Below are 57671 nucleotides of genomic sequence, written 5' to 3'. Positions count from 1 at the left end.
CAAATCGAAGTAACGGAATCCGGGAACTTCGAATGCAAACTCGATACGGCGTTGCAATTTGTATTCTTCCCACAGATTGTGGCCAACTGCCGATTCATCAAAGTTATCCAAACCTGCACGATTGCGGATTTGATTAACTGCATCGCGAACTTCGTTTTCTTTGCCTCCCAGTTTATAGGCAGCTTCTGCATAGTTTAGCAGTGCTTCTGCGTAACGAACTTGGAAATAAGAAAGCGCAGATTGTGTGTAATTGACTGTTCCGTCCTCATTAAAACGACCTACAGTGTATTTTGTAGGATAATAGCTTGTTACAGTTGATTGTGCACGTCCTGTAACAGCTAACTTTTCAGAGTTTCTGAATTCGGTGTGAAGTGCGCTATATTTTTCCGAACGAGTTGGTTCCGATAAGTCAATCCATGTGCGAACTAAATAACGGAGTTCGTTTCTGTTGGCAAAATAACTACTGTCGTAAACGATTGTTGCATAAAAACGTTTGTCGCGGTCAGTATACATTTGGAGGTAGTTTTCGCTTTCAGCAGCCCATTCTCCGTTTGCATTTTTGGCAACACCCATTTCTTTTGCTTGAGTTGTTTTCCACCATTGCATCCATTTGCCGGTTACTTTATCTTTTTGGTAGTAGCAGTCAACCAAATCCTGTGTAGGGTATGAACCACCGCGATCGCCACCCCAATTAGGAGAAAAGTCGGTAGTTGCACCATACATGCGTCCTTCCGGATGTGATTGTTTCATCGGGCTGAATTCAGCTCTGTTTGCTTCGTTAAACATGACCGGCCAAATAGCTTCAACCGATTGGTGTCCGCTGGATGTATTGAACAGATTGCTATAATCTGGATCTAGTTGATATTTACCGATCACAGATTTTGCAGCGTCATAAGCCTGCTGATAGTAATGGTTTGCATTTTTTGAGAATTTGTAAAGCGTTTTACTTTCAGCAGATCCTGAGAGCTTATCATAAAGACCCTTTGCTGAAGCTTCGGCAGCACAGGCAGCTGCTAATGCCGAACGCGATTTTAATACTTGTACGGCCGACTCGTTTATCAATCCTAAAGCGGGTGCGGCAGTTGTCTGCTTGAAGTATTCCAACGCTTTGTCATAATCTGATAAAATCTGATCGAATACCTCTTCGCGGCTGTTTTGCGGCAGCATGGTCTCATCGAAAATGGTCATCGACTGAGTGACAATCGGCATGATACCCCAATATCTTTCCATGTCGGCATAAAATAGTCCACGGAAAGCATAGCTTTCTGCTAATAGTTGAGCGCGTTCAGAATCAGTTATGTTTGGAACTTCTGGGATACGTTCGATAGCCAAGTTCGCTTGACGGATATTTTTATAACCGGCATCCCAAGGTGCACCGATTAAACCAGTGACACTGTTAAGCTCATCGTATTCTCTGTTGTTGAAGCTATATTGGCGGAACGTATTTTGATCGCGGTCGATATTACCACAAGCATTGTCGGACCATTGTTCGGCTTGGAATGCTTGGTTGGCGCCGGCCGGACTCCACAAATAAAATTGATTGACAAAAGTGCGGGTCAGTTGGGCATTTGACCAGAATTGTTCTTCGCCTACTTTGTTAGTCGGTTCTATACCCAACGGATCACAGCTGGAGAGACAAACCGCAGCGCATAAGGCTAATATATTTAATTTCTTCATTTTGTTTTTGTTCTAATTGTATTACAATGTTAATGTAGCACTCAATGTGAATGAGCGTTGAGTCGGATAGCTACCCAATTTATTGCCACCCCAAATAGAGTTGGCTGGTAGATATTCCGGGTCTGTCATGTTACTGAATGGGTTGCTTTTCTTAACCCAAGTACAAACGTTGTTTGCAATGAAGTTTACACTTAATCCCTTAATATAATCTACGTTCTTAAGAACGCGACGTTTCAAATCATAGCTAACACTGATGTTCTTTAATTTCAGGTATGAAGCATCGTATCCCCATACGTCTACATAGTTATATCCCCATCCGTAGCTGGAATTGGTTGGCAACGGAAGTTTATTGGTAATAGGGTTACTCGGCGTATAAGATTCCTGGAACAAGTATTTACCATAGTTCCAGTAATAATCCTGTTGTGAACGGGCCGGAGATGTAACGTCACCGGAAACACTTGTTGCTCCCTGAAGGAATATTTCGAAACTGAAATCTTTCCATCCTGCTCCTAATGTGATACCATACAACGTCTGAGGAGTTGTTCCTCCACCTGTATTATATGCATAGTCGGCAATACCTAACACACCATCACCGTTGCGGTCGTCCATGCGGAATGTACCGACTGTGTGATTACGTTTGAAATGCAGATACGAGTTATACATATCATCGTAAGAAGTGAAAATACCATTTGTCTGCCATGAGATGTTATAAGTTTCAGCATGAGCATTTACACCCAAATCGTTTAGGTTGGCATAGTAATAATCTGTACTTTTATCTGCATGTCTTACTGTAACTTCTTCCCAATGTGTATAGTTTGCACCGACTCTATAGGTGAAGTCACCGATACGGTCGTTCCAGTTTAAAGAAAATTCCACACCACCTTTATGGGTTGTTACGTAAGGGGCATTCATTTTCGGAGTATTAGGCAAACCTAAGATCGGAGTATAGGTCAATTCCGGGTTCATGTCAATTTCATCACCCTTGTTTAGGTATAGATAGGTGTCGAATGATCCGGACAAACGGTCTTTCAAGAAACTGAAATCAACACCACCACTGATTTGTTGTGATTCACCCCAAGTCAGATTACTAGACACGTTGGTTTCGGTCCAAGCTGTACTAGCTCCCATGTTTTCCCCTAACAGAATGGTTTTAGACAAACCATATTGGTTCATGTAGCTGAATGGTTTTGACAATTCGTTACCTACAATACCGTAGCCGGCACGAATCTTGAATGAGTTGATTAAGTCAGTGTTCAGAATGTCTTTGATGAAGGTTTCCTCTGTAAGCATCCAACCTGCAGATGCTGCATAGAAGAATCCCCAACGTTTATCCGGATGGTAACACAATGACCCGTTATAGTTGGCACTCAATTGTAACATATACTTGCTGTCGTAATCGTAAGTGACACGACCAACCAGAGACGCAGAGCCCCATAAGCCTTCGTCACCATTCATAGAGTCCATGGTCGATCCACCGTTTATCTGCGTGTTGTAGATGGCAGGATAACCATACTTTTTAGCCATTGTCGAATTGGTTCTTCTCTTTTGGCTGGTATAGTTGAGCATCGCGCTCAGGTTATGTTTACCGAATGAACGAACGTAGTCGGCCTGGACAATACCAGTTGTCAATGAATAATTATTCCAGGTTTGAGACAATTTGGCATTATTCGGGTTGTAGCTGTTTTCCTGAGTTGAATATGGAGCACTGTACACACCTATTTGCGGGTGTTCGAATGTCTTGTTCATGGAATTACTGTAGTTGAAGTTGACACTTGTACTAACAGATAATCCTTCTATCCAGGGCAAACTCCATTTTAAACCGATGTTACTTTGCAAACGATAGTCATCTGTGTTATTGAAACCTGTTCGTAAACGAGCATCTAAACTATTATTCCTTTCTAAACCGGTTGTCCAGTTTCGAGGGATCTTGTTCATTTCATTGTCCTCAATCAAGACGTTGTTGAAAATGTTATCTCCTCCGTACGGTTTTTTGTTCTTAGCCATTACGCCATTTAAATTCAATGTGAATTTCAAACTTTTGTCTTTCAACAAATAGGCGTCGGTGTTGACAATGGCGTTATACTGCTCGTAATTGTAGGAATCGCTGATACCGGATTGGTTCATGTATCCCAAACTTGAATAGTATCTAACTCTTTCGCTACCACCTCTTACACTCACATTGGTTTGCGACATAGGTTGAACATGATCAAACCAATCCCATGGATCATAGTTACCATAGTAGTTTTCAATGTCTCCGCCTTGTGTTTTAAATGGGTTAAAATAGTCGTTTATTTCATCTAGTGTATATCCTAAACCGTATTTTTGATTCACCATGTCGGTGATTTCTTGACGGCCGTATCCCTGAGAAGAAAGGTGGTACATATAATATTTGGACATTTCCGTTGCATTGTATGCGGGACTTTCAGCCATGCTGGCAGCATACAATTCGTTTTTCTTGTTCACATAGTCCCAAGTACTCATGGGCTTAAACTTATAGGAAGGTGTCATCATGGTCATCTTTTGGCTTACTGATATTTCCAGCATACCTTCTTGTCCTTTTTTGGTAGTTACTACCACAACACCGTCTTTTGCACGTGGACCGTATACAGCAGTAGCAGATGCGTCCTTCAAGATACTCATAGAAGCAATATCATCTGGGCGCAGGCGGTTGAAGAATACTTCACCCTGTTCCGTTTCCATTACAACATCATCGATTACATACAAGATTTGGCTACCGCCACGGATCCAAATTTTGGAAGTTTCACCCGGAGCACCTGAACGTGCCTGTGTGATGATACCAGATACACGTCCACCTAATCCGTCACTAGGAGAGGTTACTGGTAATTTAGCGATTGATTCGACTTTTACGTTAACGGCTGCTGCTGTCAAAGTTTTTGTTTTTTGAACACCGGCAAAACCTGTTACTACAACTTCATCTAGTGCTTGGGAGTCTTCCTGAAGTTTGATGTTTAAGTTAGGATTCCCTGTGTACTTGACTTCTTGAGTAGTGTAACCTACAAACGAAATTTGGATAGTTGCTCCATTTTTGACATCTTCCAAAACAACTTTACCATCTAAATCGGTAACATTACCATTTGTTGTGCCTTTTACAACTACGGATGCTCCGGTGACAGGGCCGAAATCATCCTCTACAATAACCGTCACTTTCCCATTTTGTTGGGTGATGTTTACGCTTGGTCTAATGGGAAGGGTATCGGCAAGCATACTCGCAGGTGAGCATGTCATTCCGGCCAACAATAATAGACCAATTGGCTTGAAGTTTTTCAACATAATTGATTTAGTTTATTTGTTAATTTAACAAGTTCTAGAAGAACTATGGTTCAAGGTAAGATTTAAATTTACACAATAAATAAAAATAAGGGCAAAAATCATCTATATATTTTGACATTTATATTAACAAATAGTTTTTATAAAAGAAATCAAATAAAAGCGATGCATTTTTCTGTAATTTTAAATTATTGTACATCTAGGAAACCTTAATTCAACCATAGTTCTTCTAGAACAATGGTTGTATAGCCCCCGTTAGTGGTATTAAATCGAGTGTTTATTTAAATTTTATTTATCAGAGGTACGATTTTAGGGAAAGAAAAGGAAAAGACAGATTCCTATGGGTGCATTTTAACAATGCCCATTCAAGCAACCTAACAATGGGCATTGTTAAAATGACTGTTCCAGTCTTTGGATTTATATCCATTTCGTAATTGACAAGTGCAGGTGTGAAGGTGGTGAAGACAGTGAGGGGTGTTTTGTAAACTTTCTAAATGTATAAATAAAATATGTGGTCTCTTTAAAGAGAGGTCATATTTTATTTATTTTCTCGCGAAGTTTACAATGGGGGGGTAAAAAACTTCACATCTGTCACATCCATATCCATTTTGTAAAGAAAAAACAGTAACGACTTCTCCAATTGGTTTGAAGGGTGGGATTCTTTTATCTCCTCTTTGATAGTAATGTTACCGGGGATATTTCATACGGGTAGGCACATTCGTTTTCATTTTTTTTACCTGGTTGTATTATTCTATAATACAGTGGATTGTAGCAAAGAAAGAGTGAGGGGTGATAAAATTGCTTTATGTCGGTAGAAACGGCATTTGGTCGAAAAAGAATAGTTCTTGACCCGTTTTCTTTCGGCCGAGAGCGTTTTTGGGTACGGTTTCCTTTGTTTTGTGTTTTTTTTTGTTTTATATTTAAAGCGATTAAAAAAACAGGAGCTAAATTATGATAACATCCATCCCGTATCAAACTCAAAGAAAGTTCCTTTTGCCTGGCTGCATCAGTGGCAGGTAAGTGGAGTGATGCAGCTTGTGGACCACGTATTGTTTAATCGTTAATACATTATTATTGTGAAGGCAAGATTTTTTAGTTTGGTATTATTAACCGTATCGATGTTGGTTGGTTGTACAGAAGTGAATGATCCGGTCTTGGATCAGGAGGTTAATCAGAATGAAGAAAACATAGCTCAGTTGAAAGCGATGGCAGAGGAAGCCGGGTGGATAGTTTCGCCTAAAGTCTTAGAGAGCGCAAGAACTACTCCTTTGACAAAGGTTGAAATTGCACAGCTTCAAGAAGATTTGGATATTTATTCACAATTTCCACAAACCGAAGAAAAACGACAAATGGAAGTAATACCGTTTGGTAATTTATATGTATTTTCTCCTGTGTTTTTACCTAGAGTTATGACTAGGGCTGTATCAAGTGGGTCATTGTTGGTATATGCTACTTTTGGAAGTTGTTGGTCAAATGTTTGTAATCAAATACCTATAAAAGTTTATTATGATTTGGATGAAAAGGGCAATGTTGTTTATGCTTTTGGAGGTACGGAATATAGTATAAATGGTGGAGGTCCTATACGTTGTTTTTGTAATGGAGCGACTTATTACTCAACTCTTTATTATAAATGTGAATGGGGAAATACTATTTTTTTGAAATTATGGATAAGTCGGTATAAAGAGTATAATATTGGTTATAGTAGAATTTATTTGTATTCTGAAGGAAATGTTGATATAAAAACTGGTAATTCTCATTTTGAAACACATGAAATATCAAAAAGTGAATTACCTCCAGAAATCTTTAATCCGTAATTATAAAATTAATAGGCTTGTAAAATTTGTGGTGATATATTAAAAACTGTATTAAGAAACGTGGAATACGCTGACAGAGTGCAGAATAACGCAGACAATATGATTTTTAATAAAATAGTCTATGTAACTCTGCGGATTCCGCGTTGTCTGCGTCCGGTAATAGTTATTTTGCCCCCCATATATAAAGAACAATATAAAACACCAAGGTTATGAACAGATATATCCTTTATCTCTTGTTGTCTGTCGTAATGACAGTCTTTGCACAAGCACAACTCTTTCCTGATACAGTAGCGGGGCGTTTGTGGCAACAGACCTGTTTGTTTCCGAATGAAAAGATCCATTTACATACCGATCGTTCATTGTATATGGGAGGTGATACGCTTTGGTTTCGTGCTTATTTGGTGAATGCGTTGGATAATAAACCGGAAAAGACGAGCCGGTATGTGTATGCCGAATTGGTCAATCCGTTCGGGAATGTTGTGAATCGTGTGAAAATCAGACAGGATACGGATAGTTTGTATTATGGCTATTTGCCATTGGATATTGATTTACCAGGTGGTGAATATACGATTCGGGCATATACCCGTTATATGGAGAATAGTGGAGAGTCATTCTTTTTCCGGAAACCGGTCCGGGTCGTTCAGGCGTTAGGTAAATCAGTTAAAGCCGAAGTTGATTTCAGTGGTAAAGCGGGGCAAAAACAGGTTAAAGGTGTTGTGGGCTTAAAGAATATGACATCCCGGCAAATGATTAAACTGGAAAATGTCTCGTTCTTTGATGAAAAAGGCAAGATTGACTACTGGACAGAAGATGGGCAATGCCATTTCAAGATCACTCCGGACGACTATAAACAGAAAGTTGTCAAGTTGGAAGCTGCCAACTTTCAGCAGTTTCTGCCTGTGGATCTACCGGAAGCTGATTATCATGTAGACTTCTTACCCGAAGGAGGTAATCTGCCTGCCGGTGTTTTGTCGAAGATGGCGTTCAAGGCACTGAATAGTTTGGGGCAGTCGGAAGAGGTGTCCGGTATCGTGAAAGATGAGTCCGGCAACGTAGTCTGTAAATTCCAAACAACCCATGCCGGTATGGGGGCTTTTAATTGGATACCGGAAGCGGGAAAGAAATATTATGCCGAGTGTACTTCGGAAGCCGGTGTCACCCGTCGTTTTGATTTGCCGGTAGCCCATCAGGATGTGGTTTCTTTGAATGTGATAGAAAATAGGGGGGGCTTATGTTGTTTTCCATTCGAGGCGGGCAGTCTTTGAATGAAACCACCCGGCCATTTACTCTTTTGGTTCATGAACGGGGGCTTCCTCTTTTGGCGCGGGAAATAGATGTGGAAAAGCCGGTACGCATTAAGCAAGAGGGGATTGCCTCTGGCGTGTTGCATTTTGTCTTGCTTTCTTCGGCAGGGAACATCCTCTGTGAACGGTTGGCGTTTGTAAAGAATGATGACCAGGCTTGCCTTTTGCTTCGTCCGGATAAAGGAACGTACGGCTGGCGGGAGAAGGTAAACCTGTCTGTCGCCTTGCAAGATGTGTCGGGGAATCCGTTAACCGGAAGTTTTTCGGTGTCAGTGACTGATACCAAGGATCTATTGCCGGATTCTACCTATACGATTTATACTTCCTTATTGTTGACTTCTGAGTTGAAAGGGTATATCGAAGAGCCGGGGTGGTATTTCTATTCGGATGAACCTTTCAGGAGGGAGGGTTTGGATTTGCTGATGTTGACGCAAGGCTGGAGGAGTTACCGGTTGGAGCAAGCACTAGTTACCGATTACCAAACACCGGCGATTGCTCCGGAGTTATATCAGCGTCTCACCGGTGATGTGAAACGATTGGTAGGAAATAAGGTCGTGAAAGGAGCGAAAGTGACGGTGAACATACCGGATCAGGGGGTACTGGAAGAGGTGAAGACGGACGAAGAGGGATGTTTTGACTTCAGTCCGTTTGAATTTCCTGATAGTACGCTTTATAGTGTACATGCCGTTTCTCCCAAAGGAAGTTCTAATGTGTTATTGTCTCTTTCTCCGGAAGAATATCCGGCAGTTGAACAAGCATGGCCTTTCATGGAAGAGAGGCACGTTGCTGGTCGGCCATTGGCTGAAAATGTTTCGGTTGATGTCAGTTTCATGGATAAATCCAACCGGCGAGTAAGTTATGAAAACGGCTTGCGTAGTGTGTTTTTGGAAGATGTGGTGGTGACTGCCAAAAAGAGGAAAGCCCCTAAAACCCCTTATGAAACGATACAGGGAAGTATAACTATTCGGCAAGAAGAGATAGAACAGGTGCCGGATATGTCTTTAAAGACTTTTTTGTTGTCAAGGTTTCCAGGATTGTATTTTAAAGAGAATGTAGTGCCTTACTATCGTGGTGATGATCCGGGTAATAGAGTAAGGGTTGTCTTGAATGAATTTCCGGTAAATGACTCTATCATGGAGAATCAGTTGATACAAACGTTGAGTTTGAAAGATATCGAACAGATTGATATCAACCGGGATCGAACAGCAGGATTGGCTTGGTTTCCTATGACTGGCGCTTATTTTATTGCTATCAAAATGAGGCAAGGCATATCTATGGCGAATTATATACCTAAAAACGTTGGGCAAATCCATTTGTTAGGTTATCAGAAACCGGCTGCTTTCTATTCCCCTAAATATGAGACCATGCAACAAAAAGAGAATCCGATGCCTGATTTGCGGACAACCCTTTATTGGAACCCGAAGGTACAAACCGACGAGCAGGGCAATGCTTCGGTCGAGTTTTATACCGCCGATAGCGAAGCCCCCTTTTCTGTCGTGATAGAAGGAATCACCGATGATGGGCGGTTGATTCGTGGGAAGTGGTAGTCTTATTTAGATCGGTAATCCGGGTATAATAAATACTTTTTTCGCATTTGTTTATACTTATCCAGTTCCGGCTGCCAGCTTTCACGTATTTCCTCCTCTGTCAGTCCTCTGACAATCTGGTAACGGAGTTCTTTGGTGCCGGCCAGCAGGTCGAACCATTGCGGACGGGAGAAAAAGAAAGCCTGTTCGTTTCCCGCCTTATTATAGAAGTCCAGGAAAAAGCGCAGGGTCAATCCTCCCTCGAAAGGATATTCCCGGAGGTCGATGCCGTAGCATTCCTTGTCTTTTTGCAAAGGATTCGTATCGAAGCCCGGCAATGAAACAGGAGTGAATGCGAAATCGCCGTATTTCCGGTCCGGGTATCCGATCACCTGGAACGGATAGTAAGTACCGCGTCCGACACTGACGTTGGTTGCCTCGAAGAAGCATAACGACGGATATAGGCGGATCGACTGGTCGTTTGGCAGGTTAGGCGAAGGCTTGACCGGCAACCAGTACGGATCGCCATGTTTCCAGTTTTCCATTTTAACGATATGCAGTTTGCAACTGTCCGGAGAGCTTTTCAACCAGCCTTCACTGTTGATCATCCAGGCCAGTTCGCCGACCGTCAGGCCGTGCAATAAAGGGATCGGATCGACACCGACAAACGATTCAAAACCTTTCTGACGGATCGGGCCGTCTACAAAATCATTGGGATTCGGACGGTCGAGTACGATAAACTCGACACCGTTTTCCGCACATGCTTCCATTACATAATGCATGGTACTTATATACGTATAGAAACGGGCTCCCACATCCTGAATATCGAATACGATAACGTCCAGTCCGTTCAACTGTTCGGCTGTCGGTTTTTTGTGTTTGCCGTAAATGGATACGATGGGAACGCCGGTTTTCAGGTCGCGGCTGTCTTTTACTTCTTCTCCGGCATCGGCTGTTCCCCGGAAACCATGTTCGGGTGCAAAAACCTTTTTCACTTGAATGCCTTTTTCAACCAGGGCATCCAGTAAATGTTTCTGTTGTTTTTCCAAAATAGAAGTCTGGTTGATAACCAGTCCCACTTGTTTGTCTTTCAGCAAGCGGGTAATCACATCCATACGCTCGGCACCTAAAACCAAAGGTCCCTGAGTTGTTGCGGCTTGTAATCCGGGCATGAGCAATATGCCGATAAACCAAAGTGTAAGCCTGAAAACTGTTTTCATAATCCGTTTCCTACTGTTTATTATCTGCAAAAGTAGCAAATGTTCGTCTCTTTAAAGCAACGAAAGGATTAAATGTGTTTCTATTTAACATGTTTGCCTTGAACCATCATACTTGATTTCGTGTTGATTTAATATAAACAAAAAGAATAATCATATGACAACAAAACTTCCAAAGATCAAAGAAAAAGCGAAAACCGAAGCATTAGTGTTGGATCACAAAGAAGATCGGTATCCGGTACAACAGGTGGCAACAGACGGTGAAGTAACAAAAAAAGAGGTGAAAGACGCCGTCAAAGAAATCAACCCCGACCTGAATAGCCTCGGAAGCAGAGGATAGTATTTAATCAGCCGTATACTGGATAGCCAATATAAAATATCTGTATCTTCGCAACCGGATTAACTTAAAACAAGGTATGGATAAAATGAATCCTATTGATATTATCTCAAAATATTATCCGGCAGAATCGGATGCTTATCATATATTGGTTACCCATAGCCGGAGTGTTGCCGACAAAGCATTGAACCTGGCCCGGATGCATCCGGAAATGAATCTGGACATTCCGTTCATTGAAGAAGCCGCCATGCTGCATGATATAGGCATTTTCCTGTGTAATGCTCCGGAGATCGGCTGTTTTGGGGATGCCGAATACATCTGTCACGGCTATCTGGGAGCCGACCTGATGCGTAAAGAAGGCTTTCCCCGCCACGCATTGGTTTGCGAACGGCATACTGGGACCGGTATAACCCGTGAAATGATAGAGGAGCGGCATCTTCCGCTTCCTTCACGTGTAATGGTGCCGGTTTCGTTGGAAGAACAGCTGATCTGTTTTGCCGATAAGTTTTACAGCAAGACAAAACTGGATAAAGAAAAGTCCGTTGAGAAGGTAAAACAGGGCCTTTCAAAGTACGGAGAAGATACTGTAATACGTTTTGATAACTGGTGTAAACTCTTTTTAGGGGAATAAAAGCTATAGGGCTCATTAATTTATTATACATTTGCACGCTGTAACGATTCAGTTGACAGTTGATAGTTGACAGTTGACAGTTGGCGATTGGCAATTAGGATAATCTTAATTTTCAATTTTCAATTTTCAATCTTTAATTATCAGTTGTCAACTGTCAACTGTCAACTTAATTAATGAGACACAGAGGCTTATTTATCCTTTTATATTTTCTCGCAGGGGCTTTGATGATGTATTCGCAGGAGCTGGTTGCCCCGCGTGATACCGTATTGCCAGTCAATGGGGATACGATAACCCAGGCAGCCACTGATAGTACAGTCCTTGTATCCGACTCTACCAAGAACAATAAGGTCGGTCTCGATGCACCGGTTGTTTACCAGGCGAAAGACTCTATGGTAATGACTGCCGGCAACTGGGCGTATCTCTATGGCGAAAGTGATGTAAAATATCAACAGATCGGATTACAGGCTGAAAATATAGAGATGAGCCTGGACAGCAGCCTGGTGTTTGCCAAGTTCGGTCTCGACTCTATCGGTGAAGAGTTCGGTTACCCGTTGTTTAAGGATGGTGATCAGGAGTACGAATCGAAAACGATGCGTTATAACTTCAATACCAAGAAAGGGTATATTACCGATGTGATCACCCAACAGGGAGAGGGATTCGTAACTGCCGGCCGTACAAAGAAGATGGACGACGATGTCCTGAATATGGTGGGTGGTAAATATACTACTTGTGATGAGCATGATCACCCTCACTTTTATATCCAGATGACCAAGGCGAAGGTCCGTCCTAAAAAGAATATCGTGACAGGTCCGGTCTATATGGTGATCGAAGATGTACCGTTATATCCGATCGGTCTGCCTTTCTGCTTCTTCCCGTTTTCCAGTACTTATTCTTCCGGTGTGATTATGCCGACCTATACCGATGACTCTCAGCGGGGATTTGGTTTGCGCGACGGAGGATATTACTTTGCACTGAGCGATTATATCGATTTGGCGGTGACAGGTGAGATCTATACGAAAGGTTCCTGGGGGCTTCAGGCGCAGTCTTCTTATAAAAAGAGGTATCTTTTTTCGGGTAACTTCAATGCGGCTTACCAGGTGAGCAGGTATGGTGATAAGGGGCTCGACGACTATAGTCTGTCGAAAGACTTCCGGTTGAACTGGACGCACAGCCAGGACCCGAAAGCGAATCCGTACCGGACTTTTTCTGCCAGTGTCAATTTTGCGACTTCCAGTTTCGACCGTAACAGTGCGATGGGTATTTATAACCCGAATACGACAAACAATACAAAAGGTTCCAGTATCAATATCACGCAGCGTTTCCCGAACAATCCGTTGACGCTTTCGGCAACCATGAACGTGAACCAGTCTTCCAAAGACTCCATGATCTCCGTGACATTGCCTGACCTGACTATTACGCTGAGCCGTATATTCCCGTTCAAGCGTAAGAATCCGGTGGGAAAAGAACGGTGGTATGAAAAGATCTCCATGAGTTATTCGGGATATTTCAAGAATAGCATCACAACGAAGGAAAACCAGTTGTTTAAATCGAATATCATAAAGGACTGGAAGAACTCGATGGACCATAGCATTCCGGTCAGTGCCACATTTACGGCATTCAAGTATATCAATATATCTCCGTCTTTCAATTACAAGGAAAGCTGGTATACCAGTAAGATCACTAAGCAGTTCGATCCGCACCTGAATACTTTGGTAAATCGTGATACAACTTACGGATTCTATCGTATTTACAACTACAGTGCGTCGTTATCAGCTTCGACTACGTTGTATGGTTTTTACAAGCCGCTTCCTTTCCTGGGAGATAAAGTGGAGATGATCCGCCATCGTTTCGAACCATCTGTCAGCATTAGTGCCGCTCCTGACTTTGGCGGTAGTATCTTTGGTTTTTATGATCATTATCAGTACATAGATGCAAATGGCGATCCTATCGATTATGTTTATTCTCCTTTCGCCCACAACGGGTCTATCCCGAGTGGAAAGCAGGGTAGTTTGAACTTTTCGCTGGATAATAACGTAGAAATGAAAATTAAGTCGGATAAAGATACTACCGGCTTTAAAAAGATCAGCCTGATCGATAAGTTATCCTTGGGGATGAGTTATAATATGGCGGCGGACTCTTTCAAATGGAGTGACCTCTCTGTCGGATTGCGTTTGAAGTTCTCAAAGAGTTATACGTTGAATCTGAACGGACAATTCGATACTTATACCTATGGTGCGGATAAAAACGGAAAGCCGATAAGACTGGATATCCCCCGTTGGAAAGCCGGCAAAGGTATCGGACGTCTGCGTTCAACAGGAACCAGCTTCTCCTATACTTTCAACAACGATACGTTCAAGAAGTGGTTCGGAGGTAAAACGGATAGTAATATCCCGGAAGAGAATGCAGGAGACGGCGAATTGGAAAATCTGACAGCCGAGAATGCGGATGGTGAGAATGCGGATGCGGAAGGAACTCAGGAAGGTGGCCGTTTGCGTGGCAAGAAGAAAGATACCGGAGAGTATGATTCGGATGGTTATCTGGTTTCGAAAATCCCCTGGAGCCTTTCTTTCAATTACAGTATGCAGTTACGCTATGGCGATTTCGATCCGAACCGCTTGGAGTATAAGTATAAGCTGACCCATGCACTGAGCTTTAACGGAAATATCCAGCCGACAAAGAACTGGAGCTTTAACTTCAATGCCACTTACGACGTCGAGAATAAAAAGATTTCGTTTATGACCTGTAATATAACCCGTAACCTGCACTGTTTCCAGATGTCGGCAAGTATCGTTCCGGTGGGAGCGTATAAGTCGTACACATTCTCTGTAGCAGTAAGTTCTTCCCTGTTGAAAGACTTGAAGTATAACCAGAGCAGCAGCGTTCGTTCAGGTCAGGACTGGTATTGATCTCATAGAAAAGACATAAAGAAAGGGCGATGAATTTATTTTCAACGCCCTTTCTTTATCTTGGTATTTACCATTCTATAGGAGTCTGTCCTGTGGCTATCAGATAATCGTTTGTCTTACTGAAATGCTTGTTCCCGAAGAATCCGCGGTAGGCGGAGAGGGGGGAAGGATGCGCTGATTTGAGTATCATATTGCGCGAAGCATCGATAAAAGCACCTTTGCGCTGTGCATATGAACCCCACAGGATATAAACAATGTGGCTGCGCTCTTCTGTCAGTTTGTGGATTACCGCATCTGTAAATGCTTCCCATCCCCGGTTCTGGTGCGAACCGGCCTGATGTGCACGGACCGTCAGTGTCGCATTCAATAATAAAACACCCTGGTCTGCCCAACGCAGCAGATTCCCGCTTTTAGGCATAGGCGTACCCAGGTCGCTTTCTATCTCTTTAAAGATGTTGATCAGGGATGGAGGATAAGGAGTCCCGTCCTGAACAGAGAAACAAAGCCCGTGAGCCTGTCCCGGTTCGTGGTAAGGATCTTGCCCCAGTATGACTACTTTTACTTTATCAAAAGGACAATGCTCGAAAGCATTAAAGATGTATGGTCCCGGAGGATAGACTGTTCCGTGACTGTATTCCTGTTTTACGAAGTTGATTAACTCTTTGAAATAATCTTTTTCAAATTCGGGGGCTAACCGTTCTTTCCAGCTTTGTTCGATCTTTACGTCCATAATTGAAAGTTAAATTAATAGCATTCCGGCAGCACGGGCTTCCTGACGCATTTCTTCCGGCCAGATGCTTGCCTGGATTTCTCCGATATGAGCTTTGCGCAGATAAAACATACACAAACGGCTTTGTCCGATACCGCCGCCGATGCTTTGGGGCAGTTCGCCGCTCAAGAGACGTTTGTGGAAGTATAGTTCTTTCTTTTCTTCCGCATTACAACTCTTTAGCTGGCGTAGCAGTGCTTCTTTATCCACACGGATACCCATAGAGGATAATTCCAGTGAGCGGTTCAGTACGTCGTCCCAGACAAGCAGGTCGCCGTTTAGTCCGACCTGTCCGTTTTCAGCGACAGTCGACCAGTCGTCGTAGTCCGGAGCACGTCCGTCATGTTTCTGTCCATTGCTCAGTTGGCATCCGATGCCGATGATGAATACGGCTCCGTATTCCTTGGCAATAGCGTCTTCCCGTTCTTTCGGTGTAAAGGTAGGATATTTTTGTAATAAATCCTCGGAATGTATGAAATGAATCTGCTGGGGGAGAGACGGCCTTATCTGCGGGAACATTTCGTAGACCAGATATTCCGTACGTACCATAGCGGCGTAGATACGGCGCACAATCTCTTTCAGAAATTCAACATTGCGTTCTTTAGGGCTCATAACACGTTCCCAGTCCCACTGGTCAACGTATAAAGAATGCAGGTTCCCCAGTTCTTCATCCGAACGAATAGCATTCATATCGGTATAAATACCATAACCCTCTTCTATATTATAGTCTGCTAAAGTGAGGCGTTTCCACTTAGCCAGCGAGTGGACGATCTCTGCTTTTGAATCGTCCAGGTCCTTGATAGGAAAAGTAACAGCCCGTTCGGTTCCGTTCAGGTCATCGTTGATTCCCATACCTTTCAGAACGAACAAAGGAGCCGTGACACGACGCAGGCGTAATTCGGAAGATAAGTTTTGCTGGAAAAAGTCTTTGATTTTCTTGATACCCATTTCTGTTTGAGACAGGTTAAGCAAAGCCTTATATCCCGCAGGTTTAATTAGATAGCTCATATACTTGTTGTGCTTTGTGTTTGTTAAATATGCGTGGCAAAGATAATGATTAATGGCAAAATAGCAATATAGCAGCCCTTTTTATTTGCAAAATGGCAGTATATACGCTAAAGAGAGTTGCAAAATATCAGAAGTTATGTTTTTCGGCAGAAAAAAGAAAGAATGTGAAAACTCATCCTCAATACATTTGCTTTCCTCCGATATTATATTTACTTTTGCCCCGTCTTTGGCCTGGTAGCTTAGTGAATAGAGCGTCAGATTCCGGTTCTGAAGGTCGAGGGTTTGAATCCCTCCCGGGTCACAACAAAAAAGCGATGTCGTATGATGTCGCTTTTTTTGTTTAAATACTTCTCGTTTACTTTCTCTTTGAAAATAATATAATTGACAAAATGAAGTGATATTGGTCTGTTGCAGAGTAAAATGGTTTTATTTGGCCGTTTTTTATGACGAGCGTACTGCTTTGGATCGGTATTGTAGAAGAGTGTTGAATACATAATTTAACAATGGTATTGAGGCATGCGCGTTTTTCTGTTTGTTTTAAATAATTTGGGGGTTCGTTTAAAACGAGTTTTTTTTCATTTTAAATGAGATGGGGATTTATTTAAAGCAAGATTTTTGTTAATAAGTGTTGATTCTGGCTTTTTCAGAAGCTGTTTTGCGTGGAAAAAGTCTGTTGAACAACATTTTTATTTTCTGTAGCAGGGTAAACAGGCGCAGGTTTTGAATTGGCATATTTGTGATGTTTTCGATTGATGCGGGTCCTATTGTTCTATATTCTTACTTGTATGTTTCATAATGATGTTTTATGCTGTTTAAGTGTGATCAACTGTTATTCATTAAGTCGCCGAGAAGTGCGTGAATTATAACGGGTATTGGGTTGGGATCGTACATCTCTTTCTGGGGTGGGGTGAGTTGACAATTTGATATTTAGTTTTACTTTCGTTTGGGGTGTTAAGCAGGATTGAATGAACTTTTCATTTTTTCTTTTGTTTTATATATAAGTTATTAATTAAGATAAAACAAAATACTATGTTGGCGATATACAGATTTTTGTTTCCGTCGAAGCCTGACGGAATTACTATTTCCTTGTTATTATTGGCGTTGCGCATCCTCTTCGGTGGCTTATTATTGAGTCATGGTATCCAGAAATGGAATAATTATGCGGAGATGTCTGCTGTTTTTCCTGATCCGCTGGGAGTGGGGAGTAATGTGTCGTTGGGGCTTGCTATCTTTGGTGAACTTGCCTGCTCGATCGGATTTATTTTTGGCGCATTATATCGTCTGGCAATGATACCGATGATATTTACTATGTGTATGGCTTTTTTTGTTATCCACGGGAGTGATCCTTTTGCGGTGAAAGAGCTGGCCTTTGTTTATCTGGTGGTATTTATATTAATGTATATTACCGGTCCGGGTAAATTCTCGATTGATCGGTTCATCTCTGTGCCGCTGTCGAAGAAGAGAAGGTAAAAATCAGGTGTCGCAGAGTAGGGTTACGATCCCTTGTTTTGCCGGATAGGTACTATTAATAGACTACATTCTTTTGTGTCTATGTTTATTTGGATTATGGTATTCTGTGTGATCCATCCTTCAAGGAGCCGATCACACGGATAAGTTTTACTGCAATAATCGATATAATGAATAAGTTCCATTGTATCGTCGAGGAAAAGAAATGCCCCTTTGCACATTTTGTTGGAATCGAATAAGCAAGTCAGTGTCGAAGACTCAAACCGGACTTCCAAGCTGGTTTCTTTCTGGGCATTAAATATATAATGGTTTTCATTCTGTTCTCTGTTAAGAAAGATCGTTTTTACAAAACTAAGGGGTTTGTTGATTGCGAGGCATCCCAGGGTTATTTGCTCTGCATAATTCCTATTGTTTTTTTGAGTCATTTTATTGTCTGTTTAATGAATGATAGGCAAAGGAATAAAATGTAGACGGGATGATTCATCAGGTAAGCTGATTTCTTATTAAATGTGGTAGTAATATTATTCGGAGTCTTATCGGCGGATATTATTCTATTAAATAAAATATTATCAGGATTAATACTTACTTTTGCATTAGGTAAATCATATACAATAATTAATATGGAGGCAACAGTAAAGAAAAGTAATCATGGAGCGAATGTTCGTCGTTGGAGGGAATGGCGAAATGTTAATCAGGATGTGCTTGCAGAACAGATAGGTGTTTCACAGGCTACTTTGTCCGGTTATGAGAAAAGGGATAAATTGGAAATAGAAATACTGGAAAAGATTGCTAAAGCTTTAAATATTCCTGTTGAGGCCATTACCGAAATGGAAGATGGAACTTCTATTAATATTGTTGCAAATACATTTGATAATCAATCATCCGCTGTCAATTGGTGTCCAACCTTTAATCCCATTGATAAAATAGTGGAACTTTATGATAAACTTCTGGAAGCAGAAAAAGAAAAGGTTGCTATGTTGCAGGAGGTTTTAAGGGATAAGAGATGATTGATATAGGTATTATAGATTAGGGACATTATATTTAAACTGCTCAGTTATTATCAGTTTTGAATGTTACTTTTCTCTTGAAAGAAAAGTAACCAAAAGTTCAAGGCTCAACCGGCTTCACTGCTCCGGTGAAAGACTCCACTCGAAAATCCGAAACTCGCTATGCTCAAACAACGGATTTTCTTAACCGTTCCGTCTTTCACCTACGCGGACGTTCACCCGCTTAGGCCTTTCCAAGGAAGCTATGCTTCCTCTTAGGATGGCCGACACCGATACTTATAAAACAAAAACTTTCGGATTTAACAGGTAGTATCAGCAATCCCAAGAGAACGCAAAGCGTTCTATGAAAGGCCTCAGCTGATGAGCGTTAAACGAAGCATCCGTAGAGAGCGCCCGGAGGCTGTGCTGTTTGAGCGCAGCGAGTTCACAGACGACAGCGAACGGAGGATGCGAAGTAGCGAAGCAGGTGTAGCCTTGATCTTTTGCCTACTTTTCCATCAAGGGAAAAGTAGGTTCAATTATTTCTAGATTTGAATGTATTAGTGTCTGATAAGCCTGTAAGTTATTGAAGTATTGTTGGGTAGGTGAAAAACACATGAATCTTTGTTGTCATCGAGAAATTGTGGGTAGTATTCTTGGATCAATTAAGCAGATGCGTCTATAGCTGAATTATATAGAATAAAAAAAGACTTACAAGTAATTGTAAGTCTTTTTTTTAGTGGGCGTTGACGGATTCGAACCGCCGACCCTCTGCTTGTAAGGCAGATGCTCTGAACCAGCTGAGCTAAACGCCCGAATTGAAATCAAATTGGTATAAATGAGTGGGCGTTGACGGATTCGAACCGCCGACCCTCTGCTTGTAAGGCAGATGCTCTGAACCAGCTGAGCTAAACGCCCTTTCATTACTTCAGTAAATTTTGTATGCCTTATCTCTCTAAAGCGCTGCAAAGATACGGCTTTTTTTATTACCTCCAAACATTTCAGCAAAAAAGTCGAAAAAAAATTCATTACTACCATTTAATCTGAAGAAATGTAGTAACTTTGCGTCTCTATATTATTAATGTATATAAGTATTCGATATCATTGGTATATCGCCCGGACACTCAGGGATATAGGTGTATAAACTAAATGAGTATGGTATTTTCAACACTAACTGCCATATCGCCCGTAGATGGTCGATATAGAAATAAAGCCGAAAACCTGGCGGCTTACTTCTCAGAATATGCACTTATCAAGTATAGAGTGCAAGTCGAAATAGAGTATTTTATTACTCTGGCTGAGTATCTTCCACAGCTGAATAATCTGGCTACAGTGGAAAACAAAGAAGCGTTGCGTAAAATTTACAAGGAATTTAGTCTGGAGGACGCAACCCGTATTAAGGAGATCGAGAGCGTAACCAACCATGATGTAAAGGCCGTTGAATATTTTATCAAAGAAAAATTCGATCTGCTGGCTTTGCAGGATTACAAGGAGTTTATCCATTTCGGATTGACCTCGCAGGATATTAATAATACTTCGGTACCATTGTCTATAAAAGATGCTTTGAACGAAGTTTATTATCCGGGCATCCAGGAAGTGATCGACATGCTGAAAAAGTATGCGGAAGAATGGAGCAATGTTTCCATGCTGGCAAAAACACACGGACAGCCTGCTTCTCCGACCCGTCTGGGTAAAGAGATCATGGTGTTTGTGTATCGCCTGGAACAGCAGGTCGCTTTATTAAAAGCTATTCCCGTATCTGCCAAGTTCGGTGGTGCGACAGGTAATTTTAATGCGCATCATGTGGCTTATCCGCAATATGACTGGAAGGCTTTCGGAAATAAGTTTGTGAATGAAGTGCTGGGCCTGAGCCGTGAGGAATGGACTACACAGATTTCCAATTATGATAATCTGGCTGCCATTTTCGATGGTTTGAAACGTGTTAATACAATTTTGATAGACCTGAACCGTGACTTCTGGCAGTATATCTCTATGGAGTATTTCAAGCAGAAGATCAAAGCGGGCGAAGTAGGTTCGTCGGCAATGCCTCATAAGGTGAACCCGATCGACTTTGAAAATGCAGAAGGTAATCTGGGTATGGCTAATGCAATTCTGGAACACTTGGCTACCAAATTGCCGATCTCCCGTCTACAGCGGGATTTGACAGACTCTACCGTGTTGCGCAATGTCGGTGTACCTTTGGCACACATCGAAATCGCATTCAAGAGCTTAACAAAAGGGCTGGGTAAATTGTTATTGAATGAGAACGCCCTGTACCGGGATCTGGACAATTGCTGGGCTGTCGTTGCCGAAGGTATCCAGACGATCTTGCGTCGTGAAGGTTATCCGAAGCCCTACGAAGCTTTGAAAGCCTTAACCCGGACAAATGAGGGAATCACTGAAAAATCAATCAGTGATTTTATCGGAACGCTGCAGGTCAGTGATGCTGTGAAAGCTGAATTAAAGGCGATTACGCCGCATAATTATACAGGTATTTAGTGTGAAAATAAACGTAACCGTGAGGTTACCAATTAGTTAATTATTTATTAATTTACAACAATGAGCACAGAAGAAAGAGAAGAATCTCAACCGCGTCCTAGAAAGGTGATACCAAGTATCAGACGGGAAAACACAGATCAGGAAGGTGAAAGAAGACCTTACAATCAAGGTTACAACAGACCTGAGGGAAACAACTATGAACGGAGACCATATGACCGTCCGAGCCGGGATGACCGCGGCGGTTATAATTCTTACGGGGATAACCGCTCTTCTTACGGAGATCGTCCGAGCCGTCCTCGTACGTATGACAACCGCGAAGGTGGTGGTTATAACAGCAGACCATCTTATAACAACCGTGGCGGTTATGGAAATAATCGCGAGGGTGGTTACGGTAACAATCGTGAAGGTGGTTACAACTCAAATCGCGAAGGTGGCTACAACAGCCGTCCTTCTTATGGCAACAATCGCCCCTCTTACGGCAACAATGACCGTTCGTATGGTGGTGGCGGTTCTTACAACCGTCCTTCTCGTCCTAACTATGACGAAAGACCAAGCAGACCTTATACTCCTTCGCAGGAAGGTGCTGCTGCTGGTGACGGCATGAAGAAAAGAAGACCGAGAGTGGGTGATACTCGCGTAAATTCGTATGACTCTCGTGATAATCGGGGTGGCGGCAGACCTTCGTACGGTAATAATAACCGTGGCGGTGGATATGGCAACAACAACGGATACGGCAACAGACGTCCGGGTGGCCAGCAACGCCGTACAAACGATTACAACCCGAATGCCAAGTACAACTTCCAGAAACAGTTGAAGTATAAAGAAGTACTGGCTGACCCTAACGAACCGATCCGTCTGAACAAGTTCTTGTCGAATGCAGGTGTTTGTTCACGTCGTGAAGCTGACGAATTTATCACAGCCGGTGCTGTGAAAGTAAATGATGTAGTAGTTACTGAACTGGGTACAAAAATCACCCGCCAGGATAAGGTAGAATTTAACGACAAACCGGTACAGATCGAAAGCAAGGTCTATATCGTGTTGAATAAGCCGAAAAACTGTGTAACTACTTCCGACGATCCTCAGGAACGTCTTACCGTTATGGATCTGGTGAAGAATGCTTGCCAGGAACGTATTTATCCGGTAGGCCGCCTCGACCGTAACACAACCGGTGTATTGCTTCTTACTAATGATGGCGACCTGGCTTCCAAGCTGACTCACCCGTCATTCAAGAAGAAGAAGATCTACCACGTATGGTTGGATAAGAATGTATCTATCGAAGACATGGAAAAGATTGCTAACGGACTGGAGCTGGAAGACGGCGAAATCCATGCAGATGCAATCAGCTATGCAAGCGAAGACGACAAGAGCCAGGTGGGTATCGAAATCCACTCGGGACGTAACCGTATCGTTCGCCGTATCTTCGAATCATTGGGATATCATGTGACGAAACTGGATCGTGTATATTTTGCCGGACTTACAAAAAGAAACCTGGGAAGAGGAAAATGGCGTTATCTGAACGAACGTGAAGTGAACGCGCTCCGAATGGGTGCTTTTGAATAATACAAAGATTAGCCGGTTGACAATACCGGCTATCTTGTTTTGATTATCTAAGAATAAACATATAAACATGGAAACAATTACTAGAACAAAAATTGTAGATGTACTGAAAAGCGAAGCTTACGGTACAACCGTTAACGTGAAGGGATGGGTTCGTACCCGTCGTGGTAGTAAACAGGTTAGCTTTATCGCGCTGAATGACGGTTCTACAATCAATAATGTTCAGATCGTTGTGGATGTGGAAAAATTGGGTGAAGAATACCTTAAACCGATTACGACCGGTGCTTGTATCAGTGTGAACGGTGAATTGGTTAAATCTCTGGGACAAGGTCAGAATGTAGAGATCCAGGCTACCGAAATTCAGATTTACGGTACGGCCGATCCTGCTACTTATCCGTTGCAGAAGAAAGGTCACTCGCTTGAATTCCTACGTGAAATAGCTCATTTGCGTCCGCGTACCAATACGTTTGGTGCCGTGTTCCGCATCCGTCATAACATGGCGATCGCTATCCACAAGTTCTTTCATGAGAGAGGTTTCTTCTATTTCCATACACCGATTATTACAGCTTCAGACTGTGAAGGGGCCGGACAGATGTTCCAGGTGACGACAATGAATCTGTATGACCTGAAAAAGGATGAAAACGGCTCTATCATTTATGATGACGATTTCTTTGGAAAGCAGGCCAGCCTGACTGTTTCGGGCCAGTTGGAAGGTGAATTGGCTGCCATGTCTTTGGGAGCTATTTATACGTTCGGACCGACATTCCGTGCCGAAAACTCCAATACTCCGCGCCACCTGGCCGAGTTCTGGATGATCGAACCGGAAGTTGCTTTCAATGAGATTGCTGAAAACATGCAGTTGGCGGAAGACTTTATCAAATATTGTATACAGTGGGCGTTGGATAACTGTATGGATGATATCCAGTTCCTGAACAATATGTTTGATAAAGAGTTGATCGAACGTCTGCAATTTGTCCTGAAACATGATTTTATCCGCCTGTCTTATACGGAAGGTGTTAAGATTCTGGAAGAGGCTGTAGCCAAAGGACATACCTTCGAATTCCCGATATATTGGGGTGCTGACCTGGCTTCCGAACACGAACGTTACCTGGTGGAAGAACATTTCAAATGTCCGGTTATCCTGACTGATTATCCGAAAGAGATCAAATCTTTCTATATGAAGCAGAATGATGACGGAAAGACTGTTCGTGCCATGGACGTATTGTTCCCGAAGATCGGAGAAATCATCGGCGGGTCACAGCGTGAGGAAGATTACGAAAAGCTGGCAAGACGTGCCTCTGAAATGGGAGTACCCGAAAAAGATATCTGGTGGTATATGGATACCCGTCGTTTCGGTACGGCGCCTCATTCCGGCTTCGGTTTAGGCTTCGAACGTTTGTTGCTGTTTGTTACAGGTATGACAAATATCCGCGACGTGATTCCTTTCCCGAGAACTCCGAACAATGCGGAATTCTAATAAGGGACTTTCGAAAGTAAAAGATATAACTTTCATACATAAAATAAGGGACTTTTGATTTCAAAAGTCCCTTATTTTTTATTCGTCATCCAGGTCGATCGGTATCTGTCTTTTAAAGGCTTCTTTGAAAGATATCAGCGACTCTGTCCGTGCCAGTCCTAATGGCTGGAGTTTGTTATGGATGATATTCAGCAGATGCTGGTTGTTCTTCGCATATATTTTGATGAACAGATCGTATTGTCCCGTCGTGTAATGGCATTCCACTACTTCCGGAATTTTCTTTAATGCTTCCGTAACAGAGGGGAATTGTCCGGGTGATTTCAGGAATAATCCCATATAAGCACATGTTTCGTAGCCAACTTTAGTGTTATCCACAATGAATTCAGAGCCTTTGATAACGCCCAGATTAGTGAGTTTCTGTATTCTCTGGTGTATAGCGGCTCCTGAGACATTACATTCTCTGGCAACTTCCAGGAAAGGCATACGGGCATTACCTATAATCAGTTTTAATATTTTTTCATCCAATTCATCCAGTTGATGGTGTGCCATAATTTCTGTATATTTGTATTTCTGTTATTCTATATAATTACAATTAGATACAAATATAGTCAAACTATAATAATTAGACGATATAATTCGCTCAATTATTTTATTTCGTAAGTTTTCTTTTATTAATCAATCAATATTATAAGAATATGAGTTTAAGTGCGGTAATCGAATGCAGGCCGGTAAAAGATTTTTCCGATCCTTTGTTGGATAAAGTAGAAAATACATATAACGATTCCTTTCCGGAAGCGGAGCGACGGGCATTCTCTTTGGTGCGGGAGTTAGTTAAAGATGAGCCTCGTTTTACTGTTTATACCTTATTTAAAGATCAGGTTTATGCAGGTTTTATTACTGCCTGGTCTTTTGGGACGTTTATTTATGTGGAACATTTTGCAATTGACGCCTCTGCCCGTAATGGCGGAATAGGAGGGGAGTCGATGAAGCAGTTTATGGCGCTTTGTGACGCTCCTGTCGTGCTGGAAGTGGAAATGCCTACCGAAGAGATGAGTAAGCGTAGAATAGGCTTTTATGAACGTTTGGGATATGTGTTGGATGATCATGTTTATTTTCAGCCTCCCTATCGTCAGGGGGAACCTTTGCTGGAAATGCGCCTGATGACTTACGGAGCTATCGATCTGAAACAATCATTCGAAGAGGTAAAGAATTGTATCCACCGATATGTATATGGTGTTAATGAGTAAGTGCTGAATTTACTCCAATAAAAAAGGCAGAACGGAAGTCCTGCCTTTTTTTATTATCGTTGAATTAGTTAATCAACAGCTTGTCTAGCTGAGTAACTGATCTTCAATGCGTATGCTTCACGAAGCGCCTGCTTTACGTCTGTGATAACACCCATCTTAGTCTCTTTATCGGCTTTGATGGATACAGTCATAAACGGCTGGTCTTCCTCTTTCATACTTGACTTTTCCTGAGCAATGTAAGTTTCGATTTCGCTTACTTCAGCAAACTGGTCGTTCAGTTGTAAGCGAGTTTCAGAACCCATTTTTGATCTTAATTCCTGAGTCGGTTTACCCACATAAATGAATGTTACCAGTGATTTCTTTTCCAACTTCTGAAGCTCTGTTGCCTGAGGAGCCTGGAAAACTACTTTCAAAGTAACTTCACGCATAGAGGTTACCATCATGATGAAGAACAGGAAGGCAAATACCAAGTCAGGTAATGATGAGGTATTCAATTCAGGCATCTCTCTGCCGCCTGCTTTACTAAATTTTCCCATTATTATTTGCCTCCATAATTTTTAGGTTCTGCTTCTGATATCTTTTGCGGATAAATCATCTGCACAGCCTTTTGTTGATCTTCATCCAAATCAGCGAAAGCTTTACCGAATTTCTTTCTGGAAACTTCATCTCTCAGTTCATTATAGGCTGCTGCCAATTCGTTCTGAACATCGATGTAAGCCTGATATTCAGTACCACGGTCGTTCTGCAAAGAGATAACATGATTTTTTGTTACCATTTGCTTTCCGAAGAATGGTACGTCTACTTCAGTCTTTTCGGGCATATGCTCGTCGTTGTAAGGATTCTCAATGAAATTTCTAACCTTTTCTCTTAGTTGCTTAATATCAATGAATTCATTATTACAGAGAATCTGGTTGTTACTGTTGATCAGTACGACCAGGATATTTCTCTTTTTGATATCCATTTCTTCATTTTTCTTCTGATCTTTGGGTACAGGAGGCGGCAAACGTCTAGCCAAACCTTTATCTGTGTCCATTGATGTAGTAATAAGGAAGAAGATAAGCAACATGAAAGCAATATCGGCTGAAGAAGAACCATTGATTCCCGGTGTCTTTCTTTTTTTACCCATTTCTTTCTTGTTTTATCGATTCGTTATTACTATTATCTATTAAGCATTCTTTTTACAGAACCCCAAACTACTGCTGCAACGATCAAAACCATCAGAACAACAGTGGACATAATCCACATGTCTGTTACTTTCAACCACAAAGGAATGTTGTATTTCTGAGAATCAGCATTCATTCCTCCCAGCGGAGTTGCATCACCCATAGAATAAGTGATGAATAAAATCGCAGCGAAAACAACAATAACGATCAAAGAAGTTATAGCTGATTTTGCATTCGTCTGGAGTAAGGTTATAAATTGCCACACAGCAAATAAAATTGTACTGATAATTGTGACAAAGAATAATACAGATGTCCAGTTAATCAATAAACCGGTGTAAATCGGTTCTTTCATTTCAACAGAAGGGTCAACAACTCCTCCTGCGTAGAACATACCCAGCACTACGAGACTGATAATCGAAACGATTAACAGTGTCCAGCTGGACATTTTTCTTATTTTAGTAACTGCCATAATTCTAAATTATTTTTTGAATTTAAGGTTGTATTTGATAACCATGTCGATCAATGTGATTGAAGCATCTTCCATCTGGTTCAGGATAGCTTCCAATTTGCTCAACAAATAGTTATAGAATACCTGAAGGATCAAAGCTACGATCAAACCACCTACAGTTGTAATCAAGGCCACTTTCATACCACCGGCAACAACCGTCGGGCTGATATCACCAACCTGTTCGATTTTATCGAACGCCATGATCATACCTACTACAGTACCCAAGAATCCTAATGACGGAGCCATAGCGATAAACAATGTGATCCATGACATGTTCTTTTCCAAAAGACCACCCTGTACACCACCGTAAGAAACGATTGATTTTTCAACAACGTCGATACCCTGGTCGATTCTCATCAAACCCTGATAAGCGATAGATGCGATAGGACCTCTTGTATCACGAGCGATAGCTTTTGCTCCTTCTACATCACCTTTATCAAGTGCATCTTCAATACCTTTTAATAATTTGCTTGAATTAGTTTCAGCCAAGTTCAGGTAAATAATTCTTTCAAGGCAGAAAGCCAAACCGAAAATCAAAGCGATAGCAACCAAACTCATGAAGTCGGCACCACCTTCGATAAACTTAGTTTTTAAAGCCTGATACATGCCACCTTCAACAACTTGTTCAGTAGCGTCTTGAGCAAAAGCTACAGTAGAAGTTCCAAGGGCGCAAATACCCAAGAATGTTTTTGCAAAATACTTTTTCATTGTGTGTTTAATTTTTAAGATTAATAATTCTCTTATTTGTTTTTATTTTTGTTGTTAATAATATCCTCATGGTATTTAAGCGGAGAGAGCGGGATTCGAACCCGCGATACACTTTAGGCGTATACACGCTTTCCAGGCGTGCCTCTTCAACCACTCGAGCATCTCTCCAATTTTCAGCCTTCGTCTCCTCTAAAACGAGCGCAAAATACGAAAAAATTCCCATATGCAAACGTTTCAGTGCACAAATCTAAAGTTTTTGCTTGACATATACACAATATCTGAGGGAATAAATTTTGCATCTGACCTTAAAATTTGAAACTAAGCCTTTTTATTTGGAATTTTGAATAAATCCAAGGCGTTTTTTCTTGTTATTTGTACGGTTTCATCAAGCGTAAGACCGAATGTGTCCGCTACCTTCTCTGCCGTCTTCCATATATATACAGGCTCATTTCTTCTCCCTCTGTAGGGCACCGGAGCCAGGTAGGGAGCGTCGGTTTCCAGTACTATATGATTCATGTCGGTGCATTGAATAGTTTCCGACAGTTTCGAATTTTTGAAAGTTATGACACCATTGATTCCCAGTTTGAAATTTTTTAGCTTTCCGATCTCCTCCAATTCGTCTGTTGTACCGGTAAAGCTATGAAAAACACCCTTTAATTTGTCCGCACCGACTTTATGGATACTGTCCAATACCTCGGAATAGGCTTCACGGGTGTGGATGGCAACCGGCAAGTCCAGGTCGATACTCCATCGCAACTGTTCTTCAAAGACTATTTTTTGTTCTTTCAGATAGGTTTTATCCCAGTAGAGGTCGATCCCGATTTCCCCGATTCCACAGTAAGCCCGTTTCCCCAGATAGGATTCTGTTGTTTTTAGATTTCCGGCATAGTTTCCGTCCACACTGGTCGGATGCAACCCCATCATTGGATAGGCAAAATCAGGAAAACGGTCACATAGATCGTGCATCCGGCCGATAGTTTCGACATCTACATTGGGGAGCAGGAGTGTATCGATGCCCGATTCACGGGCGGCGTTTACAAGTACCTCTTGTTCCGGATCGAAATCTTCCAGATACAAATGGTTGTGCGTATCTATTAGTTTCATTTTTTAAGATTGGCGGTACATTAAACGGTTACTGACCTCTTTTAATATGTTTAATTTCTCCGGGGCAACGTTCAATCGGGATAAATGCTCCATTGCCTTATCGTAATATCCCTGCATTTTAGCAATGGTAATATCTTTCAGATGCAATTCATTATATATAGTTGTGACAGCTTCGATCTTTTCTGCTGCTACAAATGTCGTTTTGCCGATCCAGTCATTCAGGACCGCTTTTTGTTCGGGGGAAGCCAGTTCAAACGCATGTATCAGCAGGAATGTCTTTTTATTGCAGGTGATGTCGCCCCCGATATTTTTCCCGAAAGTGGCAGTGTCTCCATAGACGTCCAGCAAATCATCCTGTAGCTGAAAAGCCAGTCCGATGTTTATACCGAAGTCATACAGGTTGGCAGCGTCTTCTTTGGATGCACCGCCTGTAATCGCTCCGATTTTTAAACTGCAAGCCAGTAAAACCGCTGTTTTTAATCGGATCATTTCTATATATTCGGGCTCGGTAACATCCATGCGGGATTCAAATTCCATATCATATTGCTGTCCTCCGCATATTTCGAGTGCTGTTTCTGTGAACAGGTCGAATACTTCCTTTAAATAGTCTGGTTCTGTTTTTCCGATCAGCTGGTAAGCTGCAATCAACATGGCATCTCCGGAAAGGATGGCCGTATTGTCGTTCCATACTTTATGGACGGTCGGTTTATTTCTTCTTTTATCAGCCTTATCCATCAGGTCATCATGAAGCAGGGTGAAGTTGTGGAATACTTCAACGCCCAATGCCGGGTTGATGACGTTATCAATATTTTCTTTATATAAATTACAGGCCATTAAAGCCAGTGCCGGACGGATCCTTTTTCCTCCAAGCGACAGGATATACTCTATTGGATCATATAAACTTTTAGGGGGATATTCAAAACTCAGTTGGGAAACTTCATGTTCTACTTTTTCCAGGATCTCATTGAAAGACAACATATAGATTAAAATTACGGATAAGACGAAATAAAAAAGGCTGCAAGTTCACAGCAGCCTTTTTTAGTATGTTTAAAAAAATATTATTGCAATCTGAAGGTAACAGGTACTGTATATTTAACACGTACTGGTTTACCTCTCTGCTTACCAGGAGACCATTTCGGCATGGTGTTGATCACACGGATAGCTTCTTTATCCAAAGAAGGGTCTACACCGCGGATAACTTCTGCGTCAACGATTGAACCGTCCTTATTAACCACGAATGAACAAGTAACACGACCTTGAATACCGTTTTCCTGTGCAATAACCGGATATTTGATGGATTTAGCGAGGAACTGAAGCAGTGCTCCCTGTCCACCCGGGAATTCCGGCATTGTTTCTACAACGGTAAAGATCTGTTGAGCGGATTCTTCTTCTTCTTCAACAACTGCCGGAGCTACATAGGCTTCTACCTGTGCAGAACTTTGGTCGTCCTCAGATGAGATGATATCCACTTGGTCCAGTTCCACGTCGTCATCCACGATGTTCAGCTGTTCTACGGCAGCCGGTGCAGGGGGTGGCGGTGGAGGCGGAGGAGTGTCCTCCGGTCTTGTAATTTCAATTTCTTCTTCAGCGATGATATCAGCTACGCCTTCACTTTTGACGATTTCGATATCACGGGTTCCCCATTCGAACCCAACGAACAGAACAGCCAAACCCACAACCATACCCATCAGGATACCGAGTGTTTTGCCTCTTTCCAAGTCCGCTTTCGGTGATTTCTTAACTTCCATACTCTTATAATGTTTAAAGATGTGTTTTCCTGTACTGCAAAAATACAAATTATTTTATATCCAAATATAAAAAGGGAGAAATACTTCAATATTTTCACTTTATTTTTGAACCAAAATAAAAATAATGGTGTTTATATACCTTTTTCTTGTTTTTTCCGTTTCTCTTTATGGAATATGTTATAACTGCATTTTATCTTTGTACGCATTTTGTTAAGAAAATATGAGACATACATTAATTATATTGTTCTTTTCTTTCGTTTTACAATCGGTCGCGGCACAATCCGGAGATCAGGTGTTTGAATTTCTGACTTTACCTTCATCTGCCAGGGCTAATGCTTTGGGAGGGCATACCGTGTCATTGGTAGAACGTGATCCGTCCCTTATCTTTCACAACCCGGCGCTGCTTGGAGGTGAAATGGACGGGATGATCAATCTGGATTACATGAACTATATTGCAGATGTGAACGTGGGGAGTGCCCTGTTTACTAAAGCATTTCGTGAACGTGGAGCCTGGGGAGCGGGAGTCCATTATTTCCATAACGGGAAATTCAAGGGAATGGATGAGAATAATCAGTCGACAGGTGACTTCACAGCCAGTGATATCGCTGTGAACGGTTTCTTTTCGTATGATCTGTCCGAACGCTGGCGGGGCGGTGTCTCCATGAAGTTCCTTTATTCCAATTATGATATTTACACCTCGTTGGGGGTATGTTTCGATGCCGGGCTGAGTTATTACAATTCGGAAAAGGAGTTTTCATTCGGTGTCGTACTGAAAAATATCGGGGCACAGTTGAAGCCTTATTATGAAGACCGCCAAAAAATGCCGTGGGATATCCAGATGGGGATTTCTAAAAAGATGAACCATGCCCCTTTGCGTTTGTCACTAACGGCTATGTATCTGAATCGTTGGAAATTTGATTATATAGATAATGCGGATAAAGAGTATAAAGGTGATAATTTTGCCAAAGCATTATTTAAGCACCTGGTAATCGGTATCGATTATATACCCAGCGAAAACTTCTGGATTGGGGTGGGATTCAACCCGAAGACTAAAATGGATATGAAACTGCAGGGAGGCGGAAACGGGTTGGCTGGCTTTTCTGCCGGGGCCGGCGTGAAGATAAAGATGTTTGATGTCGGTGTCTCTTTTGCTAAATATCATCCGTCGGCTATGTCGATGATGATGAGTGTTTCGGCTACGCTGGCCGATTTTAAACCTTAGGAAATATAAATAAATGTAAGAATGAAAAAGATAGTAATCGCTATAGACGGTGTTTCCTCTACGGGGAAAAGTACTATGGCAAAAGATTTGGCAAAGGAAATTGGTTATACATATATTGATACCGGTGCCATGTATCGTGCTGTTACATTATATTGTATACAGCATAATTTGTTTAAAGGGGATCAGATCGATGAAGAAAAACTGCAGGAATCGATGAATGATATCCATATATCTCTCCGGTTTAATCCGGAAACCGGTCGTCCGGATACTTATCTGAATGGCGTGAAGGTTGAAAAGGAAATCCGTGGAATGGAAGTAGCCAGATGGGTTAGTCCGGTAGCGACTTTGGGTTTCGTTCGCCGTGCACTGGTCGCCATGCAGCAGGAAATGGGCAAGGAGAAAGGTATAATCATGGACGGAAGAGATATAGGTACGGTTGTATTCCCGGAGGCAGAGTTGAAAATTTATGTGACAGCCAGCCCGGAAGTACGTGCACAGCGCCGTCTGGATGAACTGAAAGCAAAAGGTGAGGCCGCTTCTTTCGAAGAAGTACTTGAAAACGTGAAGACGCGGGATCGTATCGATTCTACCCGTAAAGAAAGTCCGCTGCGCCAGGCCGATGATGCTGTGGTGCTGGATAATTCGCATATGACTATCGCTGAACAAAAAGCGTGGCTTCTTGTTCAATATAATAAAGCTGCGGTGGAATAAATAATCATGATTGAAGTCGAAATAGATAAAGGTTCCGGATTCTGTTTTGGAGTTGTTACAGCTATTGAAAGCGCTGAACGTGAACTGGACAACACAGATATCCTGTATTGCCTGGGTGACATTGTACATAACAGCCTGGAGGTAGAACGTCTTCAGGCACAGGGATTACGCACTATCGATCACCATGGATTTTCCAGGCTGAAAGGGAAAAAAGTCTTGCTTCGTGCACATGGAGAACCTCCTTCTACCTACGAGATTGCAAAGCAGAATGAGATAACGATCGTCGATGCAACGTGTCCGGTTGTGCTTCAGTTGCAACGGAAGATACATAAATGTTATCAAGAGACGCGTGAAAATAAAACACAACTGGTGATTTACGGTAAAAAAGGACATGCCGAAGTAAACGGTCTTGTCGGCCAGACTGATGGTACGGCTATTGTGGTTGAAAAGATAGAAGACCTGGACCGTTTGGATTTCAGCCGTGATATTTGTCTTTTCTCCCAGACGACAAAGTCTTTGGACGGGTTCCGTAAGATCGTGGAAGAAATATATAAACGGAAAACGGAGGATGCCCGTTTTGAATACCACGATACGATTTGCCGTCAGGTGGCAAACCGCCTTCCGAATATAAAGGCCTTTGCTTCCAGCCATGACTGGGTTTATTTTGTAGCGGGAAAGAAAAGTTCGAACGGTAAGATGTTGCTGGAAGAATGCCGGAAAGCAAATCCGAATACTCTCTTTATTTCTGAGGTAAAAGAGATAACCGAACCGCTGCCTGCCGGTGTCTGCCGTGTAGGAGTCTGCGGCGCCACATCAACCCCTAAATGGCTGATGGAAGAGGTTGCCGTGCGTATCCGGGAGTTGAATGCAAGCCGGTGATAAAATGGTTAAGATTTCATGAAGTTTAAGAGAAAATGAAAGAATGTTGGTAAATAATTACTATTTTTGCCGCGAATAATTTAAAATAAAGACGCTATGTCTACAATTAAATGTATTGGCATTTTAACGTCCGGAGGTGATGCTCCCGGAATGAACGCTGCCATCCGTGCAGTGACGCGTTCCGCTATCTATAACGGGATGAGAGTTAAAGGTATTTTCCGAGGATACAGAGGATTGATTACAGGTGAGATTGAAGAGTTCAAGACACAAAATGTAAGTAACATCATCCAGCGTGGTGGAACAATATTGAAGACAGCTCGTTGTTTGGAGTTCAAGACTCCCGAAGGCCGTAAGCAGGCATACGACAAGTTAATGGAAGAGGGAATCGACGCCCTGATCGCTATCGGTGGTGACGGAACGTTGACCGGTGCGCGCATCTTTGCACAGGAGTTCAATTATCCGATAGTCGGTGTTCCCGGTACGATCGATAATGACTTATATGGTACGGATGTAACGATCGGTTATGATACGGCATTGAACACGATCATGGAATGTGTGGATAAGATACGTGATACAGCCACTTCCCACGACCGTCTGTTCTTTATCGAAGTGATGGGACGTGATGCCGGTTTCCTGGCTTTGAACGGTGCGATTGCTTCAGGTGCCGAAGCGGCTATTATCCCGGAAATCTCCATGGAAAAAGACCAGTTGGCAGAAATGATCGAAAACGGTTTCCGTAAATCGAAGAACAGTAGTATCGTATTGGTTGCAGAAAGTGAAGTAACCGGCGGTGCCATGGGAGTTGCCGAACGTGTGAAAACTGAATATCCGCAATTTGATGTCCGTGTATCTATCCTCGGACACTTGCAGCGTGGAGGATCTCCGACTGCCCAGGACCGTATTCTGGCTACCCGCATGGGAGTTGCAGCCGTTGATGCTTTGCTGGATGATCAGCGTAATGTCATGATGGGTATCCAGAATGACCAGATCGTATATGTTCCGTTCTCAAAAGCGATCAAAAATGACAAACCGATCAACCGTGATCTGCTGAATACACTGCGTGTGTCTTCTATCTGATCCGGCATTGAAAAAGAGAATATAAAAAGAAAGCCCGTTGAATCATTTGATCCGACGGGCTTTCTTTTTATATATCAATTAAGTTTATTTCTTTGACAGGTTTTCCAGAAACAGGTCCATCATTCTTTTGGCAGCAACGAATGAACTGATCTCATTTTTCAGCACCTGTTGTTCGGTGGAAGACAGCATGCTTTCCACAGCCGGATTGTGATAGAATGTTTCCCGTAATGTATCATTGATGCTTTCGTACATCCAATATTTGGCTTGTTCGTTCCGCTTATAGTCGAAATAACCGTTCTTTTTAGTAAATTCCATATATTCGCCGACCATATCCCAGATTTCCTTGATACCTAAATTATAATATCCGGAGTAAGTCAGCACCTTAGGAAACCATCCGGAATCAGCGGGTGGAAAAAGGTGCAAAGCATTCTTGAACTGGGCAGCAGCCAGCTTTGCCTTATCGATATTGTCGCCATCCGCCTTATTGATGATGATCCCGTCTGCCATTTCCATAATACCACGCTTGATGCCCTGCAACTCGTCACCTGTGCCGGCTAACTGGATGAGCAGGAAGAAGTCGACCATCGAGTGAACAGCCGTTTCACTCTGTCCGACACCTACCGTTTCAACGAACACGGTATTGAAGCCGGCAGCTTCGCACAAAACGATCGTTTCGCGTGTTTTGCGGGCAACACCTCCCAATGATCCTGCCGAGGGGGAAGGGCGGATAAACGCATTTTTCTCACGTGACAGGGCTTCCATACGGGTTTTGTCACCTAGAATACTACCTTTGGATCGTTCGCTGCTCGGATCGATAGCCAATACAGCCAGTTTGCGTCCTTCTTTGATCAGGTGCATGCCGAAAGCATCGATAGACGTACTTTTCCCGGCTCCGGGAACACCCGTAATACCGATACGGACTGATTTGCCTGCATGCGGAAGACATTTTTCAATGATTTCCTGGGCTATTTGCTGATGTTCATATTTCGCACTTTCAACCAGCGTGACAGCCTGGCTGAGGATGGTTATATTACCTTTCAGTATCCCTTCGACGAACTCGGAAGGGGTATATTCTCTGCGTAATTTTTTTTTGAGGTATGGGTTTACAGTCGGTACGTCGGCTACTCCCTTGTTTACCTTTAATCCTCTGTAAAGATCGTCGTTTTCGGGATGTTCCATGATGAATAATTATTTAATGTGCTAATGTGCCAATATGCCAATCGAAAAAGACATTGGCATATTGGCACATTGTTTTAATTGGCTTATTATTTCTCTGCTGTTACCTTTATCAGGCGAACAGGACCGTTCGGGTCGTTACAAACAATATTTACTAGTGCTTCCAGTTTCGTCTTGATCTCTCGCGGACGGACTGATATTTTAAATGTCGCCGTTGTTCCCGGTTTTACTTCTCTTTTTCCTCCTGAAATATCAACCCGTTCATCGTCGCAGGTAAAGCTGTGGATGATAAGCGGAGATTTCCCGGTGTTGGTTACTTCGACAGTACCGGTCACTTTTCCACCGATCAGAGGAATGAAACCTCCTTTTTCCGGTAATTTACCGAAGTCAAGTAATGTGCCGGACAACTGTGCAATCGGTGCCTGTGCCTTTTCCGCAGCCGAAAGTTTACCGAAGTTGTCGATGATATTGGCTGCGACGTGTACTCCGCCGGAAACTTCTTTCTGACCGATACTTTCGATCGTTAAAGGTATTTCTGTTGTAACCCGGCCTTTTCTTTTGGTTGCTTTGGCATCGAGAAGTAAAGTTATTTCACCGACTTCATCCGGTGCCAGTTGGGTTGGACGTACTTCGACAGTCAGGAAATGAGGCACTTTTCCCGGATGGATTGTCAGGGTCGTCTTTCCTTCATTCTTTACGCTGATCTTTTCACCCAGTGTTTCGTCGGGGCGGATACTGCTGTACAGGACCGTCTTGGTCTGCATCTTCAGGTCGCCTATCGAATACGGGTAAATTAGAACCGGTGTAAGCGGTTTCGGTGTCACATTCCCTTTGATTGCCAGTGTATAACTGCCTTTCTTACCATTGCTGAATATGGAAATAGTTTTATAAAAAGGGCCGGGACGACCTTTGGGGTTGTAAGTTACTTTTACATTGCCCGTTTTTCCCGGAGCGACCGGCTCTTTTGTCCATTCCGGTTGCGTACAACCGCAAGACGCTGTAACACGGGTGATGACGAGTGGGCCGTCTCCCGTATTCTTTATTTCAAAAGTATGACTGGCCAATCCGTCAGCTTCAGCGATTGTACCGAAGTTGTACGTCAGTTCGTCTGCACTTATCTGAGCTCCGTTCTGTGCTGCCATATGCACAGCAAAAAATAATATGCCGCAAAGGATAAAGCTCAGTCTTTTCATATTCAGCATTCTTTGTTTTTAGTTTTGCTTGTTGGAAATCAAATTACCTCTCCCCGTATCGTCAGGATAAAACTTCCGGTTTTTCCGTTGCTGTAAACTGAAATTGTTTTTGAGAACGGGCCGGGACGTCCTTTCGGATCGTATGTTATCTTGATGTTTCCGCTTGCTCCCGGAGCGATCGGTTCTTTTGTCCATTCTGGAGTCGTACATCCGCAGGAAGCGATGACGCGGGTAATCGCCAACGGCGCATCCCCTGTGTTTTTTACGACAAATGTCGCGGAAACTTTTCCGTCAGCTTCTTTTATCTGTCCAAAGTCATGAGAGGTTTCGTCTGCTGCGATAACAGCTTTTTTCTGAGCTGAGGCCATTCCTGTAGCAAGCAGGATTGCCATAAAAATAAAAATAATCTGTTTCATTTTACTTTTTATTTAGCTATTGTTTATTCTACAAAGATAGACAATTGAATTGAAAATTGAGAATCGAAAATTGAAAATTACCTTTGGACGGATATAAGAACATTCTGCTACTCTTCATATTCAATCCCTGATTTTCAATTTCCAATTTTTAATTTTCAATTAACCGTGAGATTATTCCCTTCCGTATGTGACACAAATTCAGGTGCGTACAGGCATTGGATGGTACTTAGTCCTCCGGCATATTCACCGGTGCGGGACACGTAAACCGGATATTCGATCACGAAAGTTCCTTCCGGCAGGCGGCTGAAGAAGAAGTTTTCGGAAACATCCGTAGGCGACTGGTAATAGGCGACTCCGTCTCTGAACTGTGTCCCTGATAGCTGGTTGGCAGGTTCGAAACAGCCGGCGCGCAGGTCTTTCAGGAATACGTAATCCATTTCGCGGTCTGTCCGGATAGTCAGGCGTACGATTACTTTGTCTCCGACGCGGAGTTTTCCGTTTTCTACCGGTACAATTTGTAAGCCGCTGCCGCTATTGTTTTCGATGAATAATTTCTTTTCAACATTGAGTACACCTTTCTGTTTTTCTACTTTGTCGATGTTTTCGAAATACTGTTCGTAAACGGCTCCCCAGGCAGGCGTATTTCCTTCCTTCCGAATGGAAATGGAATTACTACCGGAAGAAATTTCTTTTTCATCCAGTACCACCTTCAGATAACCGGTTGCTGTTTCACCTTCAGCTGTGCTGTATGTTTTGCCGCCCCATGTTACGGTGCAGGTATTATTTTCATTCAGCCAGTCGTTTCCGGTCAGGATTAATGCGTAGATGGCATTCAGCGTTGCAGGAACAGATTCCCAGTTCTGCGTACGTTTCTGATTCAACAGCCATTGTTTCATACGGTCGGTGTCTTTCTTGTCTTGCGATAAGGTATTGAACACTTTCATCAGCAGACAATGAGTGTCGATCGGCGAAGTGAAATAACTGTTACCTCTCCGGTTATTGGCCCAATACATTCCCTGTTCGGCGGTCGTGGTGGCTGTTTTGCGCAACCAGGCCAATATCGTATTGGCAACTTCTTTTTTGCCGTTGCGGTACATCAGCAGGGCGATTTCGCCTTTTCCGTAAAGGGATTGTTCGTTCCAGGTCTTTTCTGCCTGCGTTGTATAGAAACGGATTGCTTCGCGGGCATCACCCAGTTCCGGAATGTCGCGGTAAGCGCTGCGGACATAGAGAAATTCGAGTTGCAATGCGTTCGGAACGCTGCTCTGCCATTTCTTGTTGTTCTTTTGCAGGCTTTCATAATCGGACTGCATTTGTTTGTCCAGGTATTTGAGCGCTTTCATCTGCATTTCCTTTTCCTGCTGTCCGTATTGTACGGCACTCATTTCAACCAACTGTGACATACCTTTCAGGATAGACAGTGTTATTTCGCGGCTTGCCGGGAAACCTTTGAACCAGCTCCATCCGCCATCTTCGTTCTGTAGCTTTACTATTTGTTGCATGGCTACTTCGCGTTGTTGTGCTGCCCGGTTCATATCAAACAACAGGGATAAACGCTGCTTTTGTTCCGTTTCATTCTCGGCAGCCAGCACCCAGGGAGTTTCTTCCAGCAGGATATTCTTCAACTCCTGATTCTTCTGGAGATTTGAATAAAGGGTAGAAGCGGTTCCGCCCTGTGCCTTCCACTGGCTGATTACTTTCTGGATACGCGGATTGGCTGTTGCGATATAATTAGCCAGCGTATTGCTATAATAAGAGGCGAACCAGGAAATGACATTGTCATTTGTCGGTTGGGTAAGCGTAGGCAAAGCCTGTACGGCATACCAGATAGGATTGCCTGTCAGTTCCAATGTCATTCTGAACGGATTGCGGCTGTCCGTCCCATTCTTTCCTGACAACCGGATTTGTTTTTCTCCGTTCTCCATCAGGTAGAAAGGTGTGCTTTCCGTTACCAGTATTTGGTTGGAGAGAACCGGAATCAAATGTTGTTCACCGTCACTGCCGGATTCGGAATCTGCTACGATGCGGCAACCAATCAGATTGGTGGTCTCCGGTACGCGGAAGGTCCATGAAGCGGTGGTGATGCTGTCGGCAGACAAGGTAAACGGCTTTTGCGATTTTGTCAGGCAGATAACCGGTTGGTCGGTTGCCGGGTCGAACAATTCAAGGCTGACACGTCCGTTGATAGTCGCTTTTGAATTGTTGATAACCTGTGTGCTGACGGATACTTCGTCACCCTGGCGCATGAAGCGTGGCAGGTTCGGTAATACCATCAACGGTTTGCTGCTGATGACTTCTTTGGTCAGCATGCCGTATTTCATGTCTTCCGTATTGGCCAGTGCCTGGAACTTCCAGGTCGTATTGCTTTCCGGTAACGTGAACTGTACCATGACGTCTCCCTCCTCATTCGTCAGTAATGACGGATAGAAGAAGGCTGTTTCGTTGAAGTTTTCGCGTATCTGGACAACTTGCTGCTCTGACATTCCCTTTTCAGCCGGAGCTTCGTCTGCCAGAGAGAAGACGGTCATGCCTGATTCCTCTACTTCATCGTCTGCAACCATTTCTACATTTCCGGTAGCGGTTGCAGCGTCATTCGTTCTGTAACCGATAACCTGTGCTTCAGCAGCGGCCATAGGGGCTGCCGACTTCATCATGATACCTCCGGCATACATTCCCCGGTTTCTGAAATTCATGATTCCTTGCCAGTTCAAACGGTCATATTGATAATCCGGAACATTGACATTTTTCGACTCTTCTGATTTATAAGCTGTCTTATCATCCATGCCGATGCCTCTGTTGAAAGAGGGGGCAGATAAGTAGAAATATCTTCTCGGATTGAAATTCCAGCTGAAGTAACCGGACGGTAATATCTTATCTAACGACGCGTCGTACATGCTGGCCAGCATTTCTGCCATAACAGGCATGGAGTCTGCATCTAAAATCCTGAATTTCCATGTTTCCTTATTGCCGGGTAGCAGATGGTCACGGAAAGTAATCGGTTTGATTGCCAATGAGAGATTCGGTTGTTGGCGTTTAATATCAGTTCGTGATGTATATAATTTGCCGTCTTTTACAAAGGTAAATTGTGCCACGACTCCTTCCCCGTAGCTTTCCATGAATGGGATACGGAAGAGATGGTTCTCATTACTCAGTACGATGCGTTTGCGTGAAATACATTGATTGTCCTGGTAAAGTTCATATAAAATATGTGCGTCTTTGTCGGATGTGCCAAACAATATCTTCGCCTCTTCACCGGGAAGACACCAGACTTTTTCATCTAACATCCAGGTATGCATGAATACCGGCGGTCTTTTGTCGCGTAAACTATATAGGATGAAATCCTGCTTTGTAGTAACCGGGCGTCCTTGTGAATCATTTGCATCCAGCTTGATCTGATAACGGCCGGAAGCTAGTTTGGCGAATACATTTTTATCAATCGTTTTACCGGATGTAAAATTACCGGTTGCCACCTGTTCTTTTACTTCGTATTCAATGATTCCGTATTTGGACGGTTTTTCGGTGTCGCCCAATCTGTTTATCGTATAAGTTCCATTCACTGTTATTTTTTCACCGTTCAGTGTTTGTGCCGATACGGAAGCTTTTACAGAATCTTTGTCGAGTTGTCCGGAAAGGTCGGTATTCAGGACAATACTAGATGTCCCGACAGAGAATACGGAAGTCGCTTCCTGGGTTTCACCATTGCTGTCGGTTAATGTGGCTGTGACCAGATAACTTTGATAGGCAGGGAGATTGCTACTAGATTTTTCCGGACGGAAACTGAAAGAGAATGTCCCGTCGCTGTTCACAGTAACCTGTCCTTCTGCTACTTGTTCATTAGAAAAACTACTGATGTAGCTACGTAACCAGAAGGGACGTTTGTTGATACGGTAAGTAATCTCTCCGCTTTGCAGGGAGATACCGGAAAAAGTCTGTGCCTTTCCCTGGATTGTCACCAGGTCGCCGAACGTAATTTCACCTTTTACGGGAAGTAAATCAATGAAGAAAGTGGGACGTTTGTATTCCTCTACACGGACATTTACACTTTGATATTCGGTAGACAGCGTGAACATTCCTCCAAGGGTTTGCTGAGGCAAAGTGAATTCACCGTTGAAAGAACCGAATTTATTCGTCTTGAACTCTTTGGTGGCCACTTCTTTCCAGTTCGCATCCCTGAGAGTTACTTTGAACGTTTCGCCTTCGATGGCATGAGGCTTGTCGGTCGTATTTGTGTAAGCGATTCCTTTGAAATACATATTTTGTCCCGGGCGGTAAAGTCCGCGGTCTGTAAACAAGGCCAGTTCCGGACGTTTTGTCTGGCTGATTTCCCGTCGTCCGTTCGGATAAACGGCTGTCAGCATTGTTTGTGAATCTCCCGGACGGGCCACTTGATAAGCCATCATATCGCGTTTATGTGGAAAGACAGCGATGCCGTCTTTATCTGTTTTTACGGTTCCCTGTGGTTGCATCTCACGGCGTTTTCCCGAATAATAAGTTACTGAGGCATCAGTGATTGGTTTGCCACTTAAATAATCGGTCACCAATACTTCCGTATTTCCATTTTGCATACTGCGCGAAATGGCAGCCAGGCGGCTTACCTCGAATAGATTGTTCGTTTTCAGATCCGTTCCGGGAGCGGTAATAACACATTCATACAATCCTGTCTGGTCCATCGGGATGACGAGGCTCGTATCCAGCTCGGTATAGGTATTCGGTACTTTTAATGAAAAAGTAACTTCTTTGACCAAGGTTCCCAAATTGTTTGCAGTATCCTGGGCATTATAATTAAGCGTCTGTTGCGGAGTTTTCAAACTCTTGTATATGCGGGCTGTGATTTGCCGGATATTTTGATATGTGAGTTTTAGAGTCAGTTTTTTTCCGGGATACACAGTATTGTCTGTGTTGACTTGCAGGAACGGGTTTTGCATATTGGCCAGCCTGTTTTTTATCAGGCCGATCCGTTCATAGTTCGGAAAACGGGCAATGGTTTCTTTGCAAAGTTCGTACTCGGCAGCTTTCAGAGAATCCATATTGGCTTCTGTTCCATATCCGTAAAATCCGTTATTCAGTTTAGCGGCAATAATTTCCACAGAATAGTCTTTATTACCGTAGATAGCTAACAGGCTATCCAGTGCGGATGTATAATTTTCTCTTGCCTGTTCGGAATAGCGGGTGGTATATTTGAATCTCAGATAGTCCAGGTTGGCAAGCATGGCTGCTTTTTTGTCCGGTTGCGTGTTCAGATAGGCAATAAGTTCTTCATATATCTCTGTGGAAGGAGCGATATCAAGAGCACGGAACGCTAGAAAGTCATATAATGTAGGGCGTAGGGCTGGCGTGTCTTTTCCAGTCTCCAGTATGGCTTTGAAATCGGATACCGGTGTTTCCTGCAATAGCTTCGCCGGTTGCAGGGATGCAGTCAATTCTTCCTTTATCTTATTCGTGAAAAGGTTTGAAGTCCATTCGCGGATATCTTCGGGAACGTATCCGGCCAGGTCGGTCCGCTGATTAATCTTCCAGCGGTTCATCGTATAATACTGATTGTACATTTCGGCAACCATCGAATGGAGTACGGCTGTAGAAGCCGGTTCTTTACATTCGGCCGCATAGTTTTCTACTTCCTTAATAAGTTTGGGGAAGTCATCGTCATTCACATCCAGTTGTTCTTTCATCCGGCTGATCAGCGCTTTGATGAGTTGCGGTGTATTTTTACCTTGAATAGCCTCGGTAATCATTTTGCTTTCATTTTTAGGTTGTGCCGCATTTGTATACATGATAACCGCTGAAATACAGCATAGTATCAGGGCGGAAACAATAATAGCTTTTATCTTCATATCTATATGGGTTTACATGTTAAACAACGTTCTTTGCTATATAGATACAAAGAAAGGGTAAAAAGATGTAAACTGTTTGTTAATAAGGTGTAATAATGAATTGGCGTGGTAAAAAGCAATGAGGTCCTCATAAACATTCACGAGGGCGTCAAAAATATTTATGAGGCCCTCGTGAACAGGAAACTATCTGTACTTTCTTTTATTTCTTGCGAACGTAAGTCAGGAATGTGTACGGATAAGCATGTTTTGCATCAGCTGGGAATTCCTGGCGTTCCACTTCTTCCCATAAATCCCAGTTTACGACCGGGAAGAAAGTATCGGCATCTTTAAACTCACCATGTACACGGGTGATGTACATTTTGTCTGCGATGCGTAAAGCCTGACGATACACCAATGCACCGCCGAGGATGAATATTTCATCTTCTTTTTCACAGATATCCAGTGCCGAACCCATTGATTCGCAGGCGAAGCAGTTTACAAAACCTGCTTCCGGCAAAGTGGTCAGGACTACATTCTTCCGATTTGGAAGCGGTCCTTTGGGCAGAGATTCGAACGTTTTACGTCCCATGATTACGGCGTGGCCGGTTGTCAAATCTTTAAAACGTCGCATATCGGCAGGCAGACGCCATAACAACTTGTTGTTTTTACCAATCGCATTGTTCTCTGCAATAGCGGCAATGATTGAAATAGTACTCATAAACTTATCGATTTATTAGTAATGTGTATACTCTCTCTTTAATTTTCAATTCTCAATTTTCAATTCCCTATACCGCCACTTCTCCTTTGATATGGGGATGCGGGTCATAACCGGTCAGGTTGAAATCTTCGTATTTGAAATCGAAGATGTTTTTTACGTCCGGATTTATTTCCATCCGGGGAAGAGGACGCGGTTCGCGGGTAAGCTGAAGCTTTACCTGTTCGAGGTGATTGCTATAGATATGAGCATCCCCCAGCGTATGAACGAAATCTCCGGCTATAAGTCCTGTCGCTTGTGCCATCATTTGTAATAATAATGCGTAAGAAGCAATATTGAAAGGTACGCCCAGAAATATATCCGCACTGCGCTGATACATCTGTAAACTCAGGCGTCCGTTCGCCACATAAAACTGGAAGAACGCATGACAAGGCGGGAGGTTCATATTATCCAGGTCACCCACATTCCAGGCACTGACAATGATCCGTCGGGAATCCGGATTATGTTTGATCGTTTCGACAGCTTCGCTGATCTGGTCGATAGAACCACCTTTATAGTCCGGCCACGAGCGCCACTGGAAACCGTAGATATGTCCCAGGTTCCCGTCGGGGTCTGTCCATTCATTCCAGATACGCACTCCATGTTCCTGCAAATATTTTGCATTGGTATCCCCTTGAAGGAACCAGAGTAATTCATAAATGATAGACTTCAGATGCAGCTTCTTCGTCGTAAGCAGAGGAAATCCCTCTTCCAGATTGAATCGCATTTGATGGCCGAAAATACTTTGTGTACCGGTACCTGTACGGTCTTCCTTCCTCACTCCCTCGGCTAATACGCGATTCAGCAATTCTAAATATTGTTTCATTTTTATCTCTATAGTAGCTTACAAAAGTACGAAAGTGATTTGTATAAAACAACAGGTAATTTTTTTTATGTTCTTTTCTCCTGGTTCTTTAGTAAGAAAATATAGCTCACATTTGATAATAAATGAACCATTCATAGCTCGTATGTTTGCCAACAGTTGTGCATAACAGTTGTGTCAGCGTGGTGAAATTGTCATCGAATGTTCTCTCATAGGTTACTGGCTATTATATTAAAAGCTACTATCAGCTAGTTTATTAGTAGTTAGTTAGTGTTACTGGCCTGTACGGAGGAATTGAATACGGTGTACAGGGTAACCAACTACGGTGTACAGGGTAGCGGGATGAGGTGTACACCCTAACCGACTAGGGTGTACAGGGTAACTTTACAGGGTAAGCACTTAAGAGACAATAGGTAAGGAGGTATGTAACAGTACCTCCTTTGTCTATTTATAAGAGATGAAAGAACTAATTTAAAAAGTCACATTGCCGGATGACAGGTAACGATAACTGATGCCGGCATTGCCGGAACGGAAAGAGATTCATTTTTAACCTCCATTGAGTGAGTCCATCGTTCTGTAAACTGCCCTCCAATAAAGTTTTCAAACTTCACCTTTCAGATTTCAGGATAGATAACTGATTGAAAAATAGCGGATCCGCCTGAAGGATGCCTTACACAGGAAGTAGATTCCGATAAGTAGGTATCCGTTCGCCAACGAATAGTTATCCGTTGGCCGGCGGGAAGTTATCCGTCCCAAAAGCATAGATGTTCCGAATTATCAAGACTGCTTTTGGGATGACAAGTGTATATATTTGAAGACAAAAGTCTTCTATTTTGCCGGCAGCTATTTAACCTTGAATTCTCGTATACATTTTTTAGCAGTTTCCTCCCTTCAGCCGGACATATTGAAAAACATTCTATCCAGAACATCTGAAAGCTGAAGGTAATAGTCTGCAATTCATAAGGAGGGCGAATCGGATAACAAACAGACTTGTATTATAGACTCTTGTATTTGATTCCGGGAATAGTTGTTTTCCGATTATAGAAATCGTTGAACCTACTTTTCCCTTGATCTTTTGGTTACTGACAAATCTTGAACCAACCCGTATCTCTGTTAGCATGTTGAACTGATTTATTTGATGGGAGGTGACAAAATGATAATCGGGAGATGTAGTCATAGTGTGCATATTACATTTATATAAATGCAAATAATTTTTTATTATACTGCTTGGAGGTATGGATAATTTTGGATATATATTTATTAATATTAAAGTACAGGTACGTTAGTTTTATGTACTTACAGAACACTCCCGTTGAGTAAAAAAAGATGCTTTAACAAATAGGCTGAATCCTTTGTGTGGAATATGAATCAAGGGCGGAGGTCGAATTTCGAATGACTAAAAAAAACGTTCCTTTTTTTCTTGCAGCAAAAATACGCATTCCTTTTGAACCTGCAATTCTTTTCAGAACTTTTTTCACTTTTCTATCTGCTTTCTTATCAGTACGATACGAAAACAAGGACAAAATACCCACTTCCTGTTACAAAAGTAAAAGAATCTTAAACGCGTGGCGAGAAAAAAGGAACGTTTAAACTCGCCAAATCGGTAATCGATGAGTAAAAAAGATGCCTATATACAGGCATTTAACAGTTCCCCTGAAATGCTTTTTCTTGTGTCCTACGGGTTTAGGCGGTTGAAATGAGCTAAATGGACGAAAAATAGTCAATTTGAGTATAGATCATAATTTTATTAATTAAATGTTTTACGTATGAGAAAAAGTACTTTGGTAAAAGGCGGGTCGGCCGCTCTTTTATGTGCTATGGCTTTTTATGGCTTGTCTCCGATGCTGAATGCAGCAGATGCGGACTATGCTAATATAAAAGCGAAATGGTATGATGGTGTGAGCACCGAAGCTGCGTGGGATGACGAATCGACACTGGTTGGTGAAGGTTTGTATAATTTCAAGCCACTCGACAAGGTGAATGTACACAATCATTGGGAAGCTAATTCAACTTCTTATGGTAACTATGAGTCGTTGATCGATTTCACAAAGATGAATGCAGGTTTAATGAACGGTGCTTTCGTGACCTTCTTCAATCTGGATGACAGTGATACTCCAAACTATTTGAAGCCTTTTACCGGAAAGTATCTGGAAATGGCTTATTCGGATATTAAGAATCACGAAGAAATGAACACTGCCGAATATCTGAAATTTACAGATGATAAAGGCAATACGGGTTTGGGTATTTATCAGAATCAGACAGCCAGTTCACGTGTAGACTTCCTGTATAGCACTAAAGGCTTGACAGGCGTTGAAAGCGTTGAAATGGACGTTCGTGCTTTTGGTAATGTTGATTTGGTAAATCGTAAGATCGACTGGACATATGACGTATATGTTTATGATATGTCTGGTGAATATGTTGGTCAGATGGTTAGTGACCGTGCAATTTTCACGGCAAGCAATCATGAAGTAGCTACAGCGCATACACATCATATTAAAGCGCATGTTTCTGATGCTGATAATACAAATGCTAATTCCTGGCAACAAGGTTCTCTGGATAACAAGATCATTCTTGTTATGTTCAAGGGAGCTAAATCGGTTGCTGACGATGCAGTTTCTTCTACAGGCTCAAAGAACACAGAACCGTTGACAGTATTTACAAATGCTCGTTTGGCGTTCAATCGTCCTGATGTTGCTTTTGGTGCTGCAAATACGAAAGTGTTTGAAGCGGGTGCCGGACGTAATACAGCTTGTGCTGCTGACACGTTGGTTACAAATGTGGAGTTCTGGAACACATTGTATGAAAATAATAAGACTAACAATGAATATACGGCTACTTTCAGTGGTGTTGATCGTGATGGTCTTTATGCAGCAGACAGAGATCCGAAAGAAGAACTGGCATATTACGAATTGAATGTTGAATATCCATTTATTGCTGATGAAATGGAAATTTCTCAGGAAGGTGATTTGACAAAAGTTCAGGGTTGGATTTCTTTGGATCAGATGGTTGCTGACGGTAAGATCGGTAGAACAGGTACACCTGGTAAGGATAAGAAAGTTACTTATCTGATTCCTCGCGAATTCTTCGTTCAGACGGATGCTACAGAAGACCGCGATTGCAAATCAAGCGCTCGTTTCACTTACTACTTTGCTCCGCAAGAAGTAAAAGCATTTGACAAGGATAATTATATCTGGTCTACAATCACAGCTGAAGCTTCAGATACAGCTCGTTACGAACTTCAGGGTTCTTCTATTCCTGAATATAGCGAGTTGAACGATCTTCATTTCGACGAATATCTGGACTTTAAGACTGCTAAGGTTAGCTTCAAGAACTTACCTTACTTCAATTCGGTAATCGGTCGTACAGACAATTATACTTTATCGGAAGATCTGTTCGGTGGATTGACGTTGGAAAATCGTACCAAAGCTCCGAAGCATTCAACAGGCCGTTATGATGACGACGTGAATCTTAAGGGTTGGAAGATCGTCTTCATAAATGAAGAAGGTAAGAAGGATTCAACTTATTACGAAGGACGTTTCTTGCCTATGTCTCTTTACGGATATAGCTATACCGATTGGAAAACATGGTTGGAAGCAAATGGTTGCCCTGACTGTTGTATCGAAGACGGTCCTGAAGAAGTTGGTAACTATGCAGAAGTCGATGTAATTGATTGTGACGGTAATATCAACAAGAATATCATCAGTATCAATGCAATCTTCAAATATCACCGTGGTGATGTAAACATCGGTGACGACGAGTCTAAATATGTAAATGAAACATATACAATCGCTCCGCGTCTGGTTTACGATGCTTCTGTTGCAAGATATAATGTAAATGAAGATGTACTGTCTGGTACGACTTATACTTACAGCGGTCAGGATCTGATCAACAAAGTAGGTGATGCAGTTTACTCAGGCCCGATCAAGATCTTCGGTAACAATACATTCGTATGGTTCCAGGATACCGACCAGTCTCTGTTAAGCCACGCTATGGGCGTAATGAGCTCTGAATTATTGAAATATTTTGAAAAGATCGACCGTAAGGACTTCTTCTTCGCTCCGTATGATGAGTGGGATGGTTACAAATATGAGTCAAGACCTCACACTGTGAAGGTATTTGCTACAGGTTTGAAACCTGATGTAGAAGGTGGTACAGTTGCTTCTATCAAGATCTTCAAAGAACAATTCTCTAAGACTGAAGGCATTGACGATGCAGTTTATCATACAAATGCATTCATGTTCTCTGCAGAAAGCCTTGATTTTGCAAAAGTATATGTGAAGAAAGGTTCTCAGGAAAAACCGATCGAAGAATATAATGGTGCCGTATTCGGTAAGTTTATCGGTATGAGCGTTGGCGATACTCTGGTTTACAAGGTTGACCTGGATGACGACTATGCAGTACAGTATGTAGAAGAAACAGGTCTTGACATGACTGTTAAGTATGTACCTTACAATGACGTGAACCTGGTTCCGATCGTTGCTGAAAGCTGGAACTCTTGTTTCGAAGGTACTCCTAATATCTTCCACCATGTAGCTCAGTTCGGTGCAACTACAGCTAACAATAAGGGATGGAACGAATTCTATACATTCGGTACTACCGACAGAGGTTTGGTAACCACAATGAATGCAGATAAAGTGATCGGTTCTTATACCAGCTTCTATTCATTCCTGACTCAGCAGTTCGGTTCTTGCAACACTTGTGGTGGCGGTAGTCTGCCAACTTTGAATTCTTCCAGCAGTTCAAGTGAAAACTGGGTTCCTGCTCCTAACTTCATCTATAACGAAATGTTCCGTAAGGATTACAAGACCCGTTATGTAAATACTTGCTATCCGGTACGCGACGGTCAGTTCATCATCGCAGGTTTGAACATCGTTGATCCGGTTGACATGGAGGTATTCTCTAACAAGAAAGGCGCATTCGAATATGAAGTAACAGTTCTGGGCGACATGAACGGTGAGGCTTATGGTAGAGTAGATACAGTAGGTACTATGGTTCAGATTTCTCCGAACAAATACGGTGAAGTATTGGCTCTCGTTTCTGCTAAGTTCGATCCGAAAGATCGTAACGGTATTGAAATGACTATCGATACGATTACCAGTGGTTCTGAAAAGGGCATGTGGGCTCGTTACTATGCGAAAGACTCTATCCGTCTGGCTCCGCAACAGCATGGTGCCGACGTAGAAAAGTATAACCGCGTATACTTCTTCGACCTGGATGATTACAAACATAATCTGACAGTTAACGACCAAAGATGGGCTGATCTGGGTGTTTGGGCTCCTTACGGAATCAATGTAAACGATACGCTGACAGCTGGTATCAAGGGTGACGTGAAAGTTCCTGAAGTATGGTTCAGTTCTGACGCTGCCGGTAAGAATAAGATTGATGCCTTCCAGTTCGGTGTTGTAAATGGTGGTGCTTCTAAAGATTCTGTATTCTATATCCAGGGTCGTGACCTGCCTCATTACGGTACTACTGTAAGTGGTGAAGAATCTAAGATAGAACAGGAAATCAACTTGTTGAGTGCTTCTGACTTGTTCACATTCGGAACAAACAAAGCAAAAGAAGTGAAACTGTTCATCCGTGAGAAATCTATGGAACTGGCTGCAACAGCAGAAGAAAATCCTTATACATTCAAGGGTGGTGAAAACGACCTGGTGAACGATGTTCTTCGTGGCGACGTAGCTGCTAAGATCGATGTTCGTGCAACTCCGAATGTAGAAGATCTTTGCGATGTAGAAAACGCATTGTCTCTGTCGGCTGTATGTGATGTACAGAAGGATTTGCCGCTGGCATTCACTGCCGGTCTTGAAATGCCGTATATTAAAGATATGGAACCAGGTGATGTAGGTGGTAGCGATGCTCGTATCAAGTGGACAGCCACTCCGGGTGCTCAGTACTATCAGGTTGCTGTAGGTCGCTTCACTCCGAAGTACACTTCTGAAGATGTATTTATGTCTGAAGTACGTGCTGACGATGCAAGCAAGACTATCTGGGTTGAATTGTTCAACGCAACAGGTGATGTGATCCACCGTGATAACAAAGTAAACTACTGGTTGGAAGTAACTAAAGAATATACAGATGCAGCAGGTAAACCGCAGAAAGAAGTAACTAAGGTAAGTGTAGACAACTTCGAATTGCAGGGTAATACGCAGCCGATCGACAGAAACTGGGGTTATGCTCCGATTGCCCACCAGATGGACAACATGGAACTGACTACAGACATCACGAAACCGGTTAAATATACGATCCGCCTGATGGAAGGATTCCAGACTGATGCACATCAGATCGATATCTATCTATTCGATACTCCTGCAACATGGATGGTTAGAAAACCTGTTCCGGGTATGCCTATCAACGGTGGTGAGTTCAATACAGGTGACTGGAGAACAGAAGTAGGTTCATTGCCTACAGCATATTACGAATGGCAGGATGATATCAACTTCGACGGTGAAGAATCGTTCAAGGTTTCTGCAACATCCACTTCAATAGCTGTTCATAACCTGATCCCGCAAACTGCTTACACGGCACGTGTACGTGCATTCAACGAATGTGTAGGTGGTGAAGAAATGATTCCGTCGGAAGATTATTATGACTTCGCTACATCTAAGACTGCTACCTCTACAGGTGACATCTACTTCGATGAAGCTGACGAACATGATCCGGTATCCAACGAATCAATCAATACAACTGACGTAACAGTTCTGGGTGGCCAGGGTAAGGTAACGATCCTGAATGCTGCTAACAAGAATGTTGTCATCAGCAACGTATTGGGTCAGACAATTGCTAACACGACAATCAATTCCGACAATGTTACATTCAATGCTCCGGCAGGAATCGTAGTTGTAGTAGTTGATGGAACAACAGTGAAGGCTGTCGTTAAGTAAGACAATGAATAACTATTGATATAAAGAAGTTTATAATCAATAATTTAAAATAGATAACCGCGCGGCGGCAGTAGAGGCGTTGCTTGCAATGCCTCTATCTGGCACCAACTAATCCGTGAGGACGAAAAAGCGGGTATTAATACTAAAGTAATGAAATATAAATTCTTCCGCCCTAGCTCTGTGAAGAATGAAAGCGGATATAAACCCTGGCGGAGTTTCTTTTGTCAGGGTTTATATTATGTTATATAACTTGATTATAAGCACTTACTATCTATTGATTGAAGTATAAACTAATAAAAATAATAGCGTATGAAAAAAGTATACTTGATCGATGTGAGTAGGCGACTACTTATATTCGTGCTACTATTGGGAGGGTATATTACACAAGCGGCTGCAGCAGACATTTATGTCCCCGTAAAAGATGTCCTGTCATATTATGAAGGAACCAGTGACGCTAATGCGGAGCAGTTAAAATCCCATATCCAAAGTTTATTGCAGGGAGTTGTCGATCAGAGTGATCAGGCAGCGATTATATCCGATGTTACTATCAGAGGTAACGGTGGGGATCAGACCGGTGATTTGGTGGCAGGAAGTTATAACTACACTTTTAAAGTGACTTCCACCAGTTCCATTACGTTAAATTTTGAACGGACGATCGGTACAGGGAATATAAATCCTGCAACTCTGTTCGGCGAACTGGATCATGATCAGGTAGTTGTATCAAATGCTATCGAGATCAAAGCCCGCCAGGCAGTCGGTGATTTGAAATTCCCGGCTAACTGGGGTAATTATGTGTATGGAACATCTGTTAGTGATTTGCATTCTAAAATACAGGTGCTCGATATGCCCGGAGTTTCATTTAATGATGCTTCGGTTTTTCTGGTTAAAGACGGTGTTTCCGTTCAATATACCGGAAATAATATGTTGGAAGCCGGAAAGTATGATGTGGTTATTACATTTCCTCCGACAGATCAGTTTGCTTATGAACCCGGTTTGACCAATTGCACCAAGCAGGCGACAGGTTCTTATATTTCAACCAAGCAACTGATTGTAAAAGAAAAGCCGATCGATAATACGGTATTCCCTGTGTTTGCGGAAAAGGTTGGAGGCTTAGGCGAACTGGATCCGGCATCCAATCTTAATTTGAACCGGATAAAGAATCTGATCAGGAATAATATAACTTCATCCGATGATTTTATTTCCGAGATAAAAATATATTCAGGTAATGGTTTCACCAGTGAAATAACTACGGGGCGGTTAGTTCCGGGTAATGTATATAGTTATCGCGTGGTGCTTCTACCGAATTATGGTGCAGGCAGCAATGTCTCTGCCGGCGTAGGTGGAGCAAGCGTTTCTTTAAATACTACTGAATGGAGCTATGATATTGTAAGCGCGATTGCGATTGGGAAAAACACGTTACAGGTGAAGCTACCCGATTTTGTTTCAAGCCCGATCCGTATTGGCGACTATGCTGATAACACTGCTACGGCTACGATGCTGAAACGTCTGATTCAGGATATAAATCCGGAGATGGTGGACCAAAACCTGGTTCCTCAGGTTGAGGTAACTGGTGGTACGGTATCTTCCGGTATGGCAGATAACACCTATCTGGGTTATAAAGTGACAGTTCAGGGTGATCTGGCTCAGACAAATTTGAATTTTGTAACAAATGGGAATGTCTCATCTGCTAATCTGGTTGTAAATGGAAATGTTTGTACGTTTAGTAACTCTCTGTTATTCGTAACAACATTGCCAACCACCCATTCTTTGATTTATCCGGGTAACTATCAGATCGACTACGAAAAAGATATGCTGCCGAATGCGGTCATCCGCCGTATCAAGAGCGATCTGTTGGTTCGTAATGCCGGCGTTTTAGGAAATGAAACGTTCGTTGTTCGTTTGATCAATAATGACCTGAGCAATAAAAATGCGATAGCGGAAACAGACGATTCGTTCGGTTATAAGATCATCATCACGAAGAGCGCAACCTTGCAGGAAATAGAAATTCCGACTAATCAGCGGATCAATATCGTTGATAAAGGTACGACAATCGAGATCACTTATTCTAAAAGCATTGCTATCGTTCCCCGTCCGGCGATCAATTTTACATTCGGTGAATATACCGTTCAGTATGTGAAGGATATGACCCGGGAACAGGTTGCGGATAAGGTTCGCGAATATATCTATATGGCAAATCCGTACAATATTGAGTACATAGAAAATGTACAGATCACGAACTCCCGTATCAGGGAAAATATGGGTACGGCTACTTACCGGGTAACGTTAAGTGGAGACCTGGATGCCCTGTTCTCTGAAGTAACAGTGAACGGACAGCCGCATAGCCCGACAACGTTTGAAGGTACAGTAAATATCACGCCGCGTCCGATCGCAAAAGTGAAACTTTACAAATATGAGTTCAAGAAAGAAGGCGCTTCCAATGAAATGATCGAAAAAGCGATCATGGCTGACCTGCTTTTGAAGAACCCGGATATGAAGGGGGCTTATATTTCCAGCGTAACATTGGTGCCGGCAATCGGTAGAGATCTTTACTCTTATACGGTAGTATTCAATCCGAATGATAATATTCAGAAGATTGAAGTAACGAATGAAGATGGAGGTCTTATCATCCCGATAGAATTGTTCGGTTATACAACAGCTACTTATCTCCGTTCCGTACGGTTGACCGATAACGGCCAGTCGCTGGCTGAATATCCGCTTCCGATCAATGTGCAACTGCCATTGTGGGAACGTCCGTTCGGACAGACGGCCGATGAGTATGCACTGGCTCTGCTGAGTGACTTCAGACTGACTCCGGGTGCTGACCGTGTAACGGTTCCCGACCTGAATAACTGGGGCGTGAAGACCTATCTGATCAACAACGAAACTTCTACAGGCGATGTTCCGGTGCGTATTGCCGGCGAAAGCTATCCGCAGGTTTCCGACTTGTATGGTTACGAAGTGGTGACAAGTTCAAATACTCAGTTCTCGGAATACTATACATTAAATTATACAGCACCAAGCAGTATCCATCTGACTAAAGACGGTAATGATGTAATTGCGAAACTGGCTCTCCGCATCGTGAAAGCGAAACGTACGCTCACTTTGCCGGAAGTAAATGTGACTTATAGGGATATCAATACAAAAGTAGCTTTACTTGACTCTGTAAAGAAGGCTGTATTGGAAGACCCGGCAAACGAAGAGTTTTTTGAACTGGTAACAAAGACGGGTGTTAAGCCTCTGAAGAGTTTCACCGTTACTATTAATAATATAGAAGAAGAAGGAACAACCGCTGTTAAGACATATACTTATTCGGTTGCATTCGTTCAGAAGGTAACTGATAATATCGAAATAAGAGAAACCGGTGCGAAGACATTGGTCGTAAATGCAGCTCCGGTTGTATTCACTTTCCCGACGGATATCTCTTATCGTTACGGAAAACGCAAGGTTGCTATCGAAGCAGACATCCTCAGTCAGTTCCTGGCTGCCAACGAAGGTTTGTTGAGTAGTTATGCTTGTTTTGAAAATCCGGCCGACCTTTTCAAGGTAATGCTGACAACAGCTGATTGTCAGGCTGAAGCAACGGAAACGATGCCGAAGAACGGTGATTACGGTTACAGAGTGGATGTGCTCGACCCGGCATTGTTGTCAAACTTCCAGCTTGATAATCAATTCGGAAGCAACTTCCATAACGTACAGAATTCTGTGCAGATCGGTCAACGTAAACTGACTATTACTTTGCCTACTTATCTGGCTGCAACAGCTGAAGAAGAAACTGCAGCGAAAGCTGTGTTCACCTTCGGTAAGGCGACAAAAGCCCAGATCGTTCAGCAGATCTATGATGATATCGTTGCTCTGAACGGAAGTAAGATCAAGAGTGACTATACATTGGTTGTCGACCTGGTGACAGCCAAAGCTCAACTGGATAAACAGAATCCGGTAATCGGCGAATATGACTATACGGTAGATCTGACATCTGCCGACTATACCTTCGTTTATGCAATTGAAGGTGTGGAAGTTACAACAGAACCTGATACCGAGGTTATTACTGCCGTTAAGGCTGTGAAAGTCGTTGCTCCGGGTGTTGTGGTGACATTCAACGAGAAAGAGCTTAAGGGTATCTGGACGATTATGAGCGGTGCTCCTGTTTACGATCTGACTAACCTGACGCTGGCGGCTGATGATTACGGTTTTAGCCTGGTTTCCCTGGTGGAAGATCCGGAAATCCCGACCGCTGCAATGACGAAAGCCCGTTGGGATAAGCTGTTCAGTACGAATAAACTGCACTGGGCATTGTACCGCAACGATAAACTTCAGTTCCACGGCAATACGTTGAACAGTGTATTGGTTGACTCAATCAAAAATAATGTAACTCAGGGAACATTCAAACTCCGTATCATAGACGCTTCTACTTTGAAGGCTGCTATCGGTAACTTTGAAATCCAGCTGGATACCGATCTGGCTAACCTCAAAGTGACTCCGGCAACCGTAGAAGTGAAAGCTGCAAAGGATACGTATACAAAAGTATATGGTACAGAGGTAACAAAAGACTCCGACCTGAATGCAAAACTTGTATTTGCAACAGAACCGAAGCTGACTGCTGCAAAATTGCTGGCAGACAAGAATGTAATTGACTTGTTCGAAACGCTTCTGCCGAGTGAGGTTAGTGTCTACGCAGCTGATGCTCCGGTAGGAGACTATCAGATCCGTGCAGTCGATGCAATGGTGAAAGAGATGCTTACTCCGGTTATCGGTGTTAAGTTCACCGCCAGCGAAACGCAGGCAAAAGTAACTGTGACTCCGGCTCCGTTGACAGCAGCAGATTTGACTATCACTCTTTCTGTAACCCGTGAATATGGGGAAGATGCAACAGATGCCGACGTTTATGCCGCTGTGACAGGTGAATTATCTGACGCATTCCAGGCAGAGATCAGCAAATTGCTGAATGCAGAAAATGTGAACCGTACAAGTTGGTTGGATTTGTCGGGTGTTAATAAGAAAACAGACGTTGGTACGTATGAATTACGTCTGACTTCTTCGGCTGCCGCACAGATTGCAGCATTGCTTCCGAACTTCGATATTACAGGTGCTACTATTGTTAATGCTGGTCTGACGGTTACGAAGGCTCCGCTGACAGTACGTGCGAAGAGTTATAGCCGTCCGTATGGCGGTGGTAACCCGGATCTTGAAATCGAATATATCGGTTTGAAGAATAATGAATATGAAAATCTGGCAGACGTATTCTCGGTAATGCCGAAGATCGCTACGGATGCTAAATCCGATTCACGTGGTTCTTACGACATCTACTTCACGACAGAAGGTGTTGCACGCAACTATACGGTAACGCACGAAAACGGAACATTGTCTATCGACAAGATCCGCCGTACGATCATCTGGCCGTACGATCAGCGTAATCTGGTAATCCCGGTTGGCGAAACGGTAGAATTGTCTGCTTACCTGAAATCGGAAGCCGACGGCAAGCCGTCTATCAATGATATCCGTTACGAACTGTCGGGCAACGACCGCGAACGTGTTATCCTGTCTGAAGTTGCCAGAGGCAAGTATGCTGTAACAGGTCATGTACGTACGGAAGGCGACGATTATGTAACCATCACGGTATATGCCGACGGTGACGATACATACGAAGATGCAACTCCTGTAACAGGTACGATCAAAGTGATCGCTCCGGAAGGTGACGCAGCTAAAGTAAACGTGATCGTTTCTAACGTAACAAGTATTTATGACGGCAATCCTAGAACTGTCAGCGTGAAGGTGACCGACGTAGAAA

38 protein-coding genes and 4 tRNA genes (2 of these 42 running past the window's edge) are annotated in these 57671 nt (G+C 42.8%); 20 read left to right on the top strand and 22 right to left on the bottom strand.

Going from position 1 to position 57671, the window contains the following annotated elements:
- A protein-coding gene (locus tag HMPREF1535_RS03990; RefSeq protein WP_007654931.1) for a RagB/SusD family nutrient uptake outer membrane protein crosses the window boundary here: on the bottom strand, positions 1-1677 show its 5' portion. The gene continues 318 nt to the left of window position 1, outside the view; only the first 1677 of its 1995 coding nucleotides appear in the window; it begins with the start codon at positions 1675-1677; the stop codon falls past the left edge of the window.
- 21 nt (positions 1678-1698) lie between these two features.
- Complete coding sequence (locus HMPREF1535_RS03985; RefSeq protein WP_007654929.1) at positions 1699-4968, bottom strand: SusC/RagA family TonB-linked outer membrane protein; 3270 nt, start codon at positions 4966-4968, stop codon at positions 1699-1701.
- A 1073-nt stretch (positions 4969-6041) separates the two neighbouring features.
- On the opposite strand from HMPREF1535_RS03985, the gene HMPREF1535_RS03980 reads away from it, so the two are divergent.
- From HMPREF1535_RS03980 to HMPREF1535_RS03970, 3 genes are all read left to right on the top strand, one after another.
- Complete coding sequence (locus HMPREF1535_RS03980; protein WP_007654928.1) at positions 6042-6779, top strand: hypothetical protein; 738 nt, start codon at positions 6042-6044, stop codon at positions 6777-6779.
- 209 nt (positions 6780-6988) lie between these two features.
- Positions 6989-8044: an MG2 domain-containing protein gene (locus tag HMPREF1535_RS03975; protein WP_007654926.1), complete on the top strand. Its 1056-nt coding sequence runs from the start codon at positions 6989-6991 to the stop codon at positions 8042-8044.
- Positions 8011-9630 (top strand): TonB-dependent receptor, encoded by a 1620-nt coding sequence (locus tag HMPREF1535_RS03970; RefSeq protein WP_046145358.1) that lies wholly within the window; start codon positions 8011-8013, stop codon positions 9628-9630. The genes HMPREF1535_RS03975 and HMPREF1535_RS03970 overlap by 34 nt, the downstream gene beginning before the upstream one ends.
- Positions 9631-9632: 2 nt before the next feature.
- On the opposite strand, the gene HMPREF1535_RS03965 is transcribed toward HMPREF1535_RS03970, so the two are convergent.
- Positions 9633-10829 (bottom strand): exo-beta-N-acetylmuramidase NamZ family protein, encoded by a 1197-nt coding sequence (locus tag HMPREF1535_RS03965; RefSeq protein ID WP_007654922.1) that lies wholly within the window; start codon positions 10827-10829, stop codon positions 9633-9635.
- A gap of 154 nt (positions 10830-10983) precedes the next feature.
- Here HMPREF1535_RS03965 and HMPREF1535_RS03960 point away from each other — a divergent pair, with 154 nt between their 5' ends.
- From HMPREF1535_RS03960 to HMPREF1535_RS03950, 3 genes are all read left to right on the top strand, one after another.
- Positions 10984-11166 (top strand): hypothetical protein, encoded by a 183-nt coding sequence (locus HMPREF1535_RS03960; RefSeq protein ID WP_007654920.1) that lies wholly within the window; start codon positions 10984-10986, stop codon positions 11164-11166.
- An 85-nt stretch (positions 11167-11251) separates the two neighbouring features.
- Entirely contained in the window at positions 11252-11794 is a 543-nt protein-coding gene (locus HMPREF1535_RS03955) for an HDIG domain-containing metalloprotein (RefSeq protein ID WP_007654918.1), read from the top strand.
- A gap of 173 nt (positions 11795-11967) precedes the next feature.
- Positions 11968-14700 (top strand): putative LPS assembly protein LptD, encoded by a 2733-nt coding sequence (locus tag HMPREF1535_RS03950; protein WP_010801979.1) that lies wholly within the window; start codon positions 11968-11970, stop codon positions 14698-14700.
- A gap of 67 nt (positions 14701-14767) precedes the next feature.
- Here the strand turns inward: HMPREF1535_RS03950 and HMPREF1535_RS03945 are convergent, their stop codons facing one another.
- Both HMPREF1535_RS03945 and asnA read right to left on the bottom strand, forming a co-directional pair.
- Positions 14768-15430, bottom strand: a complete 663-nt coding sequence (locus HMPREF1535_RS03945) for a uracil-DNA glycosylase (protein WP_007654913.1) — start codon at positions 15428-15430, stop codon at positions 14768-14770.
- A 9-nt stretch (positions 15431-15439) separates the two neighbouring features.
- Positions 15440-16477 carry an aspartate--ammonia ligase gene (gene asnA / locus HMPREF1535_RS03940; protein ID WP_010801980.1) on the bottom strand — a complete coding sequence of 346 codons (1038 nt, stop codon included), beginning with the start codon at positions 16475-16477 and terminating at the stop codon, positions 15440-15442.
- A gap of 228 nt (positions 16478-16705) precedes the next feature.
- Here asnA and HMPREF1535_RS03935 point away from each other — a divergent pair.
- From HMPREF1535_RS03935 to HMPREF1535_RS25725, 4 genes are all read left to right on the top strand, one after another.
- Positions 16706-16778 (top strand) — tRNA-Arg (locus HMPREF1535_RS03935).
- A gap of 728 nt (positions 16779-17506) precedes the next feature.
- A complete protein-coding gene (locus tag HMPREF1535_RS03930; RefSeq protein ID WP_007654911.1) occupies positions 17507-17947 on the top strand; it encodes a DoxX family protein in 441 nt (146 codons plus the stop codon).
- Positions 17948-18564: 617 nt separating this feature from the next.
- Entirely contained in the window at positions 18565-18951 is a 387-nt protein-coding gene (locus HMPREF1535_RS03920) for a helix-turn-helix domain-containing protein (protein WP_010801982.1), read from the top strand.
- A 360-nt stretch (positions 18952-19311) separates the two neighbouring features.
- Positions 19312-19479, top strand: coding sequence for a hypothetical protein (locus HMPREF1535_RS25725; protein ID WP_154278419.1), 168 nt, complete (start codon positions 19312-19314; stop codon positions 19477-19479).
- A 191-nt stretch (positions 19480-19670) separates the two neighbouring features.
- Here the strand turns inward: HMPREF1535_RS25725 and HMPREF1535_RS03915 are convergent.
- Together HMPREF1535_RS03915 and HMPREF1535_RS03910 are read right to left on the bottom strand one after the other, a co-directional pair.
- Positions 19671-19745 (bottom strand) — tRNA-Val (locus tag HMPREF1535_RS03915).
- A 28-nt stretch (positions 19746-19773) separates the two neighbouring features.
- Positions 19774-19848: transfer RNA gene (locus tag HMPREF1535_RS03910), tRNA-Val, on the bottom strand.
- Between the two features lie 237 nt (positions 19849-20085).
- On the opposite strand from HMPREF1535_RS03910, the gene purB reads away from it, so the two are divergent.
- From purB to asnS, 3 genes are all read left to right on the top strand, one after another.
- Complete coding sequence (gene purB, locus HMPREF1535_RS03905; RefSeq protein WP_007654906.1) at positions 20086-21429, top strand: adenylosuccinate lyase; 1344 nt, start codon at positions 20086-20088, stop codon at positions 21427-21429.
- Between the two features lie 60 nt (positions 21430-21489).
- Positions 21490-22989, top strand: coding sequence for a pseudouridine synthase (locus HMPREF1535_RS03900; protein WP_007654904.1), 1500 nt, complete (start codon positions 21490-21492; stop codon positions 22987-22989).
- Positions 22990-23056: 67 nt separating this feature from the next.
- Complete coding sequence (gene asnS, locus HMPREF1535_RS03895) at positions 23057-24463, top strand: asparagine--tRNA ligase (RefSeq protein WP_007654900.1); 1407 nt, start codon at positions 23057-23059, stop codon at positions 24461-24463.
- A 78-nt stretch (positions 24464-24541) separates the two neighbouring features.
- Here asnS and HMPREF1535_RS03890 read toward each other — a convergent pair whose 3' ends face one another.
- Complete coding sequence (locus HMPREF1535_RS03890; protein ID WP_007654892.1) at positions 24542-25012, bottom strand: Lrp/AsnC family transcriptional regulator; 471 nt, start codon at positions 25010-25012, stop codon at positions 24542-24544.
- A 146-nt stretch (positions 25013-25158) separates the two neighbouring features.
- Here HMPREF1535_RS03890 and HMPREF1535_RS03885 point away from each other — a divergent pair, with 146 nt between their 5' ends.
- Positions 25159-25710, top strand: coding sequence for a GNAT family N-acetyltransferase (locus HMPREF1535_RS03885; protein ID WP_010801984.1), 552 nt, complete (start codon positions 25159-25161; stop codon positions 25708-25710).
- Between the two features lie 68 nt (positions 25711-25778).
- Here the strand turns inward: HMPREF1535_RS03885 and HMPREF1535_RS03880 are convergent, their stop codons facing one another.
- The 8 genes from HMPREF1535_RS03880 to HMPREF1535_RS03845 all read right to left on the bottom strand — a co-directional run bounded on the left by HMPREF1535_RS03880 (position 25779) and on the right by HMPREF1535_RS03845 (position 30941).
- Positions 25779-26246: an ExbD/TolR family protein gene (locus HMPREF1535_RS03880; RefSeq protein ID WP_044214796.1), complete on the bottom strand. Its 468-nt coding sequence runs from the start codon at positions 26244-26246 to the stop codon at positions 25779-25781.
- A 2-nt stretch (positions 26247-26248) separates the two neighbouring features.
- Entirely contained in the window at positions 26249-26836 is a 588-nt protein-coding gene (locus HMPREF1535_RS03875) for a biopolymer transporter ExbD (protein ID WP_007654889.1), read from the bottom strand.
- Positions 26837-26868: 32 nt separating this feature from the next.
- The gene (locus tag HMPREF1535_RS03870; RefSeq protein WP_007654888.1) at positions 26869-27342 is read right to left on the bottom strand and encodes a hypothetical protein; all 474 of its coding nucleotides are present in this window, start codon (positions 27340-27342) and stop codon (positions 26869-26871) included.
- A gap of 9 nt (positions 27343-27351) precedes the next feature.
- Positions 27352-28089 carry a MotA/TolQ/ExbB proton channel family protein gene (locus HMPREF1535_RS03865; protein ID WP_007654887.1) on the bottom strand — a complete coding sequence of 246 codons (738 nt, stop codon included), beginning with the start codon at positions 28087-28089 and terminating at the stop codon, positions 27352-27354.
- A gap of 80 nt (positions 28090-28169) precedes the next feature.
- Positions 28170-28257 (bottom strand) — tRNA-Ser (locus HMPREF1535_RS03860).
- A 150-nt stretch (positions 28258-28407) separates the two neighbouring features.
- A complete protein-coding gene (locus HMPREF1535_RS03855) occupies positions 28408-29193 on the bottom strand; it encodes a TatD family hydrolase (RefSeq protein WP_007654885.1) in 786 nt (261 codons plus the stop codon).
- Between the two features lie 3 nt (positions 29194-29196).
- Positions 29197-30171, bottom strand: coding sequence for a polyprenyl synthetase family protein (locus HMPREF1535_RS03850; protein ID WP_046145356.1), 975 nt, complete (start codon positions 30169-30171; stop codon positions 29197-29199).
- 80 nt (positions 30172-30251) lie between these two features.
- On the bottom strand, positions 30252-30941 hold the full coding sequence (locus HMPREF1535_RS03845) for an energy transducer TonB (RefSeq protein WP_007654881.1): 690 nt from the start codon (positions 30939-30941) through the stop codon (positions 30252-30254).
- Positions 30942-31161: 220 nt separating this feature from the next.
- Between HMPREF1535_RS03845 and porQ the strand changes: the two genes are divergently transcribed.
- From porQ to pfkA, 4 genes are all read left to right on the top strand, one after another.
- The gene (porQ, locus tag HMPREF1535_RS03840) at positions 31162-32163 is read left to right on the top strand and encodes a type IX secretion system protein PorQ (protein WP_046145355.1); all 1002 of its coding nucleotides are present in this window, start codon (positions 31162-31164) and stop codon (positions 32161-32163) included.
- A gap of 21 nt (positions 32164-32184) precedes the next feature.
- Complete coding sequence (cmk, locus tag HMPREF1535_RS03835) at positions 32185-32874, top strand: (d)CMP kinase (RefSeq protein WP_007654878.1); 690 nt, start codon at positions 32185-32187, stop codon at positions 32872-32874.
- Between the two features lie 6 nt (positions 32875-32880).
- A complete protein-coding gene (locus HMPREF1535_RS03830) occupies positions 32881-33753 on the top strand; it encodes a 4-hydroxy-3-methylbut-2-enyl diphosphate reductase (RefSeq protein WP_046145354.1) in 873 nt (290 codons plus the stop codon).
- A gap of 96 nt (positions 33754-33849) precedes the next feature.
- Positions 33850-34830 carry a 6-phosphofructokinase gene (gene pfkA / locus HMPREF1535_RS03825; protein WP_007654871.1) on the top strand — a complete coding sequence of 327 codons (981 nt, stop codon included), beginning with the start codon at positions 33850-33852 and terminating at the stop codon, positions 34828-34830.
- A gap of 84 nt (positions 34831-34914) precedes the next feature.
- Here pfkA and meaB read toward each other — a convergent pair whose 3' ends face one another.
- The 6 genes from meaB to HMPREF1535_RS03795 all read right to left on the bottom strand — a co-directional run bounded on the left by meaB (position 34915) and on the right by HMPREF1535_RS03795 (position 45005).
- Positions 34915-36009, bottom strand: coding sequence for a methylmalonyl Co-A mutase-associated GTPase MeaB (gene meaB / locus HMPREF1535_RS03820; RefSeq protein ID WP_010801989.1), 1095 nt, complete (start codon positions 36007-36009; stop codon positions 34915-34917).
- A gap of 86 nt (positions 36010-36095) precedes the next feature.
- Positions 36096-37208, bottom strand: coding sequence for a DUF1573 domain-containing protein (locus HMPREF1535_RS03815; protein WP_046145353.1), 1113 nt, complete (start codon positions 37206-37208; stop codon positions 36096-36098).
- A 29-nt stretch (positions 37209-37237) separates the two neighbouring features.
- Entirely contained in the window at positions 37238-37615 is a 378-nt protein-coding gene (locus HMPREF1535_RS03810) for a DUF1573 domain-containing protein (protein WP_007654868.1), read from the bottom strand.
- A gap of 155 nt (positions 37616-37770) precedes the next feature.
- A complete protein-coding gene (locus HMPREF1535_RS03805) occupies positions 37771-43446 on the bottom strand; it encodes an alpha-2-macroglobulin family protein (RefSeq protein ID WP_046145352.1) in 5676 nt (1891 codons plus the stop codon).
- A gap of 199 nt (positions 43447-43645) precedes the next feature.
- Entirely contained in the window at positions 43646-44143 is a 498-nt protein-coding gene (locus tag HMPREF1535_RS03800; RefSeq protein ID WP_007654866.1) for a dihydrofolate reductase, read from the bottom strand.
- Between the two features lie 67 nt (positions 44144-44210).
- The gene (locus HMPREF1535_RS03795) at positions 44211-45005 is read right to left on the bottom strand and encodes a thymidylate synthase (protein WP_046145351.1); all 795 of its coding nucleotides are present in this window, start codon (positions 45003-45005) and stop codon (positions 44211-44213) included.
- Positions 45006-46768: 1763 nt separating this feature from the next.
- Between HMPREF1535_RS03795 and HMPREF1535_RS03790 the strand changes: the two genes are divergently transcribed.
- Both HMPREF1535_RS03790 and HMPREF1535_RS03785 read left to right on the top strand, forming a co-directional pair.
- Positions 46769-51886 (top strand): DUF6383 domain-containing protein, encoded by a 5118-nt coding sequence (locus HMPREF1535_RS03790; protein ID WP_046145350.1) that lies wholly within the window; start codon positions 46769-46771, stop codon positions 51884-51886.
- Positions 51887-52195: 309 nt separating this feature from the next.
- Positions 52196-57671: the 5' portion of an MBG domain-containing protein gene (locus HMPREF1535_RS03785; RefSeq protein WP_046145349.1), read on the top strand. It continues 1211 nt past the right edge of the window; 5476 of the gene's 6687 nt are visible here — the first part of the coding sequence; the start codon lies at positions 52196-52198; its stop codon lies beyond the right edge, outside the window.

Origin of the sequence: Parabacteroides goldsteinii DSM 19448 = WAL 12034, from assembly GCF_000969835.1 — a bacterium.
Lineage (GTDB): Bacteria > Bacteroidota > Bacteroidia > Bacteroidales > Tannerellaceae > Parabacteroides > Parabacteroides goldsteinii.
The sequence above is the reverse complement of the archived record's forward strand: the minus strand, read 5'-3'. Positions and strand labels throughout refer to the sequence as shown.

What these genes read in the sequence shown, in the direction of transcription:
- HMPREF1535_RS03985 (WP_007654929.1), bottom strand. Translation starts at nt 4,968, where the DNA reads ATGTTGAAAAACTTCAAGCCAATTGGTCTATTATTGTTGGCCGGAATG.
- HMPREF1535_RS03975 (WP_007654926.1), top strand. Translation starts at nt 6,989, where the DNA reads ATGAACAGATATATCCTTTATCTCTTGTTGTCTGTCGTAATGACAGTC.
- HMPREF1535_RS03970 (WP_046145358.1), top strand. Translation starts at nt 8,011, where the DNA reads ATGTTGTTTTCCATTCGAGGCGGGCAGTCTTTGAATGAAACCACCCGG.
- HMPREF1535_RS03965 (WP_007654922.1), bottom strand. Translation starts at nt 10,829, where the DNA reads ATGAAAACAGTTTTCAGGCTTACACTTTGGTTTATCGGCATATTGCTC.
- HMPREF1535_RS03960 (WP_007654920.1), top strand. Translation starts at nt 10,984, where the DNA reads ATGACAACAAAACTTCCAAAGATCAAAGAAAAAGCGAAAACCGAAGCA.
- HMPREF1535_RS03955 (WP_007654918.1), top strand. Translation starts at nt 11,252, where the DNA reads ATGAATCCTATTGATATTATCTCAAAATATTATCCGGCAGAATCGGAT.
- HMPREF1535_RS03950 (WP_010801979.1), top strand. Translation starts at nt 11,968, where the DNA reads ATGAGACACAGAGGCTTATTTATCCTTTTATATTTTCTCGCAGGGGCT.
- HMPREF1535_RS03945 (WP_007654913.1), bottom strand. Translation starts at nt 15,430, where the DNA reads ATGGACGTAAAGATCGAACAAAGCTGGAAAGAACGGTTAGCCCCCGAA.
- asnA (WP_010801980.1), bottom strand. Translation starts at nt 16,477, where the DNA reads ATGAGCTATCTAATTAAACCTGCGGGATATAAGGCTTTGCTTAACCTG.
- HMPREF1535_RS03930 (WP_007654911.1), top strand. Translation starts at nt 17,507, where the DNA reads ATGTTGGCGATATACAGATTTTTGTTTCCGTCGAAGCCTGACGGAATT.
- HMPREF1535_RS03920 (WP_010801982.1), top strand. Translation starts at nt 18,565, where the DNA reads ATGGAGGCAACAGTAAAGAAAAGTAATCATGGAGCGAATGTTCGTCGT.
- HMPREF1535_RS25725 (WP_154278419.1), top strand. Translation starts at nt 19,312, where the DNA reads ATGAGCGTTAAACGAAGCATCCGTAGAGAGCGCCCGGAGGCTGTGCTG.
- purB (WP_007654906.1), top strand. Translation starts at nt 20,086, where the DNA reads ATGGTATTTTCAACACTAACTGCCATATCGCCCGTAGATGGTCGATAT.
- HMPREF1535_RS03900 (WP_007654904.1), top strand. Translation starts at nt 21,490, where the DNA reads ATGAGCACAGAAGAAAGAGAAGAATCTCAACCGCGTCCTAGAAAGGTG.
- asnS (WP_007654900.1), top strand. Translation starts at nt 23,057, where the DNA reads ATGGAAACAATTACTAGAACAAAAATTGTAGATGTACTGAAAAGCGAA.
- HMPREF1535_RS03890 (WP_007654892.1), bottom strand. Translation starts at nt 25,012, where the DNA reads ATGGCACACCATCAACTGGATGAATTGGATGAAAAAATATTAAAACTG.
- HMPREF1535_RS03885 (WP_010801984.1), top strand. Translation starts at nt 25,159, where the DNA reads ATGAGTTTAAGTGCGGTAATCGAATGCAGGCCGGTAAAAGATTTTTCC.
- HMPREF1535_RS03880 (WP_044214796.1), bottom strand. Translation starts at nt 26,246, where the DNA reads ATGGGAAAATTTAGTAAAGCAGGCGGCAGAGAGATGCCTGAATTGAAT.
- HMPREF1535_RS03875 (WP_007654889.1), bottom strand. Translation starts at nt 26,836, where the DNA reads ATGGGTAAAAAAAGAAAGACACCGGGAATCAATGGTTCTTCTTCAGCC.
- HMPREF1535_RS03870 (WP_007654888.1), bottom strand. Translation starts at nt 27,342, where the DNA reads ATGGCAGTTACTAAAATAAGAAAAATGTCCAGCTGGACACTGTTAATC.
- HMPREF1535_RS03865 (WP_007654887.1), bottom strand. Translation starts at nt 28,089, where the DNA reads ATGAAAAAGTATTTTGCAAAAACATTCTTGGGTATTTGCGCCCTTGGA.
- HMPREF1535_RS03855 (WP_007654885.1), bottom strand. Translation starts at nt 29,193, where the DNA reads ATGAAACTAATAGATACGCACAACCATTTGTATCTGGAAGATTTCGAT.
- HMPREF1535_RS03850 (WP_046145356.1), bottom strand. Translation starts at nt 30,171, where the DNA reads ATGTTGTCTTTCAATGAGATCCTGGAAAAAGTAGAACATGAAGTTTCC.
- HMPREF1535_RS03845 (WP_007654881.1), bottom strand. Translation starts at nt 30,941, where the DNA reads ATGGAAGTTAAGAAATCACCGAAAGCGGACTTGGAAAGAGGCAAAACA.
- porQ (WP_046145355.1), top strand. Translation starts at nt 31,162, where the DNA reads ATGAGACATACATTAATTATATTGTTCTTTTCTTTCGTTTTACAATCG.
- cmk (WP_007654878.1), top strand. Translation starts at nt 32,185, where the DNA reads ATGAAAAAGATAGTAATCGCTATAGACGGTGTTTCCTCTACGGGGAAA.
- HMPREF1535_RS03830 (WP_046145354.1), top strand. Translation starts at nt 32,881, where the DNA reads ATGATTGAAGTCGAAATAGATAAAGGTTCCGGATTCTGTTTTGGAGTT.
- pfkA (WP_007654871.1), top strand. Translation starts at nt 33,850, where the DNA reads ATGTCTACAATTAAATGTATTGGCATTTTAACGTCCGGAGGTGATGCT.
- meaB (WP_010801989.1), bottom strand. Translation starts at nt 36,009, where the DNA reads ATGGAACATCCCGAAAACGACGATCTTTACAGAGGATTAAAGGTAAAC.
- HMPREF1535_RS03815 (WP_046145353.1), bottom strand. Translation starts at nt 37,208, where the DNA reads ATGCTGAATATGAAAAGACTGAGCTTTATCCTTTGCGGCATATTATTT.
- HMPREF1535_RS03810 (WP_007654868.1), bottom strand. Translation starts at nt 37,615, where the DNA reads ATGAAACAGATTATTTTTATTTTTATGGCAATCCTGCTTGCTACAGGA.
- HMPREF1535_RS03805 (WP_046145352.1), bottom strand. Translation starts at nt 43,446, where the DNA reads ATGAAGATAAAAGCTATTATTGTTTCCGCCCTGATACTATGCTGTATT.
- HMPREF1535_RS03800 (WP_007654866.1), bottom strand. Translation starts at nt 44,143, where the DNA reads ATGAGTACTATTTCAATCATTGCCGCTATTGCAGAGAACAATGCGATT.
- HMPREF1535_RS03795 (WP_046145351.1), bottom strand. Translation starts at nt 45,005, where the DNA reads ATGAAACAATATTTAGAATTGCTGAATCGCGTATTAGCCGAGGGAGTG.
- HMPREF1535_RS03790 (WP_046145350.1), top strand. Translation starts at nt 46,769, where the DNA reads ATGAGAAAAAGTACTTTGGTAAAAGGCGGGTCGGCCGCTCTTTTATGT.